Source organism: Butyrivibrio proteoclasticus P6B7, assembly GCF_000622085.1.
Lineage (GTDB): Bacteria > Bacillota > Clostridia > Lachnospirales > Lachnospiraceae > Butyrivibrio > Butyrivibrio proteoclasticus_A.
The window spans coordinates 230687-288357 of record NZ_JHWL01000001.1; the positions used below are offsets into that span (position 1 = coordinate 230687).

Genomic DNA, 57671 nt, shown 5'->3' on the forward strand with positions numbered 1-57671 from the left:
TGTTCTTTGCTAAGGAGTATCAGGTGGATGTGGTTCAGTGCGAGCTTTTGAGGGATCCGTCCTTGGAGCTTAGCTATATTGATGATCAGAACAAGTACAGGAAGCAGGAGGATATCCTGATTCGTGTTAATAATGACGAGGACAGAAAGAGAGCCTTTCACGCCAAGGTCATCAATAATAATCCGCCTAGGAAGCTGATCCGTAGGGACTTGCTGGTGGATAATGAGATCTACTTTTCTGAGGGGCTTGCCTATGAGGATTCTTTCTGGGGCGCGCTTCTTAACCTGTATATGAAGAGTGCCTATGTTTCCTTTGAAGTTCTTTATCATTACTACATTAACGACAGTTCCACGGTGCTTTCAAAGAATGAGATTTATCACATAGATCTTTTGACAAATCAGATCAAGCTGTGGAACGAGTTCATACGCCGCGGGTTCATGGAGAAGTTCAGGGATGAAATCGAGATTGAGCATGTGTATTCCTGTGCGCTGATTTTCTGGAAGATGATCGCGCTGCGCTATGACGAGCCTCCTTATTCGCTGTATCGCTTGCTTTGTGCGATTGTGCAGGAGCATGTGCCGGATATTATGAACAATCCCTATATGAAGAAGGGGGAACTTGATGAGTTCCATTCGTTGGTGTTTAAGAGCTGCCTGACAGAGATGAGCAGGGAGGATTTCAAGAATTTCGCGGAGAGCGTGAGGGGCGGATATTCGACGATGTAGAGATATGTGCGAAATGACGACGAGAGAGATCTGAAGATGGATGAACACAAGTTTAAGACCATAATTGTCATAACAAAACCGGACTGCGAAAGGGTGCTGCCGCTGTATCCAAGGCTTGTTAAGAATATCGGATACGGACAGCTTTGCTTTGTTGGGCCTGCTGAAGTTGGAGAGTTGATCGCAGGGTCTGAGATTGCAGGCAGTGCTGAGTTTATAGATGAGAATGATGTGATTCCTTTTGGGGAGGTGCATGCTCTTGTGGCTGAGAGGATGAAGGATATTCTGGCTGGACGAGAGCTTCCAAGGGGGATTACTGGCTGGTATTATCAGCAGTTCCTTAAGATGCAGTATGCGTTTAGGTGCGAGGATGAGTACTATCTTGTGTGGGATGGAGATACGATTCCATGTAAGGAATTGGTGATGTTCCAGGAGGAAAGCGGAAAGCCGTATCTTGATCTTAAGCATGAGAACCATCCTGAGTATTTCGAGACCATGGGTGTGATTCTGCCTGGACTTCACAAGGTTATTGGCAGGAGCTTTATTTCTGAGCATATGCTGATGAAGACTGAGCTTATGAAGAAACTTGTCAGGGATATTGAGGCCAATGATGCTCTGCCTGGCACGAAGTTCTGGGAGAAGATCATGAATGCAATTCCTCCTGAGAAGATACAGAGTTCTGCCTTTTCTGAGTTTGAGACCTATGGAACTTATGTGGCTTTGCGGGAGCCTGATGTGTATAAGCTTCGCGACTGGCATTCTTTCAGGCTTGGCGGCGAGTTCTTCAAGGTTGACACTATTTGTGATAGGGATTTTGAGTGGCTTGCCAAGGATTTTGGAGCCATTTCCTTTGAGAAGGGGCACTTTGTCAGGGAGGATAACGCTGGGCTCTTTGATAACCCATACTATCAGGAGAAGCTGACGCCTAAGCAGATGCTGCAGGCCGCGCAGCAGGAGTTCCAGGAGGGCTACAAGGAGGTCTGGGCCGATGATCCTGAGCTGATGAAGGGCGCGAATGTGAGTAGCGGGGAATATAATAAGGGGTGAAAACTTGAGACTTGCGGATTAAAATGCTTCTGCGAGGTTCTTTATCCGCAAGTCTGGAATAACGTGGATATACGGTATATCTGAGTTTGCAGTAAGGAGTAGTTCTTTTGCCCCATCGGATTTGCAGACAAAGTGCATAGAGAGGCTAAGGGGCTTGCCTTTAAGAATGGATAAATCCTGCCCTTCTGCATCGCTAGAATTCAGGACCGGGTCGTCACTAATCACATGTATTTGCAGAGCATGGATCTTGTTATATGCGATGGAATCCATCAATGTTGTCATGTTAAAGCCAGCCAGGTTCTCAGTTATGAGAAGGTCTGGTTTGAAATTCTCGAGCTGGGACATGATGTTGTCGCCTGCTTTACATTTGAATAATTTGATATTTGTGGCTGTTACACCAGAATCTGTATCGGAAGACTCATCTTTTGTATGGCTGTAAATAGTGTCATTTACACATTCTGCCAGCATTTCTCTAATCTCATCTGTGATATTCTCTATGTTTTTCGCGAAATAATCATTGGAAACAATAGCAATATTCATAATATTCCCCAAAACATGATAAAATATATATGATAATACGAATTATTAGTAACGACATTAAATAGATGTAATGGAATTCTGGATACACTATTAGTATAACATCGATTCATTGCGAAGGGCTCATATGAATATTCTTTTATTCGACATGGGAAGCTATATGTACTACGACATCAGGTCCTGTCTGGAACAGATGGGGCATGAGGTTAGGACTGTCTATTATAGCTTTGAAGACCGCCTTGAGGATGATTATTTCAGTACTTGTTTTGTGCAGAAGATAGATGAAAAGCCGGTGGATCTTATCTTTAGCATCAACTTCTTTCCACTGGTGGCGCAGGCTGCGAAGGAAAAGTCAATTCCCTATGTTTCATGGACCTATGATTCTCCCATCTCTGAAGATATAGTTAGTTATTTTGAAATGGATACTAATTTCATATTCCTTTTTGATAGGGCGGAAGCTCTTGGATACAGGGATAGAGGCTACTCAAGGGTGTTCCATATGCCGCTGGCGGTGAATGTGGAGAGGATACGCAGGGCTGCGGATGGTGAGATTAGTGATGCGAATACTGCAAATCATAGCGATGCTGATGATGGGAATGCTGGAAGAATTGATCCTTCCAAGTACGCCTGCGATATTTCATTTGTGGGGCAGTTGTATGATAAGCAGATTCTGACTGGACTAATGATGGGCATGGACGAATACGAGAAGGGCTACATCGATGGAGCAATGAATGTTCAGTTGAGTATCTATGGAGAAGATCTGCTGTCCAAGATGATTAGCGGGGATCTGGTAAACAGGATCAACAAGTCTTATGAGAAGAGGGAGCTTCCGGGGCGACTGTCGCGGACCGGACTTATTACTGCTATTGAGAGGCAGATAACCTTTGCTGAGAGGGTGACGCTTCTTGGAACCTTTGGAGAATACTTTGATACGAGGTTTTATAATACATCAAATTTTGATTTTGGCAGCGACGTGAAATTCATGGGACCAGTTAAGTACATGAATGAGATGCCAATGGTGTTTAAGAATAGCAAACTTAATCTGTGTCCTGCTATCAGGAGTATTGTTTCCGGAATTCCGCTGCGGGCGCTGGATGTGATGGCTTCTGGTGGAGCTCTTTTATCCAATTATCAGGTGGAGCTGGCGGAGAGCTTTGTGGATGAGCAGGATGTGATCATGTACACGAGCCTTGAGGAGGCTTTTGAGAAGGCTGGATACTACCTGGAGCATGAGGATGAGAGGCTTGAGATTGCGCGGAATGGGCAAGCTAAGGTGGCTGTAGAGTTTGAGCTTGGTAGGAGACTAGAGCAGATTTTGAGTGCGATTAAAGGGTGATTGGAAAAACGCATGAACATAGTGTTTTGCAGGTATAGAAATGTCTGTGAGCCAGACTATATCGATGCTTTTGCGGCGCTGGGGATTAACGTGGTGGAGCTTAATCTATCAGAAGTTGGTGGAGAGGAGCTCTCTGAGCGGGCTGCGGCCCTTGGGGAGATTTTCAGGAAGAACACGCCTATGTTTGTGTTCTCCATCAATTTCTTTCCTTATGTGTCGCTGACCTGCAAGAGTCTTGGAATTATCTATGTTTCCGTCAGTGTGACTTGTCCCATGATGGAGATTTTTAATACTACTATCAGGAATGCTTGTAACAGGGTGTTCCTCTTTGACAGGGCTCAGTATGAGGCGGTTTGCGATGAGAATCCGCAGGGGATTTTTTATCTGCCACTGGGAGCTGGAGTGGACAGGATTGATGCGCTTCTTGGGAATGAAGCCAGTTATAAGTATGATGTGTCTTTCGTTGGCTCTCTTTATAACGAGAAGGATCCTTTCGTTGGGCTGACGATTTCTGAGGATAAGAAGAAGGCTTATGAGGAGCTGATGATAAGGCAGATTGAGGCCACGGCTACAGGTCAGGATCTGCTTGAGGGCGAGATTGGACCTGAGGATGTGGCGCTGATCAAGGAGAATGCCGAGAGATTCTATCCTTCTGATCTGAGCGTTTTCAATATTGATGAATATGTGGCGGTGAATAATTATCTGAGCCCGCATATGACCTATCTTGAGAGGGTGAGGCTTCTTAATGGCATTGCTAAGAATTGTAGTGGGAAGATAGATTTGTTTACCCAGAGTGATACTGCGGAGCTATCGGGAGTTGTGGTGCATGGCGGAGTGTCTACGCTGGATGAGATGCCTTATGTGTTCCGTCAGAGTCGCATAAATCTCAATATTACAACCCGTTCCATCAAAACTGGAATTGCCCAGAGAGTATGGGATGTGCTAGCTTGCAAGGGATTTCTTATCAGCAATTATCAGGATGAGATCCCGGATTTCCTGGAGATCGGGCGGCACCTGGTGTGCTATGAGAGCGAAGCAGAGCTGTATGAGCTGATTGACTATTACCTGGATCACGAGGACCAGCGGCGTGAGATCGCGGAGGCTGGATACTTGCAGGTTAAGGCTCAGGGCAAGGTGCTTGATAGAGTTATGGCGATTGTAAGGGCGATTGCAGGGTAGGAATAGATGAGGTAATCAACTTAGAGTCGGATGCTTTAGGCAAGGTGCTTGAGATAAGCGAGTTGGAATTAGATGAAAATACAGAAAAATGCGGTGATGCTGGATATTTTTTGTATATGTATTGTCATGGCTCAGTTCTTGGATGGCGAAAATACAGAAAATGGGACATGATTGGTGAATTTTCTGTATGAGCATAAATTGTGAAATGGAAAAAATACAGAAATATAGGATGAGGTGGTGATTTTTCTGTGCAGGTCATATTTGTATTTGCGCGTGAGTACAGAAAAACAAGGGCCGCAGCGATTTTTCTGTACTGAATGGTGATTTTTAGTTATGAATGTTGAGAGCCTGTACAGAAAATAAGCATGGCAGGTACTTTTTTCTGTGAAATTGGGCATTTGATTTTTGGGGGTGTACAGAAAAATAGGGCAGACATCGTTATTTTCTGTGAAATCAGGAATCTGGATTTTGAACTGTACAGAAAAACAAGAGAAGTACGGTTATTTTCTGTAAAAGTGGTGCAGATTAGACAGCTGGCAGGGTGAAGCATGGACAAGATTAGCGTAGTAATTCTGTATACAAGTGAAGAACAGGATGTGGCAAGGTCCTTTGAGAGCGTTATTGGTGGAGCGGGCGCAAGTGTTGAAGAGCCTGGATTCAACAGCGGTGGAAACCCATCAGACGACGGCAGCTACGAGCTGGAGGTTGTGCTGATGACGCTGGCAGGGAATGCTGCGCTCAAGGACAAGGCTAGCGTTATTGAGAGCAAGGCTCCAGAGCAGGTGGTGCTTGTTGAGGCTATGGATACCTGTGGGGATGCCAATGTTGTAGAAAATGACAGTGCAGGAAATAAGACAGGAACAGCAGATGTAAAGGTTGGCACTAACCATGGCGCCCTGATGGACATCGGCGTTAACTACTGTAGCGGCGACTATATCTTATTTATGATAGCTGGAGATGTACTCCACGAAAAGCTTCTTGGTGCACTCAATAGAACCACCAGTGAGAATCCTGTAGACCTGGTGGGATATGGAATCACCTGGGCTGAGAAGGAATTCCAGGATTTTAACGATGATCCATTTGATGAAGCTAACCAGGATACACAAGTTTTTGTGGATGATTCACCAGCTGAAATGTGGAAAAGGGCTGACTATATCTGGAAAAATGTGGATAACAGCTATCTTGGATATGCATATAACAGAGAATTCCTGATGGCGTCTGGGATTAGCTTTGCTACGGATTTGTGGGACAGGGATGCAAGCGCGGTTACGACGCTTCTGTTTATATGCGGTTCAGTGACTAAGTTTAGAAATCATGGATATTGTAAGCTTATGGCTGACGCGACAGAGGAGGGCAAGCGTATCTCCGACAACCTAACCAACCAGACCGCCTGGTACGAGCTGATGATGTCCATCCCAGAGATTGCGGCAAATTACAAGAGCTTGATAGAAGCTCTCTTTATAAAGAATTACTATCTAAGATCCATCGACATTGCTAGAGCATCGGGCTCTTCCAAGGCGCTGCCACTGTCTGTCTTCAAGATTATGCAGTTTGTGTGTCTTAAGATAGCGCCCAAGTGGATAGAGAACGAGTACCTGTATGGCTTGTCGAGATTTGACCTCAACATGTTAAATGCGCTCTATACAGAGTTTGACTCCGACGAAGACCTCTGGAACGTAATTGGCTCCGATTCTCTTGTGAGTGTCATCATCACAACCTACAACAGAAGTCACATTCTTCCTAGAGCCATCAGAAACATGCTGGGGCAGACTTATCAGAATATAGAGCTTATCGTGGTGGATGATGCTTCCAGCGATGGCACAAAGGAGGCAGTGGAGACCATTAAGGACGATAGGCTCCGCTATATCCGTAACGACAACAACATAGGAGTATCCCATGCCAGGAACCTCGGAATTGAAGCGGCCCGCGGCACATACATTGTTTATCAGGACGACGATGATCTGTCCAGGGTGGATAAGCTTGAGAAACTCCTGCTGACAGCGGAGCGAAGCCCAGAAAACGTAGGCCTTGTGTATCACGAGACCATTAACCATATCAAGAAGGCAGAGAAAATAAACGACCAAAAAGCTATCGTAATCCCAGCCAGAGCCATGGCGGATGTTAAGAAGAGAGGTTTCATATTCCCGGCCCTCCTGCCATGGAACTTTGTAGCCTGCACATCAATGATGATTAAAAAGAGCTGTTTTGATAAGGTTGGAACCTTTGATGAGAGCTTGTTTGCATTTGAAGATTGGGACATGACACTTAGAATTTCCAGGGAATTTGACGCGGAGTTTATTAAAGAACCGCTTTACGATTACTTCCAGAGCCCTAATGGACTGCTTTTTGCAGAAGACGAGGGACACAGAGAAAAAGTGGTTAAGGCTCTGGCAGCCATAGATAAGAAATTTGAAGAAGACCGTAAGCAATACGGAATCGAGTCAATTGCGAGATAAGAGACAAATGCTGAATTTCACCGAAGATTATTGGAAAGATGAAGAGAGAGACGGGTACAGGGTTACCCGCGTTATGAAGAAGGCATGGGCTGTTCAGATGACAGTCCTTGATATGGTGCTTGAAATTGCTGATAAGCATGGCATCAGGATCTTCATGGACTACGGCTCTCTTCTTGGCACGATTCGTCATGGAGGCTACATTCCGTGGGATGACGATCTGGACCTGTGCGTACTTCGCGAGGATTACATGAAGCTCCTACGCATTCTCAAGGACGAACTTCCTGATTACTGCGCGGTTTACAGCTTTTACACAGCTGAGAATTACGCTGAACCCAAGGGGTTCATCGCCAACAGAAAGATAATCGATCTTGGAATAGATGAAAAAGAGGCAGAGATTACCAAGAGATATTACGGATGCCCCTACGTGACTGGACTGGATCTATATCCTCTTGATTACGTGCCATCTGACGGCAATGTGTGGGAGAACGTTAAGAACCTGTACACAGCGGCCTATGACCTGGCCTTTAACTATGATGCATATGTGGCAGCAGGGCTTTTGGAGGAGTACCTGCCGGAACTTGAGAAGGTGGCTGGCACCAAGGTTAAAAGAGATGAACACCTTCGCACCAATATATGGAAGCTGGCGGACCAGATCGCCATGATGACGAAGCGCCGAGATGCCCGCTATTTGTGCTGGTATCCGGACTGCGTGTCCTCTACCCATGATGCGAGACGCAAGCTCAACTGCTACCAGACCACGGTGATGAAGCCTTTTGAGATGATGCAGGTTCCAGTGCCCGAGGGCTATGAAGAAATCCTGAAGGTCAGATATGGCGAGAACTACATGACGCCTGTCCAGGGCGGCGCAGCCCACGAGTACCCATTCTTCGCACCTCAGGAGCGTAAGATTCTCAAGTACCACCTAGAGTCTAAGCTGGTGGATATTATCTAATTTCCAGGAGACAACCACGTGAAGAGAGCTCAGAAGACGGCCCTGATCTCCATGATAGAGACCATGCAGGAAGCCGTAAAAGAACTAAATAAGCGCCTGAAGATGTCCGACACCGCTGGGCTTCCAAATCTCCTGGCGGACCTGCAGGATACTGCTGTAATGGTGGGAGAGACAATAGAGGCTGAGATTGGACAGGGGAGCAAGTCTGCAGCTCTCTTAGAGAAACTGTGCGAAGAAGCCTATAAGGTTTCAAATGAAATGTCGCCGGACAATGCCCTTAACGACATCCTCGTCCAGGCCAAGGACTCCATAGACGCCGAGATCCATGCCCCTGCGACGGTAGTCTTCTTACCGATTGACGCCAGCATGTGGGATGGCTTCGGGACGATCTGGGAAAAAGAAATCTCAAACCCCGATAACAAGGTGATAGTAATCCCACTTCCCTGGTACGAGCGAGACGGAAGCGGTGCCCCAAGCGTGCTTCACTATGAAAAGGACGGATATCCGGAGAAGGTTGAGACCACAGGTTACAACGACTATCTCATCAAGAACAATCATCCAGACGTGGTCTACATCCAGAGCATTTCAAACGGCAATGACTTAGGAAAGACGGTGCATCCGGCATTCTATACCAGCGAACTTAAGGATAACACCGATGACCTTATCTATATCCCATACACCCTGGAGGGCGAGATTGACCTTAAGAACGAAAGCCAGCTGGCAAGGCTCACTGAGAAGGTGATGCTGCCTGGCATATTTGATGTTAATACCGTGATTCTCCAGTCCCAGAACCTTAAAGAAGCCTACATCGAAGTTCTCACCAAAGACATTCCGCCAGGCAACGAAGAGGAGCTGGCAGAGAAAAGAGATTACTGGGACAGCGTTATCAAGACCTACGGAAGTCCACGAATAGAGCGGATTCTCAGACTCAATAAGGAAGACATCCCACTTCCAGAAGAGTGGAAGAGATTTGTGGAAAAGCCCGACGGAAGCAGAAAGAAGATAGTTCTTTACAGTAATTCCGGCTGGACCTTCATGGAGGACTGTGACGGACTTATAGATAAAATCAGGGATTCCTTCAAGGTATTTGAAGAGAACGCAGAAGCTATCGCCCTTATCTGGAGACCATACCCAAGGATAAAAGAAATCCTGGGGCTTCTCCGTCCAGATTGCCTTAAGGAGTATGAGGCCCTGGTCCAGGAATTCAAGGATAAAGAGCTGGGAATCCTGGATGAAGACAGCGATTTCACCAGATCAGTGGTACTTAGTGACGCCTACTATGGCGATGACGGTGGAATGGTATCCGTGTACCGCGCCACAGGCAAGCCTGTGATGGTGGAGAACATCAGCGTGAGATCCTCGTGAGACACTGATGAATAGTAGTGATAAATCGATGGTAGTTGTATTCTGCACCGGAGTAACGACATGAAGATTTTGTTTCTTGACTGGAAAAGCATTGGAAATGAGGATATCGTGGCCGCCTTCGATTCCCTGAAGGCTGAAGGCCGCAGCATTGAGCTGATCATGTATCCCTTTGACAATCATATCGACAATGGTGACAAGGCTTTTGAGGAATCCTTTACCAGGGACCTGCAAAAAGAGAGCCCTTCCTTTGTGATGTCTTTTAACTACCATCCGCTGGTGTCTATGGTGTGCAACAAGATGGGAATCAAGTATGTGTCCTGGGTTTACGACAACCCTGCGGTGCGCCTGTATTCCTACACGCTGATCAACCCCTGCAACTACGTATTCCTCTTTGATTCGCAGCAGTACGAGGTCTTTGCAAGCCAAGGAATCAAGACTGTGCACTACCTGCCTTTGGCAGCGGCAACCACCCGCTATGACAAGATTACAATTACCGAAGAAGCCCGCAACAAGTGGGGCGGACAGGTGTCCTTCGTGGGAAGCATGTACTCCGACGAGCATAGCTACTACGACCAGATCGAAGACAAGCTCTCCGACTACGCCAAAGGCTACTTAAGAGGCCTCATGACCACTCAGATGGAGATCGACGGCCTTAACATAATCGAGAAATCCCTAAGTGGACCTGTTATGAAGGAGATGGTGGACGCCCTTGGCCTTAAACCAAGCTTTGACGGCGTCGAGACCTTTGAATACCTCTACGCCAACTACGTCATCAACCGCAAGATCACAGCTATTGAGCGAAGCGAGATCCTAGCAATGATCGGCCAGCGCCATCCCGTGAACCTTTATACCGGTGAAAAGAACTATGAATCCCAGGGCGTCAACGTCCGAGGCAAGGTAGATTACTATAACGAAATGCCATATGTTTTCAAATGTAGCGACATTAACCTTAACATTACACTTCGAAGCATTCAAAGAGGAATCCCACTGCGTGCCATGGACGTTCTGGGGTGTGGAGGATTTCTTTTAACCAATTATCAGGAGGACATGACTCAGTTCTTCACGCCAGGTGAGGACTTCGTGTTCTACGAAAGCCGCGCGGATCTTATGGACAAGATTGATTATTACTTGGAGCATGATGATGAGCGTCGCGCTATAGCAGAGCATGGCCATGACAAAGTCAGGGCCGGTCACACCTACGAGCAGAGGGTACGAGAAATATTGGACATTGTAGATGAAAAGTGAGTGATATAGGTTAGGTGATGAACTGATCATTATTGAAGAATAGATGGAACAATTGATATAGACAAATGTTGACGCGTTTAGTGATACTGAGGTCTAAAATAATTCATGAAGATATTACTCTACGACTTCCTAAATTCATACATTCAGCACGATCTTCTCTACTTCCTTGAGAAGATGGGGCATACCTGCGTCAATGTCAAGTACTTGGAGGACGTGGACAAGTACCAGGATGAGGCCTTCGAAGCCAGGATGGAGCAGGATTTGCGAGATAGCACTTTTGACCTGGTGTTTACCACCAACTTCTGGCCAGTGGTGTCCAAGATCTGCAACAAGCATGATCTTAAGTACATTTCCTGGTTCTTCGATTCGCCGCCTAACCTGCCAACAGCGGATTACATGGACAATCCCTGTAATTACATTTTCTTTTTTGCCCAGGCAGACTATCAGGAGTACAAGACCATGGGGCTCACGAACGTGTACTACATGCCCCTGGCGGTGAATAGGGCCAGGCTTTCCAGGATTGTGACGGATCACAGGAAGTACGATGCGGAGATTGCCTTTGTGGGGCGGCTTTACGAGTCCATACTGCCAGATATCAAGGCTCACATGACAGAGCACCAAAAGGGCTACATCGATGCGGTTTGCGAGGCCCAGCGCCTGATCTACGGAGCCTACATTATAGATGAGATGATCACTGAGAACTTTGCTCAGGACGTGCGAGACCAGTATAGGAGCCTATCCGACAAGGCCATACAGCTCTCACGCAAGGAAATCACTTGGGCCATGGCTTCGTACGTAACAAGAATTGAGCGCTTCAGCCTGCTGCGCCTGCTTGGAGAGAAGCACCAGGTCAAGCTCTATACCCACTCCCTTTCTGATGAGGAAAAGAGCTTACTAAAGGGCGTGGAGTTCTGTGGGCCGGTGGACTACCTGACTCAGATGCCACAGGTCTTTGAAGCCAGCAAGATTAGCCTGTGCCCGGTGCTTAAGGCCAACAAATCTGGAATCCCGCTGCGGGCTCTGGATGTAATGGGATGCGGAGGATTTCTTTTATCAAGTTTCCAGCCGGAGCTGGCGGAGTACTTCGAAAATGGCAAAGAGTGCGTGATGTACGGATCTCTGGAGGAGGCCATTGAGCTGGCGGACTACTACCTGGAGCATGAACAAGAACGCAAGGATATTGCCCGGGCGGGGCTTATCAAGATAGAAAGAGACTTCAGGTACGAGGATAGATTGGGACAGATAATGGAGATTGCTGGATTCTGAGAGATGGATTTTGTTTGAGAATCTGACGATAAATATAGAAATATGTGAAGATTATGCAGCATTATAGAAGAGGGCAAACAAATGGCAAACAAATTTGCACTTACAGCATCAATGATGTGCGCGGATTACGGAAATCTTGAAAGAGAGGTCAGGGACCTGGAGAAGGCCGGCATTGACTCCTTCCACATCGATATCATGGACGGACGATATGTTAATAACTTTGCGATGTCGCTCTACGACATGGCTTACATCGCCAGCGCCAGCAAGAAGCCACTGGATGTGCACCTTATGATTGAGCATCCGCGTAACAGCATAGATATGTTCCTGGCAAAGCTTCGAAAGGGCGATACAGTCTACATTCATCCTGAGGCAGAGTACCATCCTTCTGCCACGCTCCAGAAGATCATCGATGCCAAGATGCACCCTGGAATTGCCATCAATCCTGGCACCAGCGTGGAGACCATCAGAGAAATGTTGCGAATAGTGGATCACGTCCTTATCATGGCGGTTAACCCAGGCAATGCCAGCCAGATGTTCCTTCCTTTCGTGGGAGAGAAGATAGAGCAGCTCATTGAGCTACGTGACCAGATGGGATTCAAGCTCTTTTGGGACGGCGCCTGCGGAGCAGATAAGATCAAGAGATATGCCCCTGAGGGAATAGACGGCTTCGTCCTTGGAACCACGCTCCTCTTCGGTAAGAAGACCGGATATGACGAGATTATCAAATCCATCCGCAACATGGATTTCAAGTACCTTGAGCACGAGAAAAAAACACCCTGTAATAATTATATGAGCTGAGTGCGGGTGAATATATGGGGATGCGGTTGAATACAGAGGCTGCATTCATCTTGATTTGGAGATATGGATTATTTGGGATGCATTGTACTGACTGTTATGGCTGGAGAATGCATCCCAATTATTGTGTTTTTGTTGTCCGGGATGTGTTGTGCAGGCTATTATAACTGCTTGATGCATCCCGATTTTGACATATGTGTAGTTCGGGATGCATTGTGCAGGCTAATTATGGTTGCTAAATACATCCTGATTTTTGGGGTTGTCATGCTTGGGATGCATTTCGCAAGCTTTTACGACTACATAGCACATCCTGTTTTGGCTGTACTTCAAGTTTGGGATGCCTAACGCCACTCATAGCAATCTCATAACGCATCCAAATTGCATTGCACATCGCATATGGGATGTACTACGCCATCCATGACAAGTATCCTGTAAAACCCAATAAACCTACGCACCCACAAAAGTGAATAAAAGAGAAAAAATATATCAATTTTTGTTTAATAATTTCCGATATAAGAATAGAAGATATATATTTGTGTGATTAAAAACAGATAGTTCATGGGGCAAGAAATTCAGCAGGAATAAGAAGTGACCTGACTTAAGCCCTCGACAACCAATGGAGCAATTATGGTAATACAGCACAATTTAGCTGCGATGAACTCACAGCGCATGCTAGGTATTACAACAGGAATAAAGGCGAAGTCTTCAGAGAAGCTTTCTTCTGGATACCGCATCAACCGTGCAGCAGACGACGCTGCAGGGCTTGCAATCAGCGAGAAAATGAGAAGACAGATAAGGGGCATGGGCCAGAACATGGATAATATCCAGGATGGCACAAGCTTCTGTCAGGTTGCGGACGGATATCTCAACGAAGTCCACGACATGCTCCAGAGGATCAACGAGCTTTCTGTAAAAGGAGCTAACGCCGTCCTTACAAGCGACGACCGCGCCTATGTTAATGATGAAGTACAGGCCATCAAGGACGAGATCGAGAGAATCTTTGATACAGCTACATTCAATGAGATGAAGATCTTTAAACTGCCGTATACACCGACAGTTGAGCCATTTGATGAGCCTTATGATACACAGATCTTTTACTCAAGCCCTGGTGTTATCGGTGGTCTTGAGTTCAACAATGTCAGATATAACCTGGATGAGCTTCGTGCTAAGGGCCTTGATCTGGATGCCAATGGTAGATCCACCAAGGAACAGACCGTGGAGTTCAGCCTCTGGGACAATGAAAAAGTCTCTCTTACACTTCAAGAGGGCGATTCCCTTGTTAATGTAAAAAGAAATTACGAATGGAAAGCCGACAGTAACGGCATCAAGATCAACAACGTGGATGCTGCTACCTGGGCTTCTCTTGGCATATCCGGAAATGGTAACGATGCAGGAACCTATTCCTTTGTTTTCCATGGAATGAAGATCAGCTTTGACGTGGAGCAGGGCGACAGCCTTGAAACCATCATGGATGGTATTAACGGAAACAGTATCACAGAAGCTTCTTATTGGACGGTTTCTCCATCTTCAACAACCAACAGATCAGTAGTTACATTCCCTTCAAGCCAGTCTGTGAATGTAACTAATGCTAATAAAGATGTAGTTGATGATAAGTTTGAGATTAAGGCAACGACGACAGGTCTTTCTATCACAAGAACTGACAAAGATACCGGAGCCACCAGCACTTCCTCTGAGACATCCTGGGGAAGCTTTAGCAACGTGGGCGGAGCAATTCCTCGTACACCAACTGAGAATACAAATGGTGGATATCCTATCGTGGATTGGGGTCTCGATGTGGATTCCAATGACCAAAGCCAGATTACCTTTGAGACAGAGGCTACATATAGATTTACCAAGACCGCTGACAACGTGGGCGTGGATGTGACCTTTAAGCTTGCGGATGTTTCCAGTAGAGATGATGTTATCTCTGCAATGGACGGAGTAGAACTTAAGGGATCTGTAAACGCACCAGCAACACTTACTTCCAATAGTTCAAGTCTCTTTATATCAGGTGGTTCCAGAATCACATCTGGTGGAAATGAGGCCTTTGAATTGCAGAGACAGTATGGTCGTAACTTTGATACCAATGCAAATATGACAGGATCAATTGGCTGGACCAAGACGGATACCAAAGAGTCAGCGCATACCTTGGATGATTCAAGTCATAATAGACAAAGCATAGATTTTAGCAATTCAACCTCAGCGGATTATTACTATAGAGACGATAATGGAGATATCCATTTTAGAAGCGGCGAAGTAATCCAAAGTCAGTTGGAGCATTGGACAAGAACGGATAATTATTCCTGGACTAAGGACATCGATTTGTCTTTGAAGGGACAGTTGGGTAACAGTCAGACAGAGGAAGATACCCATACTGTGACAACTCAGTATTCAGAGACTAAGATATACAAATACGATGTTACAAACGCGGGTGTTTATTCCGTTGGTAGCGATACAATAATCACAGATGCTGCAACAATAGCAGACCTTGAGGCTCAGGAGGCAGCAGGAACTCTGACCATTGAAAATGGAGCTCACGCAGCAACGAGAACGGTATCAACCTCTACTCTGGTAAGCGATACAACTTCATTGATACCGGGATCAATAACCTTCTCCGGACCATATCTGGATCAGAGCGACACAGATCTTGATAAAACTGCATTTAGCTATTCATATTCAGTTTCTTTCAATGACCTGGTTAACAACAATAGCGGAAGCGCAGGCTTTACCCTTAGCTTCAATAACCAGCCAGCTACAAGAACCCTTACACCTAACTCCAGAGGTAACGGCAACTCAGTAGTGGAGCACGATTTCATGAACATCGTAATCGAGCCTCCGGAGAAACAGCTCATCATCCAGGCTACCACAGAGGGTATCGATGAGCACCAGATCTTTATCAACTGGAGCGCCCTTAACCTCTCTGTTATCGGTATGACAGGTGCTAACACACTGACAGAGGATTCATCCCTTGGATCCATCGAGCTTACCAAGTCAGCTCTTGCTAAGATCGCATTCGAAAGATCCAGATTCGGATCCTCTCAGAATAAGCTCGAGCATGCCTACAACTACACCGCCAACGCTCAGGAGAACACTCAGTACTCCGAGTCCATGATCCGCGACACCGACATGAACTCCGAGATCTGGCGCTATCGTAACAACGAGATCTTGATGCAGGCTGGCCAGTCACTGCTGGCTCAGGCTAATCAGAGTAAGGATGGCGTGCTGTCACTGTTGCAGTAAGAAATAGCTCATTAAGTGAATAAATGATTATGATTGGACCGGTTTTGGGATTAGTTCCAGGGCCGGTTCTTATTTAACCTATTTTTAACCTTATCATTTACGAATAAGGTTAAAAAGGTTAAAATGACGTTAGAGGGCATAACTATGAATGATAAAACGAAAAGAGAAATTGAGAAAAAGATAAATAGTCTTCCCAAGGGAATCATTACGCTTAAATCAATTAACGGAAGAGATTACGAATACTGGCAATACCGTGAGGGTGGAAAGCAGATCACCAAGCGTGTAAAGGGCGAGGAACTGGAAATATTAAAGAACCAGATAGAAGAAAGAAAACGCCTCGAAGCTCAGCTTAGCTCGGGATCTGATGCGGATACTGATCGTAGGGACAATCACATAGAGGATGAATTCCTGTGTCATGTGAGACTTGGAGATGAACTACGAGCATTCTCTGAAATGGTCAAGGATTACAAGAGGCGAGACTGCTTTGAAGAGCTTGAAAGCTATCTCTACGGAGAGGTAAGCGACAGGGTTCTTATTTTGTATGGCCTTCGAAGAACTGGAAAGACAACGCTTATCAAGCAGGCACTAGTTAGAATGGATTCTAAGACTCTTTCGAAAGCGGCCTTTGTTCAGGCAGGAGCTTTTAATACGATAGCCGATCTGGATAAAGATCTAAGAAAGCTGGAAAAGGTTGGTATTAAATATGTCTTTGTGGATGAAGTGACACTGCTTGGTGATTTTATTGAGAATTCCGCGATCCTTGCAGATATTTTTGCCAGTAGCGGAATGAAACTTGTTCTTTCAGGAACGGATTCATTGGGATTTCTTTTTACACAGGACGAGCAGTTGTATGACAGGGCAGTATTTGTTCATACCACATTTATTCCATATAGAGAATTTGACCGGGTACTTGGCATATCAGGCGTGGATAAATATATTCAGTTTGGCGGAACCATGAGCATGGGAGGCGTTGATTATAATAAGATGCAGATGCCTTTTGCGAATGGAAGAACTACTAATGAGTACGTGGATACAGCTATAGCCAAGAATATTCAGCATTCTTTGGCTAACTACCAGTATGCAGGCCACTTCAGGGGCCTAACAGAGCTACATGAAAAGAATGAGTTGACCAACGTTATTAATAGAATAGTCGAGGACATCAATCACAGATTCGTCCTGGAAGTTATACATAGCAAATTTGAATCTCATGATCTTGGAATCTCGCGCAATAATCTGAGAAAAGACAAGACTAAACCAACGGATATTCTGGATTACGTGGATGAAGATGAAATTATAGACAGAATTATGAGTTTACTGGATATCAAGGATGCATCATCCGATATGATTGAGATTCGTGAGTCGCACCTGGAAGAGATTAAGTCGTATTTGTATCTCATGGATCTTATTGAGAATATCAATGTGCGATCTTCCCAGAGTCTTTCAATATTACGAGAGAGGATAGTTTTTACACAACCTGGACTTAGATATTCGCAGGCGGAGGTCCTTATTTCTGCGCTTCTTCAGGATGATGTGTTTAGAGATACTGATATTAAGGAGAGAAACAGAATTGTCAACAGAGTCCTAAGTGAAATAAGAGGGCGAATGCTCGAAGATATCGTACTTCTGGAGACTAAGAAGCGCTATCCAGACAAGGAAGTGTTTGTATTGCAGTTTCCAATTGGTGAATTTGATATGGTTGTGTTTGATCCGAAGGAGATTACTTGCAGACTATATGAGGTTAAGCATAGCGATAAGGCTGTCCCTGAACAGAGAAGGCATCTTATGGATAAAGATAAATGCGAGTATGCGCAGAAGCAGTACGGAGATATAGTGGAAAAGTGTGTGTTGTACTACGGAGACGACTGCGAGTGCGATGGGGTGAAATATCGTAATGTTGAGGGGTATCTAAGGTTTTAATAATGGATATTACTTGGTATATAGAAATCATACAAATTGTCGATGAGATATAAAAGGATATAAAAGAGGCTTATGGAAAAAGTGTATTATTTGGCTCTGAAATCCATGGAAAAAGTGTCAACAATCTTGATCTAAGAATAGTTGACGCAAGATATTTACTGTATTATCATGAAGATATAAAAGGATATAAATAGATATAAAAGAGCTAAGGAAGATATAAAAGGATATAAAAGAACTTTGGAAGATATAAAAAGATATAAAAGAGAGGGGATTGTAATGCAGAATCCATTTTCAATTTCATTTGGCACGCCACCATCACAGTTCATATCAAGAATAACGCAGACAAACCAGATATTGGATACATTTACTGCCAGCAAACCATCTAATCATGTATTTATGCTTACTGGTATAAGAGGATCTGGGAAAACGGTCATGATGACTGATATTTCAGACAGACTCCGTAAGGACAAGAAATGGATTGTTGTAGAGATAAGTCCTGAGCGAGATATGCTAGAAAGTCTGGCAGCAACTCTTTATGCAATTCCAGAAATGCATGCTTTATTTTTAAAGGCAAAGTTGGATTTTTCTGTATTGGGTCTTGGAGCAAGTATTGAAAATGCTGCGCCAATTACTGATATAGAGGTTGCAGTTAACAGAATGCTGGAGCATATTACTAAAGCGGGAAAGAGGCTATTAGTCACAGTGGATGAAGTGACTAATAATCCTTATGTGAAGGTGTTTGCTGCAGCTTTTCAAATATATTTACGACGTAATTATTCGGCATTTCTTCTGATGACAGGTTTGTATGATAATCTTTATGATCTGCAGAATGAAAAGTCGCTTACATTTTTATACAGAGCACCAAAGGTTGTGTTAGAGCCACTTAATTATACTGCTATCGTGGCACATTATAAAAAGACCTTTGAAATAACTGATGATAAAGCTGAGAATATGGCGAAGCTAACAAAAGGTTATTCATTTGCTTTCCAGGTTTTGGGTTACCTTACATGGGAGAATAAAGACAAAGATATTGAGGATATTATTCCTGAATATGACCAGTATCTTGAAGAATATGTGTACGACAAAATATGGTCTGAAATGTCCAATATTGATAGAAAGATAGTGGAACATCTTGCCACAACTGGAGAGACAGATGTTACCAAAATTCGTGAGCAACTTGAAATGACTACACCACAGTTCTCAGTTTACAGAGATAGACTTAAAAGAAAAGGAGTCATTAATACTACAAGGTATGGATATATCTCACTTGTATTGCCACGTTTTGAAGAGTACATTAAGGTGCATATGTAATTCTAAAAAAACGATAAAATCTTCTCGCCACGAACTACATAATTTAATGCTAAAAGAGCTGACTAGAGCCGATAAATCAAGGCTTTGGGACAGCTCTTTTGATTTAAGAAAATGTTTAAATTTGGCGCTAAGGATACATGATAAAATGTCGATATAAAATATACCGCAGCATATGTTGTGGCGTAATAAAGTTGCATGAAAACTGATAATTGACGCATTTTGCAGATATTTGTATAATTTTATTATGATATTGCGATAATATTCTGACAATCTACAGAATTCGCATTCATAATAGCGCAATATGCATCCAATTATCAATTAGACATATTCCGATATGTTTCTCTTGATGATTAGGGGTGATGCCAATGTGCTTTAAAACACATGGAAATAGAGAAAAGAAGCAGAAATCAACGCTTCTTTCCAGAGAGGTCAGAGAACCTCCACCTTAATGTGGTAATTTGTGTGCAATGGACCAACTAAATACCGTAGTAAGTTAGGGATATCTTTTCCCATAACTTGGGAACTTAGATTCCCGCAATACAAATACGACGTGGAGGTGCCTAAATGGCCGAGCAGTCAGGTAAGAGTAATTCATCAAATGGAATTAAAGCGATTGTTATAGTAGGAATCGTAGTAATAATTGCATTACTAACAGCTATATTAGTGGTGGTTCTTAAGAACAATAACAAAACGGAACCAGAACAAGAGAAACGAGCTGTTGTAGTAAATAATGAGGAAGCTGCAGAAGAAGTGGTTGAGGAAATGCTCAATCAGGAATATGTGGCTCCAGGTTATTATGAAGTTACTATGACAACAGATTGGCATTTCACTGAAGGAGGTGCAAAGTCTACCGACGCATATGTAGAGAATGTCCAAACAAATTCTAATGATGTTTACTTTGATCTTGTGCTTAGTGAGGATGAGAGTCAGGTTATTTATAAATCACCAGTTATCCCGCTTGGTGGGAAGCTTGAAGATGTTCAGCTTGATCGAACAATGGATCCGGGAACATATAGCTGCGTTATGATTTATCACCTGGTTGATGAGAATCAAAATTCTCTTAGTGAACTTAGAGTAGGCCTTACCATTTTCGTAGAGTAACTGTCAATCAAATTTAATATGGTAACAACCACTTCAAGGATGAGGTGGAAAATGTATAAATCAAGGAGGAAATTTCATATGGTTAAATTCAAAAAACTCTTAGCTCTTGCACTTGTAGCAATAATGGTAGTTGGTGGAAGTATTACTGCTTTTGCTGATGAGCCAACAAGTGGAGGCCAGACAGGTGCTGGTGCCAATGAGGGTCATGTTGAGAAGACAGTTAAGAAGTTTGTATTACCTACAACAACTACTACAACATTTGCTTACACTATGGACCCTGAGCGTTTGATTCAGGCAACAGAAGGTGCTAAGTATGCTGCAGGTACTACGTTCCCTAATTCAACAGGCGATACAGGCGTATATTTCCAGACTGATACTAATGTTTATGCTAACGCCAGCAATACAGTTCAGGCAGTTAATAAGAGTTCAGTTCCACAGATTCTTACAGTTACAATGAAAGCAACTGGCGCAGATACTGATATTAATTTGATTGGAAAAGATGCTGTAGCAACAAGTACAACTGCAGGCCTTTATCTTGGCGGAACAGTAGGAACTGTAGAACAGGCTATTCCTAAAACAGATGCAGGTGTTACTTGGATAATTAAGGTTCCAGGAAATGATACTAACTACCATGTAGTTGTAAAAGAAGGAACTGGCGGAGCAAAGACCTATGATTATGAAATAAAGACAACTGGACTCACAGCGTGGAAGGCTGTTGATATTGCAGTGAGTGGTGCTGTTACAGACGGTATAGCTGTTACAGCTACAACTACAGCTCCATCTGTTGCTGTTACATGGGCATTCACAGATGTTCCTACAGACGAGTCTGGTGTAGCTTATACTGCAAATGCAAAGACTGTTGATAAGAGTGATATTACATATACAACAATGGCAGCATGTAGTGTTAACGAAGGTAAAGCATTTATAAGACTTGTTTCAGGTCAGAATGCTGATGCTTCTAAGATTACATCTGTAACAGTAGATGGAACAGCAGCTACATATGAAGTTACACAGACAGGAGCTGTTGTTGTTAACGGAGTATCAGATAGTGCAGCTCATGAAATTATAATTGTTCATGATGGAACATATTATAGTGCAACAACTACAGCAGCTTCAGGTGGCTGATGATTATTGCTAATAATCAGATTGTTTCTAATCTAAAATAATTAAATGCCCAATTGTTCTTGTATCAAGTTCAATTGGGCATTTTTGGAGATAGTATGATTGAAAGTGACTTAAGTAAAATAAGACAAATTAATCAGATAGATGAAGCCAAGGTGCAGGTCGGAGAAGAGGTAAGATTCTTTGTTGAAGAAACTGCAAAAATAGAGGTGGGGGAGCGTCTTCGTATAGGCAGAGAAGCATCCATATTTGGTGATGATGTTTTCCAGGATACTGGGAGATCTAGCATTATTAAGATGGATTCTGAAAGTAAGTTGCTTGTAAAAGGGACATTTGATTTCTACTATGGGTCGGATGTGTATATTTTTAAAAATGGAATATTAGAACTTGGAAACAGTAGCTTTATCAATAGTGACTGCGTGATTAGATGTGCAGATAAGATCACAATTGGAGATAACTGTGCGATTTCTCATTATTTCAAGGTGCTTGATTCTGATTTTCATTCAATTAATGGCGTGAAAAAAACTAGCCCAGTTAGGATTGGTAATCATGTATGGATAGGAACTAATGTAATTGTACTGAAAGGCGTTACTATTGGAGATGGATGCGTGATAGGGGCTGGAAGTGTTGTAACTAAAGACATTCCTCCAAAGAGCCTGGCATGTGGTAATCCTGCAAAGGTGATAAAAGAAGATATAGAGTGGGCATAAGTATGAAGGAAAGCTGGATTGGAAAAGACAAGTGTACAGGATGTGGGGCATGTGCAAATATATGTCCTTGCAAAGCAATTGAAATGAGGCAAGATGAGTATGGCTTTTTGAAACCAGTTGTCCTTGATACATGTATTGATTGTGGGCTTTGCCAGCAACTTTGTGAGAAAAGAGTTTGCAAAGGGAATGATAATAGCCAAGAAAAAATCGTCTATGCTGCTTGGAGTAATGACGAGGAACTAAGAAAAAACAGTACTTCAGGTGGGATTTTCTCAGAACTGGCAAAAGAGATATTGAAAAGAAACGGGTTTATTGCTGGTGCGATATATACAGATGAGTGTCTTGTGGAACATGCGCTTATCAGTAATATTGCTGAATTAGAGCGATTAAGAAAATCAAAATATATACAGAGTGATTCTAAAAACATATATAATATAGTTAAGAAATATTTGATGGATGGTTATGAAGTGCTTTTTTGTGGTACACCATGTCAGGTAAATGCCCTAAGTGCTTTTTTAGATGGAATAGATTGTTCAAAGCTTTTTTTGATAGATTTTATCTGCATGGGTGTTAATTCTCCATATGCATATAAAAAATGGATAGAAGAGATAGAGAGCGTTAATAGAGCTAAAGTTGTAAGTGTTGAATTTAAGAATAAAACTTCCGGATGGAGAAAATCTCCATTTGTTACAAAGCTGATTTTAGATAACAATAACAAGATCCTACTAAATAAAGACGATAATTATTTCATGAAGGCATTTCTTGAGCAGAAGGTATTACTCAGACCTTCATGTGCAAAATGTGATTTTAAACTGGATGTAAGAAAAGCTGATATAACACTGGGGGATTTTTGGGGAATAGATATAAATAAGGATAATGATCAAGGAATTTCTTCAGTAATCATAAATTCTTCAAAAGGAAAAGATCTTTTTGATTCTATTAAAGACAGAATATATGTTGAGCAGAAGACTATAGAGGATGTTAAAAGAGGAAATAGACATTATAGTGAATCTGCGCAGATATCTGAAAAGGAAAAGATGTTTTTTGAACTGCTACATAAGATGGAATTTAGCAAGGCACTAGGAGAAATAACATGAGCGAAAAAGTATTGGTAACAGGGGGAACTGGTACAATTAGTTCAGGCTTGGTAGAAGAGTGTGTTCAGTGCGGATATGACACATATGCTATAACTCGCGGAAATATGAAGTATAGAGAGGTGGACGGAGTTCACTATATATACTCTGACGTTAATGATACAAATAAAATATTGAATCAATTAAAGGGCATGAGATTTAAAGCAGTTTTCGAATGCCTTGCTTATACTGTTCCACAGCTTATTAATTCTCTGCAATTATATGCTGATAAATGTGAACAGTATTTTTTTATTAGTTCAACAGCTGTCTACAACAGAAAAGATGGCATTATCTCTGAAGATGATGAGAAAAATCTTTTGTCATGGAGTTATTCGAAAGATAAGATAGCTTGCGAAGAATATCTTAAGTTTTATTCTGAAAAATCAGGTCTTAACTACACAATCATCAGGCCTTCAGTTACCTACGGAAATTACAGGATTCCTTTTCCTGTTACAAGTAGAGCCAATCAATGGTCTCTGATTCAGAGAATCGTGGATGGCGATCCGGTTTTATCCATTAAGATTCCTAAATTATCATACTCAATCATACATATATCTGACTTTTCAAGAGCAGTTGTTAAATTGATTGGAAATGAAAAAGCAATTAATCAGGATTTCCACATAGCTGACGCAAAATGCGAGTATGACTGGGATGAGGTGATATACGCTATTGCAAAAGCTCTATCAAAAGAAGCAGAGATTGTACATGTGCCGCTGCCAGTATTTAAGACGACTTTTGCCAGAAGTTATGACGAACTTAGATGGAATAAGAGCGAAGACCTTAGACTTGATGACACTAAGCTGAAATCAGCTACAGGCTTTGAAGCAAGGATGCCACTAGAAGAAGGAATTTCCCTAATGGTTGCTAATCTGCGAGTGGAGTATGAAAAATACAATACGTCGCTTGATATGAGTTGGAATAGGTGTTGTGACCATACAATAATGGCGGGCTATTCACTTGGAATGGTAGATGAAAGCGAAGCTGAGATTGTGCAGAAATATATGAGCAAACTTAAGAACACCACATATTTCGATTGATTTATTGAGGATATGTATATGAAGTATAAGCTTGATAGCATCGCTAATTATGCGAAGAAAAATGCTGTGCGATATCAAAAGATAGATGGTGACAAGAGGCAGTATATTAGAGCTTATTCTGATACTGACAGATACGTTAAGGGACAATGCATGCGAGGAACTTTTAAAACTCCTGACGTCTATTATGCGCAGATTAGGTATGCATTTTTGTTCGGAGATACGGACGGAATTGTTGTTGGCAATCGCTTTTTATCTGATAGGGTAATTTGGGATAAAGAGGGAGTTGGGGCTTATTTGCCGTGGTGTATAGATGGCGTAGATATAGATAAATCCAGTGTTGATCTGAACATTAAACTGGACTCTGCAAAAAGGATAAAAAAAGGAATCTCCTTGATAAAAATGTGGGGTGGAAATTACTACCATCTTACAATGGAGATTCTATCAAGACTTATTAGCGTAGAAAATGAGTATCTGGACTATCCTCTTTTGATAGACGAAGATGTTCTGAGTGACTCTAAGAATAAGGAATTGATCAAACTTGTAAATAAAGAAAAAAGAAAGATCATTCCAATAAAAAAGGGAAAAGCATATTTTGTTGAGGATATGGTCTTTCCTTCGTATTGCACTTGGGGAAAACATAGCAAAACGGATTTGGAAGTGGGAAACGGCGTAGCTATGTACCCCGAAGCAGTTAGGTTTATCCGTAGTCGCGTATTTGAAAAGATATGCGAAGAAATGAAGGAAGATTATAAGGTTTTCTTGATAAGAGGAAACGATAAAAGACTGACTAATGAAAGCAAGCTAATAAAATTCTTTTCTGGAAAGGACTATGAAATTATCAATCCCGATTCATTATCTATTGTAGATGAGATAAAGCTTATTCAAAAAGCTAGTGTCATAGTTGGTTGTGGGGGAGCTGGTTTTACTAATGTGATCTTTTGTAATCAGAACGTTAAAGTTTACCAGATCTGTCCAATAGAACTTCAATATGTTTCAAATCTTTATTCTGAATTGGCGCTGGCTGTAGGAGTAAAACTATTTTCGCTTAATGCCACAATTAAAGATTATGGGGTAAATATGAATAAGTCTTCGTTCTATATTTCAGAAGATGATGTTACTCACACGATGGAGATGATAGAAGCTTATGAAGAGGATAATTGAAAAAGGGTGTATAGTAGACGATTCTATATGGTACACCAATGCAATAGTGAATGGACTCTTTAAATTTGATATTAGAAGCGGACAAGTGAATTTTGTTGGAACTCCTGAGGGTGATGATCCTGAGCTGGAAAGAGCTTATTCAGAGGTAATCTATTTTGATGAAAAAATTTATTTGATTCCGTTTAATGCTCCCAATATCGCTGTGTATGACCTGAAGAGTAGACACTTCAGTACCATAGAATATCCTGAAGAAGTAAATACAAAGGTATACTCAGCAACGTTTATAGGGAACAAGATATACTTGCTGCCTTATCTGTCCCAAATGTTTTATTGCATCGATGCTGAAACTAATAGTTTGGAACAGGTAAAAGAGCTAAACGTGTACCCATTTTCTAGAGATGCATATTCTGTATTAACGCTGCAGTCAGTAGCTATTGGTAATGTCTTGTACTTTTTTGATGGGAAAGGCGATACGTTGTATTCCTTTGATACTCAGAACAAGAGCATCTTGGGAACAGATTTAAAAAAATATAGTAAGAGATTTATTACCGTCTGCAAAAAAGAGAACAAGATATATGCAACATCCATAGACGGAGAAAAGATGGTAATAGTGGATATCATCAAAGGTGATGAAGATATCGCTGATCTAAACAATGATGCGTTATGCTGGATTGGTAATTATAAGGACAAGATAGTTCTTTTGAAATTAGGAGATGACTGTCTAAGGATCTTTGATACTGAAAAACAACTGGAAAGTCCTGAAAACGAGCATCTTGGAAATGTCTTTTTCAATATGATCTGCAATGGGGATTATTGCTTTACATTACCGACTACGGATAATAAGGCTTTTTATCAGATTGGAAAAGGGACCATTCCATTTGATGATAAGAAAGCGATGAAAGAATGGATGCTTGCAAATGGTATTTTCAGAGAAAAAGAAGATGAGGCTTGCGATTTGAACTATTATCTTTCATACATTGCCAGATGATTCTAGACAGGGGGAGAATTAATGAAAATAGCTAAGGGGGCAATTCTGGACAAAGAAAAGATCAAGTTGAATCCTAATGTTTACTTGGAATTAAGTGAGAATGCGAAGGTTGATATAGACAACATGCTTATTATAGGCTCGCACAGTTATCCGGGATATGAAATGCCCAGCTTTTTTGTTGTGGGTGAGGGAGCCAGGGTAGAGGCTAAAAGCTTTGATTTTTATGAGCATGCCGATGTTTTCGTTTATAAGGATGCTTTGCTAGAACTGGGAAATTACACTTTCATAAACAAGGAGAGCCTTATCAGATGCACCAAGCATATAAAGATTGGCGATAAGTGTGCAATAGGAAGAAGGTTCGTTGCTCTAGATAATGATTTCCACAGTATTCATGGCAAGAAGGAAAGCCTTCCAATAACCATAGGAAATCACGTGTGGATAGGCACTGGTGTAACCGTGCTAAAGGGAGTGACCATAGGTGATGGTTGCGTAATCGGAGCTGGAAGTGTGGTTACAAAAGATATACCTCCAAAGTGCTTGGCGTGTGGAAATCCTATAAAGATTGTGAAGAAAAACATTGAGTGGGGATGATAGCATATCATAGGAGTGCCAATATAGGTATATGTTTTACATCTTGTGTAAAGAAAAAGACTCTGGGCCCTCTGTTTTCAACAGTGGGTCGAGTCTTTTTTGCTTAAATATATGATAACAAATATATGAGAAAGCCTTTACTAAAACGGTTTAGAACTCAGGTTTTGTTTTGCTTATTTCATCAATGGATTTATTAAGGGATGGTAAGCTATCACGTTCCTTAGTGTAATCGCCAGAACCACCTTTATCATATTCTTCAATATATCTTGCGAAGCCAACTACTCCAAGAGCATCTATGAGTGCTTCGTCACCTTTGATCTTTAATTCTGAAGAGCTTAGTATATTAAGTGTTTTCGCCATAGTTTATTACCTCCGTTAAGAATAGAATCGGATTCATGACTTTAACATTAAGAGATGTTCTTTTTGATGCTTTAAGTAATCCGGTATCAACAGTTAAGAAAATATCTACATTATTCTCTGCAGAAGCAACATGTAGACTATCAAAAGATTTCATATTAGTCAACGATTGCAACTCTTTTGCTCTATCAACTATTATATCGGACATGGCAATATCTCTCTTGACATATTTTATGTAGATATAGATTAGTCTGCGCTTTTGGACAATATCGTGAGTGGCAGATATTTCGATCCTCAGAGTTTCACTCCCTTCAATTATAGTTTTCTAAGTAGCCGCTAGCAAGCTATAAGATGAATTTATCGCTGATGTCAGATGACATTAGCGCTGCCAAGATTTGGCAAAGTGAAATAATCACGGAGCATAGATTAACAAAGCCTAATAAATATTGCAATGCTGTTTTATTATGCGTTTGCTTGTGTGATAAAATATAGTTAACACATATTATGAGATTGCGGATGCGCAAGCCGTTTAAAATTTGCGCTACAATTCATTATGGAAAAGAAAAATAGTAAGGCTGCTATTTTTACATGGTGTAATTATGGAAAAGTGAATTTTGGACAGATATTACAGTGCTATGCCTTGTGTGAATTATGTAAAAAAAATGGCATAGTTCCTACTGTGGTTAGGTATAGACCGCTTAGTTTTCGAGAAAACTACGATGTCATTCCTAAAGGTGCCTTAGAAAGAGAACAGTACGAATTTGATTATAAAAATAAAAACTGGCAGAAACAAGATACTGAACAGGTAGTAAAATGCAACAATTTCATGCGTTCCAGAATAAATACTACAGATCTTTGCTATTCGGTTGATGATATAAAAAATGCCGTGTTCGATATTGATTTGTGGATTGTGGGGAGCGATCAACTGTGGAATCCAAATATGTCAGATGACACGTATCTTTTGGAATTTGCAGATGAAAAGAATAAGTGTATTTCATATTCCACTAGTGGCATTTTTTCAGATAGACTAGCTAATAGAGGATTTCTAGAGAGATTATCAAAGGCTCTTGATAAGTTCGAGGCTGTTTCAGTTCGTGAACAAGTTGGAGTCGATATTTTAAAGAAATATACGAATAAAAAAATAGAGTGTGTTCTGGATCCTACACTTATGCTGGATACGAAAGAATGGGGGATTATATGTGAAAAAGAATCTTCCACTGAAAAATATGTTTTATGCTTTTGTTTGGGGTTAATTCTTCCTCATAAGCATTTAATGGAGCATATAGCTAGAAAGCATAGAGCACGGAAGATAATCTATATAGATATGGATAATTCGAAAGAATATCTTTATTCAACAGAGAGTTTTATGGGGATAAAAGGGTGTGGCCCTGAAGATTTTGTTTCACTTATAAAGCATGCGGATGCGATATGCACAGATTCTTTCCATGCTGCAGCTTTCTCTATAATCTTTGAGAAAGAATTTTATGTGTTAAATAGAGCTTATGATGATTGTGAAGGAACTGGAAGTGATAGGATAGATGGATTGATGAATCTTTTGGGCATCAAAAACAGACACGTCAATTCATTAAATGAGTTAAACAAAATATCTAGAATAGATTATTTAAAAGTCAAGGAACATCTTAAAGAGAATCAGAAAAAGAGCCTTGAGTATTTACTAATGGCGACAAAATGATAATCTACAGTTTGTTTTATTAACTATAGATGTAAAGGAGATAAAACGTGAATATAGATACTAGATCAACAGATAACATAGGTTTCTATCTATATGACCAATGGATTCGAGTTGTCCGTGAAGGCTATAGAATAGCTCAATTCTTTGAAGATAACTTGTATAAGAATGTCGCTATCTATGGAATGGGAGTCATTGGTCTACAGCTCTTTGAAGAATTGCAGAGTTCAGGCTCTGTAAATGTTTTGTATGGAATAGACCAGAATGCTGCGAACAAGAAGATTGATGACCTCAAGGTGGTAACAATAGATCAGCTCAAAGGCGAGGTGCACCCTGATGCAATAATAGTTACTCCAGTCCAGCATTATTGGGAGATTGAACATCAATTGAAAGAAGTATTTGGAGATGTTGATGTAATCTCTGTTGAGGATGCGGTATTCTATTCTAAGTTTTTTTAGTTGCGTAAGTATAATTTGCATATATAATGCATCAAATAAGGAGAATGATGGGCTCAAAGTAGTAACAAACGTGTTATACTATCCATGAATGTAAAAATCATGCAGGATGGACTTGGGATATGACGTACAGAAAGATGCCTATAGGCATTGATGATTACAAGAAGCTAGTTGAAGGTAATTATTACTTCATAGACAAGACTAATTTCATAATGTCTCTTATTGATGGTCATTCTGATGTGACGCTTATTACCAGACCACGCAGATTTGGTAAGACCCTTACCATGAGTATGCTTAGATATTTTTATAATAACGACAACGTTTTAGAAAATAGAAAGCTATTTGATAAGTGTGAGATTGGAAAACCTGAGAATAAAAGATATATGTCAGAGCAGGGTAAGTATCCTGTTCTGTTTTTGACGTTTAAAGATATAAATGCTGATAACTATGACAGTATGAAGAAGCAATTTGATATGGTTATCAGTGACGTGTATGGAAGACATAGAGATATTATGTCTGAACTAGCTGAAGACGAGGTGGACTATTATAACAAGGCTCTTAGATGTGAATTGTCAGAGGAAGAGCTTCGTTTTTCTTTGAAGAGGCTTACGGATTATCTTTACAAGTTTTATCAGGAAAAGGTGGTTGTTCTTATTGATGAGTATGATGCACCTATTCAGCATGCTTATGATGCAGATAGTAAGTACTATCATGAAGCAATTGATTTTGTTAAAGGCTTGATGGGAACTGTACTTAAAACTAATGACAGAATGAATTTTGCTATTCTTACCGGCGTTTTAAGGATTGCGAAAGAGAGCATTTTTAGTGATCTGAATAACCTTGATGTATGTTCTGTTGTTTCAGACAAATATAGCGATGTGTTTGGTTTTAATAATGATGACATAGATCAGATTTTAAAGGATTATAATCTGCCAGATAAGAAGGCTGAGATTATTGAATGGTATGACGGGTATCATTTTGGTTCTAGCAATATCTATAATCCATGGTCAGTAATCAAGTATATCGACAATAATTGTAAGACTCAGGCGTATTGGATAAATACATCGTCATATTCTATTCTTTCAAATAGCTTGGGTAAAGATGGATTTCCAATGGAAGAATTTATGGAAAAGCTATTCAATGGAGAGCCAGTTAGTGCTTGGATAGATGAAGGCGTAATCTATGATGAAATAGGCCAAAATAGCAATAAGCTGTTTACTATGTTGCTGAATACCGGATATCTTACACCAGATTCAGATTATGAAGAAAATGGTGAAGAGTACAAACTTGTTATTCCAAATAAAGAGGTTTCAAGTGTATTCAAGAGAGAAATACTTGGTAGGATGACAGATAATAGATCATCTGAAGTTGAAAACACACTTGTGGATAAACTTCTTTCGGGGGACCCTGCTGAGCTAGAAAAGGCTTTGTCCGATTTCATATTGAAGTATGTAAGTTATTTCGATGCGGGAACTGAAGGCTTCTACCATGGAATGATGCTCGGAATATTATCGATGATTTTTGATACGCATAAGGTATGCTCTAACAAGGAAAGTGGTTTGGGAAGATTTGATATTGCACTGTTCCCTAAAAAAGCTGATGGAATAGGCGTTATTCTTGAGTTTAAGAAAAGCGATAAAGAAGATGCACTAGAGAAAAACGCTGATGAAGCGCTGAATCAGATTATAGATAATAAGTATGATACGGAGTTTGCTAGTGAGCGGATATCTAATGTAAAGAAGTATGGCATTTCTTTCTGCGGAAAGAAAATATGCGTCAGATGAACCAATATGGCGGAGGTAGTTGATATGATTTTTGCAGAAGATCAGGAAATCTAATTGTGTTGCTTTCAGCTATTGTACTGGTAAAGGTGCAATAGCTGTTTTAATATACGCTTATTTGTGTGATAAAATATAGTTAACAAAATAGCGCGAAAGATGAAAAAAATATGATATCTGTAATCATTCCTGTGTACAATTCCAAACCATATCTGAATAAGTGCTTGGACAGTGTTCTTGGCCAAACTTATACAGATATGCAGGTTATTATTGTTGACGATGGCTCTTCAGATGGTTCTGGAGCCGTCTGTGATGAGTATGCTCAAAAAGATTCCAGAGTTGAGGCGTATCATATACCTAATTCTGGAACTGTTATTTCTAGAAGGACTGGCCTGTCAAAAGCAAAAGGTCAGTATGTCTGTTTTGTGGATTCTGATGACTGGATCGAACCAGATATGATTACCAATCTGATTGAACAGTTTGATGATGAAAGTCTTGATTTTGTCGTCTTTGGAGCTATTCACAATGAAAATGGTGATGTCCATAGTTATATTCCAGAGAATAATAGTATTTGTATAAAGAATGCAGAAGATAGAAAAAGTATTATTTCAAACTATCTTTTGTCTCCCAAACATGAGTATAGAATACCTATGTCTTTATGGAGCAAGATTTACAGACGCGAATTCATTACCCGGTGCTTTGAAAAAATGCCAGATAATATCTGGTATGGTGAAGACTATCTATGCATGTTTTATTCTCTTTTATTTTGTAATGGTTTTAAGACAGTTGATAAGGCATATTACCATTATATGGTTCGTAAAAATACCGTGTCACACCGGAAACATAATGACTATATTGAGGTGGAGAGCCGATTATCTGCATATCTCTTGAACATATTCGATGAGTTTCACGAAGTTATAGATAATACTATTTTCTGGAAGGTTATTAAACGAAGAGCTTTTTATCTTCTAAATTACGAATGTGAAGGACAGCTCTTTTTACCCAATTATTATTTTCCGGAGCCTGAACTGCTCAGAAGAAAAAAAGTTTTAATATATGGGGCAGGAAATGTCGGAACAGATTATTATGAGTCTATGGCCCGAAATAAAGATATAGAACTTGTTGGAATAGTTGATAAAAAGGCAGGTGATATTTCTTTTATTTGGGGAATTGTCCACACTCCGGATTATATTAAATATATCGAATATGACTACGTTGTACTGGCGATTAATTCTAAGGAAGTTGCATGTGAGATTTTTAAGGAATTAGAAGGATTAGGCATTAAAAAAGAAAGAATTATTTGGAGAGAACCTATATCTTTATGATGCAAGAGCTATCCATTTAGAGAAAGGCTGCTACTATCTATGAGTGATTCTTATAAGGTTAGTGTCATTATTACAACTTACAATGAAGATAAATACTTAGAGGACTGTTTGGATAGCGTCATTTCCCAAACACTGACACCTATTGAGATAATAGTGGTTAATGATGGATCAACTGACAGTACCTGCGATATTCTTTGTGGATATGAAAAGAATTATAGTAACATGGTGGTTATTAATCAGGAAAACATTGGGCAGGCGGCTTCAATCAATGAAGCATTGGATCTTGTAAATGGTGAATACCTGGTATTCATGGACGCTGATGACAAGTATCCCAGGAAAGATTGCCTTGAAAGATTGTATAATACTGCGACTGCTAATGGGGCGCTTTTGTGCGGGGGGAACATTCTTTTATTTGATCAGAAGGACGGACAAATAAAATGCGGTTATAAAGCTGGCGATGGCGATGATAATCATTCGAGGAATCAGTTTATAAAAGTAGATGACTATCATTATTTATATGGGCATACACGTTATCTTTATAATACAAAAATGATGAAAGATAACAATGTAAAGCATGGACTTTACAGACGCTATGGAGACCAGGCTCTGACATTGAGGGCACTTTTTGCTGCAGGCAAATTATATGAGCTTGATTATCCTGTTTATGAGTATAGATTTAATCATAGGCCAGCCGTTTATGACGAGGAAACTTGGTTTGATATTATGGGTGCTTTTAGGGACACCGTAGAGTTTTTGATTAGTCATAATATGAGAAGAATGTATGAAGAAAATGTCTTCAAAGAGTATAAAAGAATGTTTTTTTCTTTTTATAGATGGACCATTGGAAACCCAAAATGGAGAAAACTGCTTGAACAGATTATGCAAATTATGAAACAAGCAGATTGGTCCAATACATATGAGCTGGCGTCCAAAGCAACAGAAGAAATAACTAATGAGACTTCTAGAATGGATAGTATTTTTAATTCTGGGGAGCCTCTTGTTATTTATGGCGCAGGCTATAATACAAAAAGATTGATAAAGAAGTACGAAGATAAAAAAGAGTTGATAGGCGGAATCGCTGTGACAAATAAAGGTGCTGAAGACTATTTGGATGGGATAGAAATAAAGGCTATTGATGATTATCTAGAACAAAAGCGATATATATATATTGTTGTCACTCCGTACGATGGTGTGGGGGAAGAAATGTATAAACATGCCAAGGAACTTGGATTTGAGCATGTTGAAAGAATTAGTGTTGATAATACTGCAGATTCAATTTAATAAAGTGCATGTATTGCGGCTACAACAATAATTGTTGTAGCCGCTGTTTTATTATTCGTGCGTTTATGTGATAAAATATAGTATATGACACTGTCGTTAACTAGGCTTAGATAAATGACAATGAAACCACTAATTAGCGTGATAATTCCTGTATATAATACGGAACAGTATGTTGAGCAATGTGTAAATAGCGTTGCTTGTCAGATGGATGATCAGGTAGAGTGCATTATTGTTGATGATGGCTCTACTGATGGAAGTGTGCCCTTATGCAAAAGGATAAGAGAAGAGCATCCAGAATTGAGTATTACACTTATTCATCAGGAGAATCAGGGACTTAGTGGCGCGAGAAATACTGGTATGAAGGCTGTAAGCGGTACATATCTCATGTTTCTTGATTCTGATGACATGCTAGTGGATGGGGCTATAGAGTGCCTAAAGGGACATGTACAGGATAATCCTGATGTTGAATTGTTCATGTACGATGCGCTGGTTAAAAATGAAACATCTGATCCATATCCAGATAATGAGTACGATCGATCAAGTAAAGTACCTCATAAGGTATTAAGCGGGCTGGAATTCTTTTCGGATTGGTATATGGGAAAAATGACAGTGTCCTCATGCTTGTGCTTGTATAAAACTTCTTTTTTGAAATCCAATCAATTTGAATTTACTTTAGGTAAGCTACATGAAGATAATGCATTCAGTTTTAAGACGACTCTTTTAGCTAGAGAAGTGTTGTATATTCCTCAGAAACTGTACGTTAGAAGAGTCAGAGATAATTCTATAACTACAATAAAGGTAGATCATAGACATTATGATGGCATTTGTTCTGCGTATGAAGAGTGCATGGATTTCATCGAAAAGAACACTCCAGGTGGAGCAAACAGTACCGTTAAGTATTATAACGCCTTATGCAGATATCTATCCTTTGGAATAGATATCATTATCGGGAAATGTCATCAAAGCAATGGAGATATTTCTTTTGCCCAGAAAACACTCAATCGAATGATGGGCTATATGATCGATTCTCCTGAAACCATTACTTATTCTGGACTATTTACTACCGAAAAATGCTTGAAACTCTTTAAACAAGAGGGTGTCGAGCTATCACGACGTAATATAGATAATACCAAGATGGTGCTTGGATGCAGGGATGAGAGTGAATTTGAGGACCGAATAGCTCTCGAAATGCAGAGGAAAAGGGAAGATATTGCACTTCAGCTCCCACTTTGTGATGCGAACTTAAACATAGGCATTTATGGTATGGGAGTTCATACCAGCCAACTAATAGAAGAATGTTCCAAACATAAAGAAATCGAGGCAAATATCTTTTTTGTTGATAGTAATAGGTATAGTGGAGAAGTTGGGATTCTGGATAAAAAGATCTTTAATGTCAAGGAAATTCCAGTAGATACAGATTATGTGATCATTTCATCCTGGGTGCATCATAATGAGATGCTTTTGAATCTGATGAAATATGCAGGAGAAAAGGTAAAGATAATAGATTTATACGAGAATGAAAAGGCGCCACTTTATGGATATTGATGTTTCCGTTGTTATCCCTGCCTATAACAGGAGCAAAACAATAGAAAGAGCTATAAGATCGGTCTATTCACAGACAGTTCCGCCACTAGAGGTAATTGTCGTTGATGATGCCTCTACGGATAATACTGTCCAGATTGTAGAGCACCTTCAACAGGAATTTGACTCTCTTAGACTCTATGTTCAGAAAGAAAATAAAGGTGCTCAGGAAGCAAGGAATGTCGGAATTAAGAATGCCAAGGGCAATTGGATTGGCTTTCTAGATTCCGATGATGAGTGGCTGCCGAAAAAACAGGCGATTCAAATTGAATTGTTAAGGAAGAATCCTCAGTGCAAAGCGGTATTTGGAAATGGATATACAGCCATAGGCAATGCAGTCCGCTATCGCAAAGGCGGCTCATTTGACAAGGAAATATATTCATTAAAGGATATCTTTTGTTCTGAAGTGGGCTTCCCTACAATATTGGTTAAAAAAGATGTTTTGGTACATATAGGTTATTTGGACTCGAAAGTTCCAGCTTATCAAGAAGTTGATACAAAGCTGAGGATAGCCGGAGAAACAGACTTTATCTTTGATTCTAGGCCAATATATAAATATCACATGCATTCCGGTGCAACTATATCTAAGGATACAAAGAGAAATACTGATGGATTTCGATATGTTGTATTAAAGAACATGAACCTGATAAGTGGAATCGACGGCATTGATATAGTTGAATATTACTTATCGGGAATGGATGACAGAGCCGTTAATAGAGTTGATAAGTTTGTATATCACGGGCTTCATAGTTTATACCATCTTAGAAGTGGTGATGAATTATTCAGAAAAGTTATGATCGGATTTATGAGATTGGAATTTAAGCTTAGGTACAAATAGTAGGAGCATCCAATATATGAAAGCGATAAGACGATTTATCCTTTTTGTTGCTAGTTTAGTCGCCATTATAGTAGTGGCGCTAAGAGAAGCGTCAATATGTGACGATAGAAAAGAACTAAATAAACTAAAGGATGAAAAAGAAAAACTGATAGAGTTTAACCGGATTTGGAATCAATGGCTTGATTCAAAACTATCAGGAAAGAAGATATCTGACTATTTTAGAAGCCATGGATATGAAAAAGTGGCGATTTATGGGATAAAAGAGCTTGGCATAGCTCTTTTTAAAGAGTTGGAACAACAAGGCATTGATGTAAGGTATGGCATTGATAAGAACAAGAGCGTATCGGTGGAAGGACTGACAGTGGTATCACCAGAAGATAAGCTCGAAGACGTGGATGTAGTGGTGGTAACAGCAATTCATTATTTTGGCGAGATTGCTGAAGAACTTGGTTCAAAGATGACTTGTCCAATAATTAGCATTGAGAACTTGTTTGTTGATATAGACTAATAGTAGGAGGATGCCCATGAGTACTATCGAAGAAATCAGAAAAAAAGACACCTTGCTTGCTATCATCATTAGATCTGGCTATTCTTGCGATGGCATTAATTTCATTACGCCAGGGGAGTACTCCCAGCAGCTGGCCTACATGCATCATCCTACGGGAAAGGTGATCGATGCCCATGTTCACAATATTGTTCACAGGAATGTTGTGATGACCCAGGAGGTTCTGGTGCTTAAGAAGGGGAAGCTTCGAGTGGATTTCTACGATGCCTACAAAGACTACCTAGAGAGCAGAGTCCTTGAGGGCGGCGATGTGATTTTGCTGGTTTCTGGCGGACATGGATTTAAGGTTCTGGAAGAGGTTGAGATGCTTGAAATCAAACAGGGACCTTACGCTGGAGATGCGGATAAGATAAGGTTTGAATCTGTTGCTGACGACGATGTAGTGCTTGGTGGAGACAACTGACATGGCATTTATTCCTGTTAACGAGCCTTTACTTAATGGCAATGAAAAGAAATATCTCTGTGAATGCATAGATACTGGCTGGATTTCATCTGAAGGGCCCTTTGTCCGCGAGTTTGAGGAAAAGATGGCGGCCAGAGTATCGAGAAAACATGGAATTGCAGTTACTAACGGAACAGCAGCTCTTGAGATAGCAGTCCGTGCGCTTAAGCTCAAAGAGGGCGATGAAGTTATCATGCCCACTTTTACCATTATTTCCTGTGCCTACGCGGTGACTCAGGTGGGAGCAATTCCTGTGCTGGTGGACAGTGACGATAAGACCTTCAACATGAAGGTAGAGGATATAGAGGCAAAGATTACGCCGAAGACTAAGGCGATTATGGTGGTTCACATCTACGGACTGCCAGTGGATATGGATCCTGTGCTGGAAATCGCAAGAAAGCACAATCTAAGGATTATAGAAGATGCCGCAGAAATGCACGGCCAGACCTACAAAGGAAGGCCCTGCGGCAGCTTTGGAGATATCAGTATTTTCAGTTTTTACCCCAATAAACATGTAACCACAGGCGAAGGCGGAATGGTGGTTACGGATGATGACGAATTGGCAGAGAAATGCAGATCTCTCAGGAATCTCTGCTTCCAGAGAAGCGCCAGATATGTTCACGAGGAGCTTAGCGGCAACTATAGATTTACCAATCTTCAGGCAGCAGTAGGTCTTGCCCAGCTAGAAAGACTGGATGAGTTTGTGATTAAGAAAAGACAGATCGGTAAGCGCTACACAGAGGGGCTTCGCGACATTAGTGATATAAGCCTTCCACTAGCCCGCACCGATTATGCCGACAATATCTATTGGGTATACGGAATCGTAATCAGCGATGACGTTCCGATGGACAACAAAGAGCTACAAAAGAAACTTGCAGAAAATGAAATCGGAAGTCGCACTTTCTTTTGGTGCATGCATGAACAGCCTGTATATCAGGAAATGGGGCTGTTTAAAGAAGAGACTTATCCAAATGCTGAACGCCTGGCAAGGAAGGGGTTGTATCTGCCTAGCGGATTGGCAATCACAGATGAACAGCTTGAGACAGTTATCGGAGTAGTTAGAAAGATCTTTTCATAAGAGGAAAAACTATGTTAAGTATCGCCAGATTTGCAGATGATTACTATGAAATTGCTAAGGACAATAACTGGAAAACAGTGATATACGGCGCTGGAGATGGCTTTGTTTCCAATAGAAACAAGCTTCCTGGGTATGATGCGGTTTATGACAAAAATGCAGCTTCAATTGGCCAGATCGGTGAAGATAAGATAAAAGATATACAAGAATTGAAATCGCTAAATGAACCAGTAAATATCATTGTCTGCATTGTTAACGGAGATGTATTTGATGCTGTTTGCAACGATTTTATTGAAGCAGGCGTAAATGGAAATGTTTTTCACTTTTTTAATAATGTGGCTTTTATAGATAACTGCTGGGGTAGCGCCAAATCATACAAGGTAAAGCCAACCAAAGAGGCATTAAATGTGAATATTATCTGTACTGACTCTGGCTGGATATTTAGAAAATTTGCCATAAAGATGGAGGAAGAGTTAAAAAAGCTTGGAGTCAATGTGAAAATATCAGAAGATGTGGATGAGAATGCGGATATAAATCACCATATTCCATTTGCTACGCATAAAGCACGTCCAAATGATACCTTAATGATCACTCATGTAGACACATCCAAAAAGGTTGCAATGATCAGGAAGCAACTAAAGACAGCAGGGATGGGAATATGCATGTCTAAGTACACGATGAACATGCTTGTAAGCTACGGCATTCCGAGGGATAAACTTTGCTATGTCAATCCGGCCCATGATCATTTAATCAAACCGCACAAGTATGTTATAGGCATTACTCACAAATGCCATGATAAAGATGATCTAAGAAAAAGAGCTACAGCGATTCTTGACGTGTTAGAAGGAGTTGATCCAGATTATTTTGAATTCAAGATAATGGGAGCAGGTTGGGAGCAAGTTGCAGAAGAAATGAGAAAAAAAGGCTTCGGTGTTGAGCTGTTCCCGGATTTTGACCTTGAAAAATATACAGATTTAATGTCAAAAATAGATTATTTCATGTACATGGGCTTTGATGAAGGAACCATGGGATTTCAAGATGCTTTATATGCGGGGGCAGGCACAATTGTTACTCCGCAGGGCTATCATCTTGAAATGGGCGTAGATATTGACTATCCATGTGAGACTATTGAAGAATTCAGGGCAGCTTTTCTTGATCTTCAGAACAAGAGAAAAATGCGTAGAAATGCTGTTGAGAATCAGACGTGGGAAGAATACACAAAAAAGCATCTTACTATTTGGAAATATCTTCTTGAAAGAGAACCTTTGACAGAACTATATAAGAATCAATCTGAATATATGGATGGTATTTTTTCGGTATTACTTGAAGACAATAGGATTTAATGGGATATCAATATGAGTGAACTATTTTTCCTGATAACAATAGATACAGAAGGAGATAACATTTGGGAAACAACTGTTAATTCGAAGGTCACAACAAAGCATGCATCGCACCTGTTTAGATTTCAAGATATGTGCGAAAGCTTTGATTTTATTCCAACGTACCTGACTAATTATGAAATGGCCAAGTCTGATGCGTTTGTGGAGCTTGGAAGAAATGGTCTTTCCCGAAACAAATTGGAAATTGGTGCACATATTCATGCGTGGAATCAGCCGCCATATTACCCTCTGGTGCCTAAGCTTGGAGAAAAAGGCAAACCATATTTGAGCGAATATCCGCGGTGGGTAATAAGGAGAAAGCTTGAGAATATTACAGGGCTATTGGGAGATACGTTTGGCGTTCCTATAACTTCACATCGCGGAGGCAGATGGTGCCTAAATGATGTAATAGTCGAAGAACTGGTTAGATTAAATTATATTGTAGATTGTACTTGTACTCCGTATATGAATTGGGAAAAAGTGAGTGGATATACATGGGGCAGCGGAGGGCCTAATTACGAAAAGCACAATAATGAGCCATATAAACTAACTAGTAAGAGGTATAAAGAAGATCCCCAAGCGTATCTGATTGAGGTTCCAACTACAATAGAAAAAATAGGGAAACGAAATTCAATCCAGTGGCTCAGGCCTAAAGGGAATAATCTTCCGGCCCTAAAGGAAATAGTAAGGAAAAGAGCTGCAGAAGGAAAGCATGTGGAATTCATGCTACATTCTTCAGAACTTGATTATGGGACTAATCCGATTTTTAGGAACAAAGGCATGATAGATCTTCTATACAGAGATATAGAAGAACTGTTTTTGTATGCAAAGGAGCTTGGCTACAAGGGCTCTGGATTGACCGCATTTGCCAGACAAATATCAGTCTGAAAAGAGGAATATATGAATTTAGCGATCATAATTCCGCATTTAGCGCAGGGTGGAGCGGAAAGAATAGCGCAATTATTAGGAAAATGGTATAGCCAAAGCGGAAATAATGTCTATTACTTTCTTACAGATAGATCATTTCGAAACGTTTATGAAGTAACTGGTGAAGTGGTCTATGTTGATGCGGATTATACTCCCTCTACAGGTTTCAATGAATTATTAGATCTTTTGAAAGGTGCTAAAAAAGTAAAAGAATTAAAGAAACGGTATCGCATAGATGTTTCGGTTTCTTTTATGGAATGGAGCAACTTACTGAATGTTTTTTCCAGAGGAAGCGAACGCGTAATAACAAGTATTAGAACGACGCTTTCGTTAAGGACGGAGTTTAAAGGAATTCACTATGACAGAAGGCTTATAAGGTATAGCTGCAAGCATTCTGACAAAATGGTTGCTGTTTCTGATTGGGTAAAAAAAGACCTTGTAAGTAATTATGGCTTACCTGAAAAAAAGGTAGTAACAATACCCAATCCCGCTATAAAGAGAAATAATGACATAAAAGCGCTGGAATGGAGTTTTGGCAGCAAAGCTGTAGTCACAATAGGACGATTAGAAGCTGTTAAACAGCAGGATAGAATCATCAGGGCTTTTTCATATGCATATAAAATGGATAAAGACTTGCGTCTGGTTGTTCTGGGAGATGGCCCAGCAAAAGACTACTTAAAGATGATCAGTGAAAAACTTGGAGTAAGTGAAGCTGTTTTCTTTGCAGGATTTACAAATGAAGTGGGATTCTATTTGGAAAGGGCAAAGGCATTTGTTCTAGCTTCAAGAGTTGAGGGTTTTCCAAATGTTATTGTAGAGGCTATGGCCTATGGAGTTCCAGTTATTTCCACTGATTTGCCTGGTGGCTGCGCTGAAATAATAGGTAAGAACAAGGAAGTTAATGGGATAGAAGAATTTGAGTATGGTGTCATGACTCCATATATAGAGGGTAAAGCACCAAGAGGCAATGATCTGGAGAAAAACGAAGAATTATTAGGTGAAGCAATATTCAACGTAGTGACGGATGAAGAGTTAAATAAAAGATATGGCGATAGATCCTTGGAAAGATCAGATTTCTACAGTGAAAAAAATGTGATTGCAATGTGGGATGACACATTGGGGGTTAGAAAATGAAGATAATAATTATTATTGGCGTTTTGCTTGTTGGAATTGTAATTGGATTTATTATTTGCGAGCAGACATTAGGCGATGCCAGGAAAAAGGCAATTATAAAACTGGAGGATTTTAGAAAGAAAAACGCCGAGTTTTATTCGATACAAAATAGATGGATCAAAATACTTCATGAAGGACGAGGCACTATAAATTATTTTGAAAAGAATGGTTATAAGACTGTAGCAATATATGGCATGAAGGAGTTGGGAATACTACTCCTTGAGGAACTTAATAATAGTGGTGTGGAAGTAAAATATGCAATAGACAGAGACGCGGATAAGCTGTATGTCGCAACCGATGTTTACAAACCAGATGAAGATCTTCAAAAGGTAGATGTGGTCGTGGTTACAGCGATTCATTATTTTGATTCAATAAAGGCGGAACTTGAGAAAAAAATGGATTGTCCAATTATTTCTTTGGAAGATGTGATTTGGGAGTCGTGAGAATATGTGGCTTAAGAAGAGAAACAGTGAACTGACGGATGAAGTTATTAAGCTCAGAGAACTTCAAAAGGTCCTGATGATGTGGATTCAGGATTACCAGGATGGGCGCAGGCTCATATCCTTTTTTCACAAGAATGGATATAAGAGCATCGCAATATATGGATTTGCTGACCTTGGAATAGCACTGTGTGGAGAGCTGGAAAACACTGATGTAGAAGTCAAGTATGGCATAGATAGAAATGCTGAAATGGTCTATTCAGAGAAAACAGTGTACAAGCCATATGACGACCTGCCACCAGTTGATGTTGTTGTAGTAACGGCGGTCCATTATTTTGATGACGTCAAAAGAGATTTAGAGAAGAAATTAAGTTGTCCTATTATTTCAATTGAAGATGTAATAATTGGTGCATGATATGTCTTTTAAAGAGAAAAGAGCAATGATCATAATGCCAGAGTATAGAAGCGGTGGAGCAGAAGTCCAGTTTGGCATGTACATTGATCACGCAGAAGAATGTGGATATAAGCTTGATGTTATTGTGACTCACCGATTTGGCAATAATAAAGTTATGCCAGCAAAAGGTGAGTATGAAAATGTGCGCTTCTATGAGATTAATTCTGAATCATCTTTTTATTCATTTCTGATGAAAAAGAACCTGAACACTAGATATGATTGTTGTCTAATATATTTTCCAAAGGATTTAGCTTTTTTTGATACGCTATGTAAATTCAATATTAAAGCCATTTATTCGGAAAGAAACGATGGGGTGGAAGTTGTCATTAATTCATTTTTCGCCGATGTCCTTAGAAAATGTCTTCTTGTTACAGCCAATTCAGAGTACTCTGCAAACAGGATACGAGAGAAACTTGGAATAGATACGGTTGTTGTTAATAATGGAATAACGCAGAAGTCTTTGCTTGAAGTAAATAATAACAAACATATAAAGAATATATTAGTACCTGCGCGGATTGATGGAATCAAGAATCAGATGAGGGTACTTAAGTTTGTGGCAAGGAATAGAGAAAAGAACTATCGAGTTAATATAGCGGGAACGCCTTCAAACAAGGCATATTTTCTGAAGTGTAGGCATTTTGTAGAGGATAACTCCTTAGAAAAAGAGATAAGATTTCTGGGACAGGTCGATAATATGGTTAAGGTGTACGAAGAAGCAGATGTAATTGTATTGCCGTCATTGTGCGAGGGAACGCCAAATGTTGTTTTGGAATCTTATCTGCTTGGTAGGCCGGTCGTTGCTATGAAGATAGGTGTTCTAGAGGGAGTTGTAGATGACAGATTACTGTTTGATGTTGGCGATGAATGTGGCATCGAGAGATGTATAAATGTGCTAGAAAGCATGTCTCAAGACGAATATAGAAGCATGATCGAGAAAAACAGAAATAAAGTTCTAAGTGAGTATAGTGTGGATGAGATGTTCAGGAAATATGATGATATTCTTGGATTTACCAGCACTGAAACTGTGAATTAACTGAAATGATTGCTTAATCCATTTGCAATTGGCGGGGCTGCGATGATTCTTGAAACTAACACCTTCCCAAACTTCATAGAAATGACCTCTCTCAAGCGCCTTGTTGCCTTTGGCGCTACTGTTTTCATGCAGGTAATTGCGGAGAATTATAAAGAGCTGAATCTGGACAGCAAGGTTGATTATGTTGTGGATAATGATCCCAAAAAGGATGGGACTGGCTACGAGTTGTGCGGCGTAGTTAAGACCGTACATGCATTGGACTATCTACTTAAGGACAATCTTAATGAGATAGCTCTTTTGATAGGGTCCGACGGATATGCGCTGGAGATGGTGAGGCAGTTGCAGGAAATCGAGGCACTTAAGCAGGTGCCATGTTTTCTTTTGCCAATTATGATAATGGACAGGGTGGACGATACCTGTGATGGGGTTGCGTGGCCTAAGGAGGCTCGGATTCCCAGGATTATCCATTGCTTTTGGTTTAGCGATGATGAGAAGGATGAGTTGACGAAGCGGTGCATAGACAGCTGGAGGCGATTCTGTCCGGATTTTGAGATAAAAGAGTGGAATTCTCATAACTACGATTACACCAAGAATCCATATATGTACGAGGCCTACAAAGCCAGAAAATGGGCCTATGTGACGGACTATGCAAGGCTTGATGCGGTGTATGAGTATGGCGGATTCTATTTTGATATGGATTTGGAGCTGACACGGGGAATTGATCAGCTTCTTGGATATGAGTTTGTAACGGGATTTGGGCCTATTAGAGACGTGGAACTTGCGGCTTTTGGCGCTGCAAAGGGCTCTGATATGGTGGCTAAGATGCTGGCTCTTTATGATGGAAAGATGTTTGTGGCAGGAAGTTCGCTTACGCTTAAGGATGTTCAGCCGATTCTTATGGACAAGTTCATGGAGGGGCTTGGATTTGAGATAGATGGAAGGTACCAGAACCGCGATGGTGTAGCGATTCTTCCTAGGGACGTCTTTTCTCCAAGGAACTGGTTTACAGGAGAAGTGGAAGTGCTTGATAGCTCTTTTGGCGTGCATCACTGCGCTGGAGGATGGGTCGACAAACAGGCGCAGGTCAAGAGGAAAGAGGCGCTTAAGGAGTTAAAAGAGCTTGCGAGGAAACTGCCATGACTACAACCACTAACAAGTTCATAATCTTCGGCGCGGGCTTCTATGGGCAGAAGGCTCTGGAACACTATGGCGCTGAGAAGGTAGCTCTTTTCATAGATAACGATGCCAGCAAGCAGGGGACACTGTGCAAGGGAAAAGAAATAGTGTCGCCCAAGGAGGCAGCAAAGCTGTGGGCTGAGGGTGGATACACTGTGGTGATTGCCAGCCTTTATGGGGAGAGCATGGCGCTTCAGCTGGACGACCTTGGGGTGAAGGATTATGTCTTTTTCATAAGTCCGGTTCACGGCATGTATGAGACGGAGGAGCTTGTTCTGAATCCATATGAGCAGACCAAGGAGGCTGAGACGGAATGCGAGTGGTCATCGTCGCAAAAGCTCTCCTATTCAAGGGCTGAGGTCAACAAGATGGTGGAAAAGCTCCACGATAATCAGCCGCTTTTTAATCATATTGAGATTGAGACCATAAACAGGTGCAATGGGACCTGTTCGTTCTGCCCGGTGAATAAGAATGTCGATCCCAGGAAAAAGGCGGTGATGAGCCGGGAGCTCTTTGAGAAAATCATTGGGCAGCTGGAGGAAATGCAGTATTCAGGCAGGCTGTCGCTTTTTTCTAATAACGAGCCCCTTCTGGATGACAGGATTGTAGAGTTGAGCCGATATGCCAGGGAGCATCTGCCAAAGGCCCGTATTCACATGTATTCCAATGGCACACTGTTCACGCTTGAGAAGTTTAAAGAGCTGATTCCGCTTTTGGATGAGCTGATAATTGATAATTACAATCAGAATCTCGAGCTTAACAGGCCCAGCAGAGAGATTGTGGACTATTGCAATGCCCATCCGGAGCTTGAGCTTAATAAGAAGGTGACGGTGGTGCTTCGAAAACCTTTGGAGATTCTCAATTCCCGCGGGGGCGATGCGCCGAATAGAAAGGAGCTGGTGGAGTACCCGGATGACCGGTGTATGCTGCCTTTCAAGCAGATGATTGTGCGGCCTACCGGTGAGGTGTCCCTTTGCTGCAGCGATGCTGTTGGCAGATGGACGCTGGGAGATCTGTCAAAAGAGCCGATTCTAGACGTTTGGTACGGTACGAAGTTCACTAAGGTGCGAGAGGCACTTTACAAAGGGCGGAAGTACTGTGGAAATTGTAAGTATTGTGATTCGTTCTCGCTGGGATGAAGTGGGAAAGAACGCGCTGACTCATGATTTGTAGATGATTGGAAGAATGATTGGGAAATATAAGCAACCCCAAAAGCAACCCTGTGTATTGCTTTTGGGGTTGCTTTGTGTTAACATGAGTTTGCGGAGGGATGTCATGAATTCGAATGAAGCTGAGCTTAAGGCAATATTAGATGAATTAGTTGAATTGCCCAAGGGCAATATTACATATAGGGTTATCAGAGGTAAGAAGAGGATGTATCTGCAATGGTACGAGGACCGCAAGAAGCAGAGCAGGTACATCAAGGCTTCTGAGGAGGCACAGACTCTTTTGATGGTCAGGAAGCGTGAGGGGCTTCAGACTCGGTTAAAAGAGCTGGTGGAAGGTGCCGAGGACAACGTGGGAGCTGGTGCTAGTGCCAGTGCGTTCAGGGAGCCTGAGGCTGTATATGGAACTGGGAATTATAGGACTAATGTGATTGTGGGCGGACAGCTGGCTGGACTGTGCAAGGCTGTGGATGGATATGAGGCAAGGGGCTGTTTTGGAGCCCTTAAGACATATCTTGATATGGATGCGGACGGCAGAGTGTGCCTTGTTTATGGACTTAGAAGGACTGGCAAGACAACGCTGATCATGCAGGCCATAGCTCTTTTGCCAATGGATAAGACTGCGTATATCAAGATAATGCCCACTGATACGATGGATGACCTTAATGCGGATCTTAGGAGTCTTGAGAAACGTGGGGTTAAGTATGTCTTCATAGATGAAATCACGCTGATGAGTGATTTCATTGATTCTGCATCTCTTTTATCTGATGTGTATAGCATGGTTGGGATGAAGCTGGTACTGTCGGGCACGGATTCTCTGGGGTTTGCGTTATCGCTTGGGGATGAGCTCTATGACAGGGCGTACATGGTGCATACTACGTTTATTCCATTTAGGGAGTACTCCAGGCTTTTGCAGATTCACGATGTGGATGAGTATATTCGATACGGCGGAACGCTGAAGACTGCAGAGATAGAGACGGGAGATGAGTTGCTTCGGGATGAGGGCTTGTCCTTTAGCAGTGAAGAGGCTTCTCGCAAGTATATTGATACTGCCATTTCCAGGAATATTCAGCATAGTCTTCTTCATTACAAGGATGGTGGGCAGTTCAGGCACCTTCAGGAGCTGTATGAGGCTGGAGAGCTGACAGGAGCTATAAATCGTATCATTGAGGATATGAATCACAGATTTCTTATGTCAGTGCTGACAAGGGATTTCGTGTCCCATGATCTTGGAAGTGCAAGGCAGTTGTCACGTAAGAAGGCGGCTATGACCGGGACTAAGGATATTCTTGGAGACATAGATGTTGCCGCGATTACCAAGAGACTTAAGGATATTCTGGAAATTCGCAATAAAGAGGAGATAGCTATAGGAATTATGTCAGATCATATTCGCGAGATCAGGGAATATCTGTTTATGCTGGATCTGATTGTGGATTGTCCTAGCTATTCCATAGATTCTAGAAGTGGGATCGAGCATATAATATTCTCTCAGCCGGGAATGCGCTATTGCCAGGCTCAGGCTCTGACTAATCTTTTGATGAAGGATGAGGCTTTTAGTAAGTTTTCTGCTAAGGAGAGGAAGAAGGCCTGCGACTGGATCCTTGAGGAGGTTAGGGGCCGGATGCTGGAGGAGATAGTTCTTTTAGAAACTAATAAGGTCCTACCTCGCGGGAAGAAGGCGTTTAAGCTTCAGTTCCCAGTGGGTGAGTATGACATGGTTATCTGGGATGAAAAAGAGCTTACTTGTGACCTCTACGAGATCAAGCACAGCACAGAGATAACTGGAGAGCAGTACCGCTACCTGGTTGATGCGGACATGTGCGCCAAGACAGAGTTCCAGTACGGAGATATTGTGTCCAGAAATGTGATCTACCGCGGCGAGAGCACTGAGGTGGAGGGCATTCGGTATATCAATGTGGTGGAGTATCTGGAAGGGTTGAGGTAATGGGTTTCACAGTTGGGATTGGTGTTGGAGTTCATTAGCAAATCTAATGATAAACAGGGATTGCGTGATATAATAAATTCAAGAACAGAGTATAAGAAAGCTAGTGTTGCGACTGTTGATAATTAAGGAGCATAAAGTGATTTCAGTTATTGTCCCGATGTACAATGCCAGGAATTACATAGGAAAGTGCCTTGATAGTATTGTGAATCAGAGCTACAGAGATCTTGAAATCATTGTGGTGGATGATGGATCGACAGATGGCTCTGGTACTGTTGCGGACGAATATGCTTCTAAGGATAGCAGGATTAAAGTAATTCACGGAGAGAATCAGGGACTGGTAAGCGCCCGGAAGCGCGGGATTGCACAGGCTACTGGTGATTACGTTCTCTTTGTGGATAGTGATGATTATATAGATATACGCGGAATTGATGAGCTTCTGGAACTGGCTGATGCGTACGATACAGATGTGGTGTGTGCTACAGCGGTTAAGAGGTATGATAATGGCTTGGATTCTACTGAGCAGAATCTTGCATCAAATGGATTCTATTCCGGTTCCAAAATTGAAGAGTTAAAGAGACAGCTTTTTTGCATAGATGATTATTGTTCTATGGCTGTGCTTCCATATCTTGTTTGTAAACTGTGGAAAAGAAATTTGATTACCAGGTTTGTTGCGGGTGCGGATGAACGTATTACCATTGGAGAGGATGTTGCCATCGGATTCCCAGCAATCTTGTCAGCGAAGAGCATTTATATCGTGGATCTGCCATTCTACAATTATTGCCAGCACCAGGATTCCATGATGGGAAGTGGTGGAGAGGATAAAGAGTACCAGAATGCTCAGATTCTTCGCGATTATCTCATGGGCAAGGTAAAAGAACTATCTCTTCCAAGCGACATGACAGAATCTCTTGAAGATGGAATATCCCGCTATTACATCAACCAGCTATTTACCAGAGCTTACCCAAAGGCAAACTCTGAGAATAACTGCGAAGGCCTCTATCCATTCCTGGATAAGATGCCAAAGAGAGTCATTATCTATGGCGCAGGAGAGTTTGGCAAGGCAGTTTACAGATATGCCAAGGATAAGACAGAGGTTGTTGCCTGGATTGATGGTAATGCGCCAGTACTAAGGGCAGCAGGACTGGACGTTATAACACTTGATGAGTACTGCAAAAGGGCTCAGAGCGTTACAGATGATTGTGATATAGTGATCGCGATTTTTAGGGTGAGAACGGCAGCTTCGGTCACAAAATTATTGACGGATCGGGGGATTGATTACGCCAAAATTCATTCATTAAATTTCTCTAAACCCTAAATATTTACTGCGAAAAGCCGATATACTATATGCACATAAATGTAGTTGTTCCTTGAAAAGGAGGCACTTTATGAAATACCAATGGATGGGTATAAGTGCATTAATGTTATCTTTGGTTCTTTTTGTAAATCCAGTGTTATCTCTTGCAGAAGGACCTGACGAGAGTCTGGTATGGATTAACGAAGATGGCGAATTTGAAGTAGATAAAGAAGGGATCTATGCTCTGATCGATGAGGAAGAGCTTAGGTCTACTATTGATGTGGATTCCATGAGAGAAGAAATCGATGTGGAATCTCTTTTTGATGAAGAAATCATAAATGAGTTAAAAGAGCAGATCAGCATCGGAGAGCTTGCGGCAACAATCGATGACAGCGAGCTTGAAAGCTGGTATCAGGATAATAAGGACAGCCAGGAATTCAAGGACATATTTGATGAGATAATTGATAAGAGGCTTGCGGATCCAGATTCACAGGGCTATGAGGCAGCCAGAAGCAAGATTGATAACTATTATCAGATCAAAGAGGAATACGCGTGGGTTGAGGATCATCCTGTGGATTACACCAATGTGATGCTTCCTGTGGTTGGCGCTGTGAACCCATTTAACTACATCGTAGATCCTATGGGCCTTCTGTATGCTACCGATGCTGTTAAGTACGGCGGCGGTAGAGTTGAAGAGAATGCAGGCGTTCTGTTTAGGAACCTTGAAGGACCTTACATGTTCTCAGGAACCAGCGACAACCTGACAGTTACCAATATGAGTAATGTGCCAGTTTCTCTCACAGTAAGAGCCAGAGTAACCGGCGGTGAAGGCGTGGAGCTGGTTGACAGCGTGTCCATGCTCTATGGCAGCAAGACTACACTGTTTGTGGCGCTTGCTGATGAAGGTGGTATTAGAAACGCTGTTACTAACTACGGCGAATCAGTGATAAATGTTGTGCTTGATGCAGCTCCAGATGATGCTTTTGTTTACATCAAGGACGAGGAGACTGGCGAGTACAGATGTGAGATAGCAGAGGATTACGACAGATCTTCTTTCCCATCATTTTCTTTCAAGCTGAAGGCTGATTGTAATGATGAGGCTAACTGGGATGCCATCACAGATCTTCCATACTTTGAGGTTTCCTGGAACACAGAGGCTGAGCTCAATGACTGGGATTCCATTAACGAAGCTTTGGATAAGATCAAAGAGTTTGATCTGGAAGTCCTGAAGGAAGCTAAGATCTACGAGCTTTACGACGAGAAGCTTGAGGAACTTAAGGAAGAGATTAAGGACGACCTTATTGAAGAAGAGCTCAAGGCCCGCATTGATGATAAGGTAAAAGAGCTTGCGGACGAAGAATATGATAGACTTAAAGAGGAACTTATAGAGAAATATAAGGAAGCTCTTGAACTTGAGGCTAATGAGGCAGCAAGCAATGCCTCTATAGAGGAAGCTGGAGCTGCAGCTAGCAGTGCATCCAGTGAAGAAGCAATTGACAGCGCATCCCTCATGAGTAGTGAAGAGGATGGCTCTGGAAATAACGATGAATCAGGAAATGGCACCGGTGCAGGCGATGCTTCTGGTGGCGATACATCTGCAGCAAATGCAGGTGAAGGATCAGGAGCCGGTGATGCAAACGGCGCTGGCGAAGGCGACAATGGTGCTGGAGATAACGGCAATGATGGCTCAGTTCCTGATGGCAACGGATCTGGCGATGACGGCTCTGGTGGAAACGAGGGCGCAGGCGGCGGAGACGATGGATCAGCTGGAGATAATGCTGGTGGCGGAGACGCTGGCGCAGGCGGAGATAACGCAGGTGGCGGAGACGCTGGAGCTGGCAACGATGGCGGAGATACAGGAAACGATGGTTGATAACTCAGCAACATGACAGGCGAGCGACGGAACATGAGTTACTACATTTTTGGTGCGCATTCAAGAGGCAGAACTCTAAGCGCATATCTTAGAAAACTTCATCCAGATTGGGAGTTTAAGGGCTATCTATACGACAATGATGAGCCCAACCAAGAGACTATTGAAGGATTTCCAGTGGTAAAGATGACTGCTGGAAATCCTTTTAATGCGGAGAAAACCGGAAATAATGGTGAAAACTCCGAAGAAGAGATCGATTTTGATGCAGCAAATACCACTGTCTACGTTGCCACCCGTGGCATACACCACCAGGGAATCGTTGACAGACTGAAGAGCTATGGTTTTACAGAAGAGAATATAGTTCTGGTGGGCGTTGAGCTGGATAATGAGCTCCGAAACCAGTTCGTTGAGCAGTACTTTGCAGAGCAGGGCTGGGATTATTGCAAGCTGGAATCATTTGATTTCAAGAATTGTGAGACTGATTCAATTGTTCAATCTAAATCTGAATCTGTAGAATGTAATTCAATTAATGGCGATAAGACGGCAGATAAGTTAGATAGTACCACCATCTACGTAGTTCGCTCCGCTGTGGACAGCCCTCTTTCCAAGGAGATAGCTCTTTTACCAGAGGAGCGTTTCATTCAGGCTGGCCGCGATCTTGCGAAGACAGATCTGTCTCAGTGCGCATTCTATGATAATTCCGGCGACAACATTTCAGATAAGAACCGCCAGTTCTGCGAGCTTACAGCAATGTACTGGATCTGGAAGAACGCAGGTGATGGTTACATTGGCCTTGAACACTATCGCCGCCGATTTATTCTGCCTGAGAATTGGCAAAGAGCTATGGCAACTGGCATAAACAATGGCAAAGGGGATAATAACACTTGCCAATATAACGTAATCCTGCCAGTTCCGCTATACGTAGCTCCTTCAATAGAGGGCAACTACTTATCCCGCCATCTTCACGAGCCATGGGAGGCCATGCTGGACGCCCTTGATAGGCTCTACGGCTGTAAAGATGATGCCAAGAAATACTTTGCAGAAACGGGCTGCTACAGCCCTTGCAACATGCTGATCGCTGACAGGAAGACCTTTGATGAGCTCTGCAGCTGGTTATTCCCAATTCTCTTTGAGGTTCAGGATAAATGCGGACAGTATGAGGACAGCTACCAGAACCGCTACCCGGGCTTTTTGTCTGAGAGGCTTATCACATATTTCTTTTATCGTAACCGGGAGAAGTATTCGGTTGTTTACTGTGATAAATGTTTTATCCCATGACATTTTATGAGTTATGCCATTTAATTACTTCTATGCATGGCTGGCATTTTTTCACTTGTGCCTAGCCAATATATCAATCATTTATACATGCTATAATGGATATGTGTATTCAGATTATTAAATGATATAAATGAAAAAGTAATAGCTAAAACGGGGGAACGCAATGAACATCGCAATTATCTTAGCAGGCGGCAAAGGGAGCCGCATCAAATCAGATATACCTAAGCAATTTGTTGAGATTTCCGGGCAGATGATGCTGATCCACAGCATGCTTCCCTTTGCACAGACGCTTTACGTGGGCAACATCATAGTTGTGGCGGATGAGAAGTGGCAGGAGGACATCGAGGATGCCCTTTCTGAGAACGAGACCCTTTCTGAGAAGATGCTGGGCTTTGCTGAGCCTGGCGAGAATAGGCAGCTGTCCATCTATAACGGTCTTAAGCTGATCGAGGAGATGGGACTTGCCGACCTTTGCGAGAATGTCATTATCCACGACGCAGCAAGGCCCTTTGTAACGGTGGAATGCATCGAGGAGTGCATGGCTGCCCTTGATGAGCATGACGGCGCAATGCCGGTGCTTCCTATGAATGACACGGTTTATTACAGCAGATCCGGCGACAAGGTTGACGAGCTTCTTAACAGGAACTGCGTATTCGCAGGCCAGGCGCCGGAAGCTTTCGATTATAAGAAGTATTACCAGGCAAATAAAGCTCTTTTACCAGATAAGATCCTACTGATCAAGGGCTCCACAGAGCCTGCGGTTATGGCGGGGCTGGATGTGGCCCTGATTCCTGGAGATCAGCGGAATTTCAAGGTTACCACGGATGAAGATCTGGAGAGGGCCAAGCAGATTCTTGAGTAGCGGAGAATGCCATGAAAGCACAGGTTTTATTCGGAATCGGAAACTTAAGATACGTAAGCATCGATGCCCCTAAGCCCAAGGAGGGAGAGGCTCTTGTAAGAGTCACTACTTCAGGCATCTGTGGCTCCGACATCGCCAGGATCTACAAAACTGGCGCCCACAACATGCCCATTGTTCCGGGCCATGAGTTTGCCGGTGTGGTGGAGGAATGCCAATCTGCTCCGGACCTTGTGGGTAAAAGAGTCTGTGTATATCCGCTTATCCCCTGCAAGGAGTGCCCATCCTGCAGGCAAAAGAACTATGAAATGTGCGAAAACTACAACTACCTGGGGTCTCGCTGCGACGGCGGCTTTGCCGAGTACGTGGTGTGCCCGGTGTGGAATCTTTTAGAAATCCCCGATGTAATATCAGATGAAGAGGCTGCAATGCTAGAGCCAATGTGCGTTGCGACCCATGCTATGAAAAGAGCTGGCCTTATCAAGGAAAAGACTACCAGATCTCTTTTTGCTGGGAAAAAGGTGGACAAAAATGCCCGGATCGTGGTGTGCGGCCTAGGAACCATAGGTCTTTTGCTATCCATGTTCGTAAAGGATGCGGGCTACAAGAACGTCTACTTTATAGGGAATAAGGACATTCAGAAGAATAAGATCATAGAGATGGGCTATCCCAAGGACAATATCTGCGACGTGAGATACGGCGATCCTACGGCCTTTGTCATGGACAAGACTGGTGGAAGGGGAGCAGATGTGTACTTTGAGTGCATCGGACGTCCTGAGAGCTACGGCCAGGCCATTTCTTTGACGGCGCCATTGGGAAGAACTGTGCTGGTGGGAAATCCCGCAGCGGACATGGATCTTAACCGCGAGACTTACTGGAAGATTCTCCGCAATCAGATCTATATCACCGGAACATGGAATTCTTCTTATCTGAATGAAGAGGGCCAGGAGGACGATTGGATCTATGTGTTGTCACGACTTGTGGAGCGCAGAATTGCGCCAACCAGCCTAATTACCCACAGATATACTCTCAAGAATATGCCAAAGGGCCTTGATATCATGCGCCGTAAGTCCGAGGAGTACATTAAGATCATGGTGGAAATGGGTAAAAAGATATAATTATATATGAAAGTATATAAAAGGATATAAAAGTATTGAAAAAGATATGACAAAGTAGTATGATTTATCTACGGCGACATGTCTTTTTTGTATGCCTTTTGGAGGTGTTACTATGACGATTAAGCAGATGGTTAATATAAAGGAAATGCGTGGTTATAGCTACGCACAGCTTTCGGAGTACACAGGGGTTCCAGCGATTACGCTGCAGAAGATCTTCACAGGCAAGACTCTTAATCCCAGGAAGGCTACGTTGGATGCCATAGAGAAGGTCCTTTCCAGTGATGAGTCATTGTACCAGGGAAAGGCTTACGAGTACGGCACCAGTAGCACGGGAGGATATGATGGAGTTCAGGAAGAGGCTGCTGTATACGGATCTGGTAATAGCGCAAAATCTGGCGATGGCCAGGGTTTGACTGGTAATAATGACAATAAGTACGGTAATTCCAGCAAGAAGCAAGGCGAGTATACATTGGAGGATTATTATGCCCTGCCGGATGAGCAGAGAGTGGAACTGATAGATGGTGTCTTTTATGACATGTCATCCCCAAGGATTGTTCATCAGGATATATGCTATGTGATTCATTCTGCCATTGCTTCATATATTAAGGCAAATAAGGGTAAGTGTAAGGCTTTTTCTGCGCCTGTGGATGTTCAGATAGATTGTGATGATAAGACCATGGTTCAACCTGATGTGCTGGTAGTCTGCGACAGGGATAAGATTAAAGGCTTTGGTATTTATGGGGCTCCGGATTTTCTAGTGGAGATATTGTCTCCTTCCACCAGGAAAAAAGATATGACGGTCAAGCTGACTAAATACATGGAAGCAGGAGTCCGCGAATACTGGATTGTCGATCCCGAAAAGCGAATTCTAATAATTTATAATTTCATGGAAGAGGATTGGCTTCCTCAGGTTATGCCCCTCAAGGGAGAAGCTCCAGTGGCAATCTATGATGGCAAGCTCAAGATCAGCCTGGATGAGATATTTGAGTCCATTGATGAGTTTGGGGATTTGAAATAGATTATTTGATAGAAGATTAAATGATATATGACGTCAATTTTTGGTGTTTTAGTAAAATATTGAATGCAATATCACCCAATATATTTGCATATGATGGCAAATATTGTGTATTATGACGGTGATTTATTTGAAGTTTTTTGTTACAATTAGTCCTTGTTTGATTATTTTAAAGAGGAAAATATTATGAAAGTTGTAATTTTAGCAGGTGGTTTTGGAACACGTATCAGTGAGGAGAGCCACTTAAGACCAAAGCCAATGATCGAGATTGGCAACAAGCCTATTCTTTGGCATATCATGAAGGAATATTCACACTATGGATTCAATGAATTCATTATTTGCGCAGGATACAAGCAGGAAGTTATCAAGGAGTATTTTGCTAACTACTATCTTCACAACTGCGATGTAACCTTTGACTTTGCTGACAGTGGTAAGGTTGAGTTCCATTCTCAGAAGGCTGAGCCATGGAAGGTTACAATTGTAGATACAGGTTACAGCACCATGACTGGTGGACGTATCAAGCGTATCAGAGAGCACGTTGGTAACGAGGCTTTCTTTATGACCTATGGTGATGGCGTTTGCGACATCGATATGAATGAGCTTCTTAAGTTCCACAAGGAGCATGGTAAGCTTGCTACAGTAACAGCTATTCTTGCAGGCCAGCGTTTTGGTGTATTTGATATTGATAGAAATGACAAATCAATGGTTCGCGACTTCAGAGAGAAGGCAAGCATGGACGGTGCCCGTATCAACGGTGGTTACATGGTTCTTGAGCCAGGCGTTTTCGATTACATCGAAGGCGATCACACCTTCTTTGAAAAAGAGCCTATGCATAACCTTGTAAAGGATGGCCAGATGGCAGCTTACGAGTACAATGGCTTCTGGAAGTGCATGGATACAGCCCGTGAGAGAGATGAGCTTTCTGAGCTTATCGATACTGGAAGAGCACCTTGGATTAAGTGGTAATCTGGATTATTATTCAGAATATATTTAATTAGATTTGGAAGATATCATGAGAGTTTCAGATTATATTGTAGATTTTTTGGTAAAAAAGGGTGTCACTGACTGCTTCACAGTAGTAGGCGGTGGCGCCATGTATCTTAATAACTCCTTTGGTCATACGGAAGGAATGAAGTGCACTCACTTTCATCATGAGCAGGGAGCAGCTATTGCAGCAGAGAGCTATTCAAGACTAGAGAATAGACCTGCTGCTCTTTGTGTGACATCAGGCCCTGGCGGAACCAACGCCATTACAGGTGTTCTTGGAGGCTGGCTTGATTCACTTCCTATGTTTGTAGTAAGCGGTCAGGTCCGCTACGACACGACAGTTAGATACTTTGAAAAGAACTATGCAGATTCACAGGAAGGAGACCATCTCCGTTCCCTTGGTGATCAGGAGTACGATATCACCAAGTGCACCAAGCACATGTGTAAGTACGCTGTAATGCTGGAGGATCCTAAGGACATCAGATACCATCTTGAGAAGGCTTGGCACCTTATGAGTACAGGCCGTCCAGGTCCAGTGTGGATCGATGTTCCTGTTAATTTCCAGGCTGCAGAGATTGATCCAGCAGAGCTTCGCGGATTTGATGGAGAGGTTCAGACTGCTGAATGTTCAGATGAGGATGTTAAGACAGTTCTTTCTATGATAAAGGACGCAAAGCGACCAGTAATATATGCTGGTAACGGCGTTAGAATTTCTGGCGGCTTTGATGCCTTTAGAGAGTTGGTTGATAAGCTCGGTGTTCCTGTTTGTACATATTGGAACAGCATTGATTTAATAGAAGATGAGCATCCACTTTACTGTGGACGCGGTGGTAACATGGGCGACAGACCTGGTAACTTTGCTATACAGAATGCAGATCTTGTCCTTGTTATCGGAAGCCGTCTTTCCATCAGACAGGTGGGATATACCTGGACAACCTGGGCTAGAGAGGCCAAGGTTA

General features: G+C 41.7%; 50 protein-coding genes (2 of these 50 running past the window's edge). 48 read left to right on the top strand and 2 right to left on the bottom strand.

Annotated elements, in window-relative coordinates; all coding sequences use genetic code 11:
* Together T541_RS0101075 and T541_RS20420 are read left to right on the top strand one after the other, a co-directional pair.
* Positions 1-725 carry the 3' portion of a glycosyltransferase family 2 protein gene (locus tag T541_RS0101075; protein ID WP_026650963.1) on the top strand. The gene continues 319 nt to the left of window position 1, outside the view, so only the last 725 of its 1044 coding nucleotides appear in the window; the start codon falls outside the window, past its left edge; it ends in the stop codon at positions 723-725.
* Positions 726-761: 36 nt separating this feature from the next.
* The gene (locus T541_RS20420; protein WP_051538016.1) at positions 762-1769 is read left to right on the top strand and encodes a DUF6492 family protein; all 1008 of its coding nucleotides are present in this window, start codon (positions 762-764) and stop codon (positions 1767-1769) included.
* A gap of 18 nt (positions 1770-1787) precedes the next feature.
* On the opposite strand, the gene T541_RS0101085 is transcribed toward T541_RS20420, so the two are convergent.
* Positions 1788-2309 (bottom strand): hypothetical protein, encoded by a 522-nt coding sequence (locus T541_RS0101085; RefSeq protein WP_026650964.1) that lies wholly within the window; start codon positions 2307-2309, stop codon positions 1788-1790.
* A gap of 124 nt (positions 2310-2433) precedes the next feature.
* On the opposite strand from T541_RS0101085, the gene T541_RS0101090 reads away from it, so the two are divergent.
* From T541_RS0101090 to T541_RS21970, 19 genes are all read left to right on the top strand, one after another.
* Positions 2434-3642 (top strand): glycosyltransferase family protein, encoded by a 1209-nt coding sequence (locus tag T541_RS0101090; protein ID WP_026650965.1) that lies wholly within the window; start codon positions 2434-2436, stop codon positions 3640-3642.
* A gap of 12 nt (positions 3643-3654) precedes the next feature.
* Positions 3655-4821, top strand: coding sequence for a glycosyltransferase family protein (locus T541_RS0101095; protein WP_026650966.1), 1167 nt, complete (start codon positions 3655-3657; stop codon positions 4819-4821).
* 548 nt (positions 4822-5369) lie between these two features.
* A complete protein-coding gene (locus T541_RS20425; protein ID WP_051538017.1) occupies positions 5370-7277 on the top strand; it encodes a glycosyltransferase family 2 protein in 1908 nt (635 codons plus the stop codon).
* A gap of 7 nt (positions 7278-7284) precedes the next feature.
* Positions 7285-8229 carry a LicD family protein gene (locus T541_RS0101110; protein WP_026650968.1) on the top strand — a complete coding sequence of 315 codons (945 nt, stop codon included), beginning with the start codon at positions 7285-7287 and terminating at the stop codon, positions 8227-8229.
* Positions 8230-8247: 18 nt separating this feature from the next.
* On the top strand, positions 8248-9594 hold the full coding sequence (locus T541_RS0101115; RefSeq protein WP_026650969.1) for a hypothetical protein: 1347 nt from the start codon (positions 8248-8250) through the stop codon (positions 9592-9594).
* 60 nt (positions 9595-9654) lie between these two features.
* Positions 9655-10839: a CgeB family protein gene (locus tag T541_RS0101120; protein ID WP_026650970.1), complete on the top strand. Its 1185-nt coding sequence runs from the start codon at positions 9655-9657 to the stop codon at positions 10837-10839.
* A 105-nt stretch (positions 10840-10944) separates the two neighbouring features.
* Positions 10945-12105, top strand: coding sequence for a CgeB family protein (locus T541_RS0101125; protein WP_026650971.1), 1161 nt, complete (start codon positions 10945-10947; stop codon positions 12103-12105).
* 81 nt (positions 12106-12186) lie between these two features.
* On the top strand, positions 12187-12903 hold the full coding sequence (locus T541_RS18430; protein ID WP_034465531.1) for a ribulose-phosphate 3-epimerase: 717 nt from the start codon (positions 12187-12189) through the stop codon (positions 12901-12903).
* A gap of 624 nt (positions 12904-13527) precedes the next feature.
* The gene (locus tag T541_RS21295) at positions 13528-16140 is read left to right on the top strand and encodes a flagellin (protein WP_026650973.1); all 2613 of its coding nucleotides are present in this window, start codon (positions 13528-13530) and stop codon (positions 16138-16140) included.
* A gap of 144 nt (positions 16141-16284) precedes the next feature.
* A complete protein-coding gene (locus T541_RS0101145; RefSeq protein ID WP_026650974.1) occupies positions 16285-18057 on the top strand; it encodes an AAA family ATPase in 1773 nt (590 codons plus the stop codon).
* A 237-nt stretch (positions 18058-18294) separates the two neighbouring features.
* Entirely contained in the window at positions 18295-19368 is a 1074-nt protein-coding gene (locus T541_RS0101150; protein WP_242840734.1) for an ATP-binding protein, read from the top strand.
* Between the two features lie 564 nt (positions 19369-19932).
* On the top strand, positions 19933-20469 hold the full coding sequence (locus T541_RS0101155; protein ID WP_026650976.1) for a hypothetical protein: 537 nt from the start codon (positions 19933-19935) through the stop codon (positions 20467-20469).
* Between the two features lie 78 nt (positions 20470-20547).
* Positions 20548-21594, top strand: a complete 1047-nt coding sequence (locus T541_RS0101160; protein WP_026650977.1) for a hypothetical protein — start codon at positions 20548-20550, stop codon at positions 21592-21594.
* 95 nt (positions 21595-21689) lie between these two features.
* Entirely contained in the window at positions 21690-22301 is a 612-nt protein-coding gene (locus T541_RS21965; RefSeq protein WP_155839438.1) for an acyltransferase, read from the top strand.
* Positions 22302-22303: 2 nt separating this feature from the next.
* Positions 22304-23398, top strand: a complete 1095-nt coding sequence (locus T541_RS18435) for a Coenzyme F420 hydrogenase/dehydrogenase, beta subunit C-terminal domain (protein WP_051538018.1) — start codon at positions 22304-22306, stop codon at positions 23396-23398.
* Positions 23395-24471 carry an NAD-dependent epimerase/dehydratase family protein gene (locus T541_RS0101175; protein ID WP_026650979.1) on the top strand — a complete coding sequence of 359 codons (1077 nt, stop codon included), beginning with the start codon at positions 23395-23397 and terminating at the stop codon, positions 24469-24471. The genes T541_RS18435 and T541_RS0101175 overlap by 4 nt, the downstream gene beginning before the upstream one ends.
* Before the next feature lie 18 nt (positions 24472-24489).
* Entirely contained in the window at positions 24490-25632 is a 1143-nt protein-coding gene (locus T541_RS0101180; RefSeq protein ID WP_026650980.1) for a glycosyltransferase family 61 protein, read from the top strand.
* Positions 25616-26620, top strand: coding sequence for a hypothetical protein (locus T541_RS0101185; RefSeq protein ID WP_026650981.1), 1005 nt, complete (start codon positions 25616-25618; stop codon positions 26618-26620). The genes T541_RS0101180 and T541_RS0101185 overlap by 17 nt, the downstream gene beginning before the upstream one ends.
* A gap of 21 nt (positions 26621-26641) precedes the next feature.
* Positions 26642-27211 (top strand): acyltransferase, encoded by a 570-nt coding sequence (locus tag T541_RS21970; protein WP_051538019.1) that lies wholly within the window; start codon positions 26642-26644, stop codon positions 27209-27211.
* Between the two features lie 150 nt (positions 27212-27361).
* Here T541_RS21970 and T541_RS18445 read toward each other — a convergent pair whose 3' ends face one another.
* Positions 27362-27571 (bottom strand): hypothetical protein, encoded by a 210-nt coding sequence (locus T541_RS18445; RefSeq protein WP_034465535.1) that lies wholly within the window; start codon positions 27569-27571, stop codon positions 27362-27364.
* A 550-nt stretch (positions 27572-28121) separates the two neighbouring features.
* Between T541_RS18445 and T541_RS0101205 the strand changes: the two genes are divergently transcribed.
* The 27 genes from T541_RS0101205 to T541_RS0101335 all read left to right on the top strand — a co-directional run.
* Complete coding sequence (locus T541_RS0101205; protein ID WP_026650983.1) at positions 28122-29261, top strand: polysaccharide pyruvyl transferase family protein; 1140 nt, start codon at positions 28122-28124, stop codon at positions 29259-29261.
* A 47-nt stretch (positions 29262-29308) separates the two neighbouring features.
* Positions 29309-29716 (top strand): hypothetical protein, encoded by a 408-nt coding sequence (locus T541_RS0101210; protein WP_026650984.1) that lies wholly within the window; start codon positions 29309-29311, stop codon positions 29714-29716.
* Between the two features lie 119 nt (positions 29717-29835).
* Positions 29836-31497 carry an AAA family ATPase gene (locus T541_RS0101215; RefSeq protein ID WP_026650985.1) on the top strand — a complete coding sequence of 554 codons (1662 nt, stop codon included), beginning with the start codon at positions 29836-29838 and terminating at the stop codon, positions 31495-31497.
* Between the two features lie 164 nt (positions 31498-31661).
* The gene (locus tag T541_RS0101220) at positions 31662-32816 is read left to right on the top strand and encodes a glycosyltransferase (RefSeq protein ID WP_026650986.1); all 1155 of its coding nucleotides are present in this window, start codon (positions 31662-31664) and stop codon (positions 32814-32816) included.
* A gap of 39 nt (positions 32817-32855) precedes the next feature.
* Complete coding sequence (locus tag T541_RS20430; RefSeq protein ID WP_051538020.1) at positions 32856-34097, top strand: glycosyltransferase family 2 protein; 1242 nt, start codon at positions 32856-32858, stop codon at positions 34095-34097.
* A 120-nt stretch (positions 34098-34217) separates the two neighbouring features.
* Positions 34218-35642 carry a glycosyltransferase family 2 protein gene (locus T541_RS0101230; RefSeq protein WP_026650987.1) on the top strand — a complete coding sequence of 475 codons (1425 nt, stop codon included), beginning with the start codon at positions 34218-34220 and terminating at the stop codon, positions 35640-35642.
* Entirely contained in the window at positions 35632-36516 is an 885-nt protein-coding gene (locus T541_RS20435; protein ID WP_197025094.1) for a glycosyltransferase family 2 protein, read from the top strand. Before T541_RS0101230 ends, T541_RS20435 begins: the two co-directional genes overlap by 11 nt.
* A 16-nt stretch (positions 36517-36532) precedes the next feature.
* Positions 36533-37024 (top strand): hypothetical protein, encoded by a 492-nt coding sequence (locus T541_RS0101240; RefSeq protein WP_034465539.1) that lies wholly within the window; start codon positions 36533-36535, stop codon positions 37022-37024.
* Between the two features lie 16 nt (positions 37025-37040).
* Positions 37041-37484, top strand: coding sequence for a hypothetical protein (locus T541_RS0101245; protein WP_026650989.1), 444 nt, complete (start codon positions 37041-37043; stop codon positions 37482-37484).
* A 1-nt stretch (position 37485) separates the two neighbouring features.
* Positions 37486-38601, top strand: a complete 1116-nt coding sequence (locus T541_RS0101250; protein ID WP_026650990.1) for a DegT/DnrJ/EryC1/StrS family aminotransferase — start codon at positions 37486-37488, stop codon at positions 38599-38601.
* A gap of 11 nt (positions 38602-38612) precedes the next feature.
* Complete coding sequence (locus tag T541_RS0101255) at positions 38613-39941, top strand: hypothetical protein (protein WP_026650991.1); 1329 nt, start codon at positions 38613-38615, stop codon at positions 39939-39941.
* Between the two features lie 12 nt (positions 39942-39953).
* Complete coding sequence (locus tag T541_RS0101260) at positions 39954-40865, top strand: hypothetical protein (protein ID WP_026650992.1); 912 nt, start codon at positions 39954-39956, stop codon at positions 40863-40865.
* Between the two features lie 12 nt (positions 40866-40877).
* Positions 40878-42038: a glycosyltransferase gene (locus T541_RS0101265; protein ID WP_026650993.1), complete on the top strand. Its 1161-nt coding sequence runs from the start codon at positions 40878-40880 to the stop codon at positions 42036-42038.
* Positions 42035-42520 carry a hypothetical protein gene (locus T541_RS0101270; RefSeq protein WP_026650994.1) on the top strand — a complete coding sequence of 162 codons (486 nt, stop codon included), beginning with the start codon at positions 42035-42037 and terminating at the stop codon, positions 42518-42520. Before T541_RS0101265 ends, T541_RS0101270 begins: the two co-directional genes overlap by 4 nt.
* Before the next feature lie 4 nt (positions 42521-42524).
* Entirely contained in the window at positions 42525-42932 is a 408-nt protein-coding gene (locus T541_RS0101275; RefSeq protein ID WP_026650995.1) for a hypothetical protein, read from the top strand.
* Position 42933: 1 nt separating this feature from the next.
* Positions 42934-44004: a glycosyltransferase family 4 protein gene (locus T541_RS0101280; RefSeq protein ID WP_081779809.1), complete on the top strand. Its 1071-nt coding sequence runs from the start codon at positions 42934-42936 to the stop codon at positions 44002-44004.
* Positions 44005-44046: 42 nt separating this feature from the next.
* The gene (locus T541_RS0101285; RefSeq protein ID WP_026650997.1) at positions 44047-45144 is read left to right on the top strand and encodes a glycosyltransferase family 32 protein; all 1098 of its coding nucleotides are present in this window, start codon (positions 44047-44049) and stop codon (positions 45142-45144) included.
* Positions 45141-46319 carry a radical SAM/SPASM domain-containing protein gene (locus tag T541_RS0101290; protein WP_026650998.1) on the top strand — a complete coding sequence of 393 codons (1179 nt, stop codon included), beginning with the start codon at positions 45141-45143 and terminating at the stop codon, positions 46317-46319. The genes T541_RS0101285 and T541_RS0101290 overlap by 4 nt, the downstream gene beginning before the upstream one ends.
* Before the next feature lie 136 nt (positions 46320-46455).
* The gene (locus T541_RS0101295; protein ID WP_026650999.1) at positions 46456-48291 is read left to right on the top strand and encodes an AAA family ATPase; all 1836 of its coding nucleotides are present in this window, start codon (positions 46456-46458) and stop codon (positions 48289-48291) included.
* Positions 48292-48427: 136 nt separating this feature from the next.
* A complete protein-coding gene (locus tag T541_RS20440; protein ID WP_155839439.1) occupies positions 48428-49606 on the top strand; it encodes a glycosyltransferase in 1179 nt (392 codons plus the stop codon).
* 70 nt (positions 49607-49676) lie between these two features.
* Positions 49677-51458 carry a hypothetical protein gene (locus tag T541_RS20445; RefSeq protein ID WP_051538023.1) on the top strand — a complete coding sequence of 594 codons (1782 nt, stop codon included), beginning with the start codon at positions 49677-49679 and terminating at the stop codon, positions 51456-51458.
* 33 nt (positions 51459-51491) lie between these two features.
* Positions 51492-52733, top strand: coding sequence for a DUF4422 domain-containing protein (locus T541_RS0101310; RefSeq protein WP_034465542.1), 1242 nt, complete (start codon positions 51492-51494; stop codon positions 52731-52733).
* 163 nt (positions 52734-52896) lie between these two features.
* A complete protein-coding gene (locus T541_RS0101315) occupies positions 52897-53595 on the top strand; it encodes an IspD/TarI family cytidylyltransferase (RefSeq protein ID WP_026651001.1) in 699 nt (232 codons plus the stop codon).
* 11 nt (positions 53596-53606) lie between these two features.
* Positions 53607-54710, top strand: coding sequence for a galactitol-1-phosphate 5-dehydrogenase (locus T541_RS0101320; protein ID WP_026651002.1), 1104 nt, complete (start codon positions 53607-53609; stop codon positions 54708-54710).
* A gap of 112 nt (positions 54711-54822) precedes the next feature.
* Positions 54823-55728: a Uma2 family endonuclease gene (locus tag T541_RS0101325; RefSeq protein WP_026651003.1), complete on the top strand. Its 906-nt coding sequence runs from the start codon at positions 54823-54825 to the stop codon at positions 55726-55728.
* 183 nt (positions 55729-55911) lie between these two features.
* Positions 55912-56691 carry a glucose-1-phosphate cytidylyltransferase gene (gene rfbF, locus T541_RS0101330; RefSeq protein ID WP_026651004.1) on the top strand — a complete coding sequence of 260 codons (780 nt, stop codon included), beginning with the start codon at positions 55912-55914 and terminating at the stop codon, positions 56689-56691.
* 46 nt (positions 56692-56737) lie between these two features.
* On the top strand, positions 56738-57671 hold the 5' portion of the coding sequence (locus T541_RS0101335; RefSeq protein ID WP_026651005.1) for a thiamine pyrophosphate-binding protein. It continues 926 nt past the right edge of the window; only the first 934 of its 1860 coding nucleotides appear in the window; the start codon lies at positions 56738-56740; its stop codon lies off the right edge, out of view.

Coding starts and splice junctions, on each gene's coding strand:
- T541_RS0101270 (WP_026650994.1), top strand. CDS start 42,035: ATGAAGATAATAATTATTATTGGCGTTTTGCTTGTTGGAATTGTAATT.
- T541_RS0101285 (WP_026650997.1), top strand. CDS start 44,047: ATGATTCTTGAAACTAACACCTTCCCAAACTTCATAGAAATGACCTCT.
- T541_RS0101255 (WP_026650991.1), top strand. CDS start 38,613: ATGTTAAGTATCGCCAGATTTGCAGATGATTACTATGAAATTGCTAAG.
- T541_RS0101320 (WP_026651002.1), top strand. CDS start 53,607: ATGAAAGCACAGGTTTTATTCGGAATCGGAAACTTAAGATACGTAAGC.
- T541_RS0101120 (WP_026650970.1), top strand. CDS start 9,655: ATGAAGATTTTGTTTCTTGACTGGAAAAGCATTGGAAATGAGGATATC.
- T541_RS0101325 (WP_026651003.1), top strand. CDS start 54,823: ATGACGATTAAGCAGATGGTTAATATAAAGGAAATGCGTGGTTATAGC.
- T541_RS0101085 (WP_026650964.1), bottom strand. CDS start 2,309: ATGAATATTGCTATTGTTTCCAATGATTATTTCGCGAAAAACATAGAG.
- T541_RS21295 (WP_026650973.1), top strand. CDS start 13,528: ATGGTAATACAGCACAATTTAGCTGCGATGAACTCACAGCGCATGCTA.
- T541_RS0101250 (WP_026650990.1), top strand. CDS start 37,486: ATGGCATTTATTCCTGTTAACGAGCCTTTACTTAATGGCAATGAAAAG.
- T541_RS18430 (WP_034465531.1), top strand. CDS start 12,187: ATGGCAAACAAATTTGCACTTACAGCATCAATGATGTGCGCGGATTAC.
- T541_RS20425 (WP_051538017.1), top strand. CDS start 5,370: ATGGACAAGATTAGCGTAGTAATTCTGTATACAAGTGAAGAACAGGAT.
- T541_RS0101220 (WP_026650986.1), top strand. CDS start 31,662: ATGATATCTGTAATCATTCCTGTGTACAATTCCAAACCATATCTGAAT.
- T541_RS0101290 (WP_026650998.1), top strand. CDS start 45,141: ATGACTACAACCACTAACAAGTTCATAATCTTCGGCGCGGGCTTCTAT.
- T541_RS18435 (WP_051538018.1), top strand. CDS start 22,304: ATGAAGGAAAGCTGGATTGGAAAAGACAAGTGTACAGGATGTGGGGCA.
- T541_RS0101215 (WP_026650985.1), top strand. CDS start 29,836: ATGACGTACAGAAAGATGCCTATAGGCATTGATGATTACAAGAAGCTA.
- T541_RS0101160 (WP_026650977.1), top strand. CDS start 20,548: ATGGTTAAATTCAAAAAACTCTTAGCTCTTGCACTTGTAGCAATAATG.
- T541_RS0101205 (WP_026650983.1), top strand. CDS start 28,122: ATGGAAAAGAAAAATAGTAAGGCTGCTATTTTTACATGGTGTAATTAT.
- T541_RS0101295 (WP_026650999.1), top strand. CDS start 46,456: ATGAATTCGAATGAAGCTGAGCTTAAGGCAATATTAGATGAATTAGTT.
- T541_RS0101145 (WP_026650974.1), top strand. CDS start 16,285: ATGAATGATAAAACGAAAAGAGAAATTGAGAAAAAGATAAATAGTCTT.
- T541_RS18445 (WP_034465535.1), bottom strand. CDS start 27,571: ATGGCGAAAACACTTAATATACTAAGCTCTTCAGAATTAAAGATCAAA.
- T541_RS0101175 (WP_026650979.1), top strand. CDS start 23,395: ATGAGCGAAAAAGTATTGGTAACAGGGGGAACTGGTACAATTAGTTCA.
- T541_RS0101315 (WP_026651001.1), top strand. CDS start 52,897: ATGAACATCGCAATTATCTTAGCAGGCGGCAAAGGGAGCCGCATCAAA.
- T541_RS0101275 (WP_026650995.1), top strand. CDS start 42,525: ATGTGGCTTAAGAAGAGAAACAGTGAACTGACGGATGAAGTTATTAAG.
- T541_RS0101110 (WP_026650968.1), top strand. CDS start 7,285: ATGCTGAATTTCACCGAAGATTATTGGAAAGATGAAGAGAGAGACGGG.
- T541_RS0101260 (WP_026650992.1), top strand. CDS start 39,954: ATGAGTGAACTATTTTTCCTGATAACAATAGATACAGAAGGAGATAAC.
- T541_RS0101245 (WP_026650989.1), top strand. CDS start 37,041: ATGAGTACTATCGAAGAAATCAGAAAAAAAGACACCTTGCTTGCTATC.
- T541_RS0101090 (WP_026650965.1), top strand. CDS start 2,434: ATGAATATTCTTTTATTCGACATGGGAAGCTATATGTACTACGACATC.
- T541_RS0101265 (WP_026650993.1), top strand. CDS start 40,878: ATGAATTTAGCGATCATAATTCCGCATTTAGCGCAGGGTGGAGCGGAA.
- T541_RS0101155 (WP_026650976.1), top strand. CDS start 19,933: ATGGCCGAGCAGTCAGGTAAGAGTAATTCATCAAATGGAATTAAAGCG.
- T541_RS0101125 (WP_026650971.1), top strand. CDS start 10,945: ATGAAGATATTACTCTACGACTTCCTAAATTCATACATTCAGCACGAT.
- T541_RS0101280 (WP_081779809.1), top strand. CDS start 42,934: ATGTCTTTTAAAGAGAAAAGAGCAATGATCATAATGCCAGAGTATAGA.
- T541_RS0101240 (WP_034465539.1), top strand. CDS start 36,533: ATGAAAGCGATAAGACGATTTATCCTTTTTGTTGCTAGTTTAGTCGCC.
- T541_RS0101310 (WP_034465542.1), top strand. CDS start 51,492: ATGAGTTACTACATTTTTGGTGCGCATTCAAGAGGCAGAACTCTAAGC.
- T541_RS0101230 (WP_026650987.1), top strand. CDS start 34,218: ATGAAACCACTAATTAGCGTGATAATTCCTGTATATAATACGGAACAG.
- T541_RS20435 (WP_197025094.1), top strand. CDS start 35,632: ATGGATATTGATGTTTCCGTTGTTATCCCTGCCTATAACAGGAGCAAA.
- T541_RS0101180 (WP_026650980.1), top strand. CDS start 24,490: ATGAAGTATAAGCTTGATAGCATCGCTAATTATGCGAAGAAAAATGCT.
- T541_RS0101095 (WP_026650966.1), top strand. CDS start 3,655: ATGAACATAGTGTTTTGCAGGTATAGAAATGTCTGTGAGCCAGACTAT.
- T541_RS21970 (WP_051538019.1), top strand. CDS start 26,642: ATGAAAATAGCTAAGGGGGCAATTCTGGACAAAGAAAAGATCAAGTTG.
- rfbF (WP_026651004.1), top strand. CDS start 55,912: ATGAAAGTTGTAATTTTAGCAGGTGGTTTTGGAACACGTATCAGTGAG.
- T541_RS21965 (WP_155839438.1), top strand. CDS start 21,690: ATGATTGAAAGTGACTTAAGTAAAATAAGACAAATTAATCAGATAGAT.
- T541_RS20420 (WP_051538016.1), top strand. CDS start 762: ATGGATGAACACAAGTTTAAGACCATAATTGTCATAACAAAACCGGAC.
- T541_RS0101185 (WP_026650981.1), top strand. CDS start 25,616: ATGAAGAGGATAATTGAAAAAGGGTGTATAGTAGACGATTCTATATGG.
- T541_RS20445 (WP_051538023.1), top strand. CDS start 49,677: ATGAAATACCAATGGATGGGTATAAGTGCATTAATGTTATCTTTGGTT.
- T541_RS20430 (WP_051538020.1), top strand. CDS start 32,856: ATGAGTGATTCTTATAAGGTTAGTGTCATTATTACAACTTACAATGAA.